The sequence below is a fragment of the Thermosinus carboxydivorans Nor1 genome, assembly GCF_000169155.1.
Lineage (GTDB): Bacteria > Bacillota > Negativicutes > Sporomusales > Thermosinaceae > Thermosinus > Thermosinus carboxydivorans.
Window position 1 is genome coordinate 1 of record NZ_AAWL01000014.1, and the last position, 55,751, is coordinate 55,751.

47 protein-coding genes, 1 rRNA gene, 1 pseudogene and 3 other annotated features are annotated in these 55,751 nt (G+C 48.9%); of the genes and pseudogenes, 12 read left to right on the forward strand and 37 right to left on the reverse strand.

Annotated features, from left to right (window positions below):
- The 3 genes from TCARDRAFT_RS09880 to TCARDRAFT_RS09890 form a co-directional block, all read right to left on the reverse strand.
- Positions 1–542: ribosomal RNA gene (locus TCARDRAFT_RS09880) — 16S ribosomal RNA — on the reverse strand; the annotation flags it as partial.
- Between the two features lie 337 nt (positions 543–879).
- The gene (locus tag TCARDRAFT_RS09885; RefSeq protein ID WP_007289847.1) at positions 880–1,833 is read right to left on the reverse strand and encodes a TIGR01212 family radical SAM protein; all 954 of its coding nucleotides are present in this window, start codon (positions 1,831–1,833) and stop codon (positions 880–882) included.
- 12 nt (positions 1,834–1,845) lie between these two features.
- A complete protein-coding gene (locus TCARDRAFT_RS09890) occupies positions 1,846–3,585 on the reverse strand; it encodes a B12-binding domain-containing radical SAM protein (RefSeq protein WP_040683307.1) in 1,740 nt (579 codons plus the stop codon).
- Positions 3,586–3,732: 147 nt separating this feature from the next.
- Here TCARDRAFT_RS09890 and TCARDRAFT_RS09895 point away from each other — a divergent pair, with 147 nt between their 5' ends.
- The 6 genes from TCARDRAFT_RS09895 (at position 3,733) to ligD (TCARDRAFT_RS09920) (ending at position 9,869) form a co-directional block, all read left to right on the forward strand.
- Positions 3,733–4,515 (forward strand): N-acetylmuramoyl-L-alanine amidase family protein, encoded by a 783-nt coding sequence (locus TCARDRAFT_RS09895; protein ID WP_040683308.1) that lies wholly within the window; start codon positions 3,733–3,735, stop codon positions 4,513–4,515.
- Positions 4,516–4,632: 117 nt separating this feature from the next.
- Positions 4,633–6,510, forward strand: coding sequence for an oligoendopeptidase F (gene pepF / locus TCARDRAFT_RS09900; protein WP_007289850.1), 1,878 nt, complete (start codon positions 4,633–4,635; stop codon positions 6,508–6,510).
- Between the two features lie 162 nt (positions 6,511–6,672).
- Positions 6,673–6,933, forward strand: coding sequence for a CxxC-x17-CxxC domain-containing protein (locus TCARDRAFT_RS09905; RefSeq protein ID WP_408643050.1), 261 nt, complete (start codon positions 6,673–6,675; stop codon positions 6,931–6,933).
- A gap of 190 nt (positions 6,934–7,123) precedes the next feature.
- Positions 7,124–8,110 (forward strand): non-homologous end-joining DNA ligase, encoded by a 987-nt coding sequence (gene ligD, locus TCARDRAFT_RS09910; RefSeq protein WP_007289851.1) that lies wholly within the window; start codon positions 7,124–7,126, stop codon positions 8,108–8,110.
- 18 nt (positions 8,111–8,128) lie between these two features.
- Positions 8,129–8,956 carry a non-homologous end joining protein Ku gene (ku, locus tag TCARDRAFT_RS09915; RefSeq protein WP_007289852.1) on the forward strand — a complete coding sequence of 276 codons (828 nt, stop codon included), beginning with the start codon at positions 8,129–8,131 and terminating at the stop codon, positions 8,954–8,956.
- The gene (gene ligD / locus TCARDRAFT_RS09920) at positions 8,949–9,869 is read left to right on the forward strand and encodes a non-homologous end-joining DNA ligase (RefSeq protein WP_007289853.1); all 921 of its coding nucleotides are present in this window, start codon (positions 8,949–8,951) and stop codon (positions 9,867–9,869) included. Before ku ends, ligD (TCARDRAFT_RS09920) begins: the two co-directional genes overlap by 8 nt.
- 45 nt (positions 9,870–9,914) lie before the next feature.
- On the opposite strand, the gene pckA is transcribed toward ligD (TCARDRAFT_RS09920), so the two are convergent.
- The 21 genes and pseudogenes from pckA to TCARDRAFT_RS10025 all read right to left on the reverse strand — a co-directional run bounded on the left by pckA (position 9,915) and on the right by TCARDRAFT_RS10025 (position 31,434).
- Positions 9,915–11,477 (reverse strand): phosphoenolpyruvate carboxykinase (ATP), encoded by a 1,563-nt coding sequence (gene pckA, locus TCARDRAFT_RS09925; RefSeq protein ID WP_007289854.1) that lies wholly within the window; start codon positions 11,475–11,477, stop codon positions 9,915–9,917.
- A 234-nt stretch (positions 11,478–11,711) separates the two neighbouring features.
- Positions 11,712–13,202, reverse strand: a complete 1,491-nt coding sequence (gene thrC, locus TCARDRAFT_RS09930; protein WP_007289855.1) for a threonine synthase — start codon at positions 13,200–13,202, stop codon at positions 11,712–11,714.
- A gap of 31 nt (positions 13,203–13,233) precedes the next feature.
- Complete coding sequence (locus TCARDRAFT_RS09935) at positions 13,234–13,908, reverse strand: B3/B4 domain-containing protein (protein WP_007289856.1); 675 nt, start codon at positions 13,906–13,908, stop codon at positions 13,234–13,236.
- Between the two features lie 83 nt (positions 13,909–13,991).
- The gene (gene ybaK / locus TCARDRAFT_RS09940; RefSeq protein ID WP_007289857.1) at positions 13,992–14,462 is read right to left on the reverse strand and encodes a Cys-tRNA(Pro) deacylase; all 471 of its coding nucleotides are present in this window, start codon (positions 14,460–14,462) and stop codon (positions 13,992–13,994) included.
- A 12-nt stretch (positions 14,463–14,474) separates the two neighbouring features.
- A complete protein-coding gene (locus TCARDRAFT_RS09945; RefSeq protein WP_007289858.1) occupies positions 14,475–15,545 on the reverse strand; it encodes a DUF362 domain-containing protein in 1,071 nt (356 codons plus the stop codon).
- A gap of 116 nt (positions 15,546–15,661) precedes the next feature.
- Positions 15,662–15,925 (reverse strand): hypothetical protein, encoded by a 264-nt coding sequence (locus TCARDRAFT_RS09950; RefSeq protein ID WP_007289859.1) that lies wholly within the window; start codon positions 15,923–15,925, stop codon positions 15,662–15,664.
- A gap of 37 nt (positions 15,926–15,962) precedes the next feature.
- Complete coding sequence (gene aroA / locus TCARDRAFT_RS09955) at positions 15,963–17,300, reverse strand: 3-phosphoshikimate 1-carboxyvinyltransferase (protein ID WP_007289860.1); 1,338 nt, start codon at positions 17,298–17,300, stop codon at positions 15,963–15,965.
- Between the two features lie 22 nt (positions 17,301–17,322).
- On the reverse strand, positions 17,323–18,114 hold the full coding sequence (locus TCARDRAFT_RS09960; RefSeq protein ID WP_007289861.1) for an ABC transporter permease: 792 nt from the start codon (positions 18,112–18,114) through the stop codon (positions 17,323–17,325).
- The gene (locus TCARDRAFT_RS09965; protein WP_007289862.1) at positions 18,111–18,896 is read right to left on the reverse strand and encodes an ABC transporter ATP-binding protein; all 786 of its coding nucleotides are present in this window, start codon (positions 18,894–18,896) and stop codon (positions 18,111–18,113) included. The genes TCARDRAFT_RS09960 and TCARDRAFT_RS09965 overlap by 4 nt, the downstream gene beginning before the upstream one ends.
- Before the next feature lie 28 nt (positions 18,897–18,924).
- The gene (locus TCARDRAFT_RS09970) at positions 18,925–19,953 is read right to left on the reverse strand and encodes an ABC transporter substrate-binding protein (protein WP_007289863.1); all 1,029 of its coding nucleotides are present in this window, start codon (positions 19,951–19,953) and stop codon (positions 18,925–18,927) included.
- Positions 19,954–19,988: 35 nt separating this feature from the next.
- On the reverse strand, positions 19,989–20,879 hold the full coding sequence (locus TCARDRAFT_RS09975; RefSeq protein ID WP_007289864.1) for a prephenate dehydrogenase: 891 nt from the start codon (positions 20,877–20,879) through the stop codon (positions 19,989–19,991).
- Positions 20,876–21,891: pseudogene (gene aroF, locus TCARDRAFT_RS09980) on the reverse strand (3-deoxy-7-phosphoheptulonate synthase). Before aroF ends, TCARDRAFT_RS09975 begins: the two are co-directional and overlap by 4 nt.
- Before the next feature lie 53 nt (positions 21,892–21,944).
- Positions 21,945–22,209, reverse strand: a binding site (T-box leader).
- Positions 22,210–22,262: 53 nt separating this feature from the next.
- Positions 22,263–23,120 (reverse strand): prephenate dehydratase, encoded by an 858-nt coding sequence (pheA, locus tag TCARDRAFT_RS09985; RefSeq protein WP_007289867.1) that lies wholly within the window; start codon positions 23,118–23,120, stop codon positions 22,263–22,265.
- Positions 23,121–23,166: 46 nt separating this feature from the next.
- Positions 23,167–23,423 (reverse strand) — a binding site (T-box leader).
- Between the two features lie 79 nt (positions 23,424–23,502).
- A complete protein-coding gene (locus tag TCARDRAFT_RS09990; RefSeq protein WP_007289868.1) occupies positions 23,503–24,072 on the reverse strand; it encodes an anthranilate synthase component II in 570 nt (189 codons plus the stop codon).
- Positions 24,053–25,543: an anthranilate synthase component I gene (trpE, locus tag TCARDRAFT_RS09995; RefSeq protein WP_040683309.1), complete on the reverse strand. Its 1,491-nt coding sequence runs from the start codon at positions 25,541–25,543 to the stop codon at positions 24,053–24,055. Before trpE ends, TCARDRAFT_RS09990 begins: the two co-directional genes overlap by 20 nt.
- Entirely contained in the window at positions 25,524–26,339 is an 816-nt protein-coding gene (gene trpA, locus TCARDRAFT_RS10000) for a tryptophan synthase subunit alpha (RefSeq protein ID WP_007289870.1), read from the reverse strand. The genes trpE and trpA overlap by 20 nt, the downstream gene beginning before the upstream one ends.
- Complete coding sequence (gene trpB, locus TCARDRAFT_RS10005; RefSeq protein WP_007289871.1) at positions 26,327–27,520, reverse strand: tryptophan synthase subunit beta; 1,194 nt, start codon at positions 27,518–27,520, stop codon at positions 26,327–26,329. The genes trpA and trpB overlap by 13 nt, the downstream gene beginning before the upstream one ends.
- Positions 27,510–28,304, reverse strand: a complete 795-nt coding sequence (gene trpC / locus TCARDRAFT_RS10010) for an indole-3-glycerol phosphate synthase TrpC (RefSeq protein WP_040683310.1) — start codon at positions 28,302–28,304, stop codon at positions 27,510–27,512. The genes trpB and trpC overlap by 11 nt, the downstream gene beginning before the upstream one ends.
- The gene (locus TCARDRAFT_RS10015) at positions 28,282–28,926 is read right to left on the reverse strand and encodes a phosphoribosylanthranilate isomerase (RefSeq protein ID WP_408643051.1); all 645 of its coding nucleotides are present in this window, start codon (positions 28,924–28,926) and stop codon (positions 28,282–28,284) included. The genes trpC and TCARDRAFT_RS10015 overlap by 23 nt, the downstream gene beginning before the upstream one ends.
- Entirely contained in the window at positions 28,914–29,942 is a 1,029-nt protein-coding gene (gene trpD, locus TCARDRAFT_RS10020) for an anthranilate phosphoribosyltransferase (protein WP_007289874.1), read from the reverse strand. Before trpD ends, TCARDRAFT_RS10015 begins: the two co-directional genes overlap by 13 nt.
- 187 nt (positions 29,943–30,129) lie before the next feature.
- Positions 30,130–30,390, reverse strand: a binding site (T-box leader).
- 84 nt (positions 30,391–30,474) lie between these two features.
- On the reverse strand, positions 30,475–31,434 hold the full coding sequence (locus TCARDRAFT_RS10025) for a threo-3-hydroxy-L-aspartate ammonia-lyase (protein ID WP_007289875.1): 960 nt from the start codon (positions 31,432–31,434) through the stop codon (positions 30,475–30,477).
- A 186-nt stretch (positions 31,435–31,620) separates the two neighbouring features.
- On the opposite strand from TCARDRAFT_RS10025, the gene nadE reads away from it, so the two are divergent.
- From nadE to TCARDRAFT_RS10040, 3 genes are all read left to right on the forward strand, one after another.
- Positions 31,621–33,525: an NAD(+) synthase gene (gene nadE / locus TCARDRAFT_RS10030; RefSeq protein WP_007289876.1), complete on the forward strand. Its 1,905-nt coding sequence runs from the start codon at positions 31,621–31,623 to the stop codon at positions 33,523–33,525.
- 6 nt (positions 33,526–33,531) lie between these two features.
- A complete protein-coding gene (locus tag TCARDRAFT_RS10035) occupies positions 33,532–34,431 on the forward strand; it encodes a radical SAM protein (RefSeq protein WP_007289877.1) in 900 nt (299 codons plus the stop codon).
- A gap of 81 nt (positions 34,432–34,512) precedes the next feature.
- Positions 34,513–34,896 carry a hypothetical protein gene (locus TCARDRAFT_RS10040; protein WP_040683312.1) on the forward strand — a complete coding sequence of 128 codons (384 nt, stop codon included), beginning with the start codon at positions 34,513–34,515 and terminating at the stop codon, positions 34,894–34,896.
- A 12-nt stretch (positions 34,897–34,908) separates the two neighbouring features.
- Here TCARDRAFT_RS10040 and TCARDRAFT_RS10045 read toward each other — a convergent pair whose 3' ends face one another.
- Positions 34,909–36,441: a hypothetical protein gene (locus TCARDRAFT_RS10045; RefSeq protein ID WP_007289878.1), complete on the reverse strand. Its 1,533-nt coding sequence runs from the start codon at positions 36,439–36,441 to the stop codon at positions 34,909–34,911.
- 404 nt (positions 36,442–36,845) lie between these two features.
- Between TCARDRAFT_RS10045 and TCARDRAFT_RS10050 the strand changes: the two genes are divergently transcribed.
- Positions 36,846–37,919, forward strand: coding sequence for an AbrB family transcriptional regulator (locus TCARDRAFT_RS10050; RefSeq protein ID WP_007289879.1), 1,074 nt, complete (start codon positions 36,846–36,848; stop codon positions 37,917–37,919).
- Positions 37,920–37,941: 22 nt separating this feature from the next.
- Here TCARDRAFT_RS10050 and larA read toward each other — a convergent pair whose 3' ends face one another.
- From larA to TCARDRAFT_RS10070, 4 genes are read right to left on the reverse strand one after another with little or no spacing between them, the layout of a single operon-like run.
- Positions 37,942–39,207, reverse strand: coding sequence for a nickel-dependent lactate racemase (larA, locus tag TCARDRAFT_RS10055; RefSeq protein ID WP_007289880.1), 1,266 nt, complete (start codon positions 39,205–39,207; stop codon positions 37,942–37,944).
- A gap of 57 nt (positions 39,208–39,264) precedes the next feature.
- Positions 39,265–40,233, reverse strand: coding sequence for a 2-keto-3-deoxygluconate permease (locus TCARDRAFT_RS10060; protein WP_007289881.1), 969 nt, complete (start codon positions 40,231–40,233; stop codon positions 39,265–39,267).
- Between the two features lie 33 nt (positions 40,234–40,266).
- Positions 40,267–40,578, reverse strand: coding sequence for a UxaA family hydrolase (locus TCARDRAFT_RS10065; RefSeq protein WP_007289882.1), 312 nt, complete (start codon positions 40,576–40,578; stop codon positions 40,267–40,269).
- A gap of 18 nt (positions 40,579–40,596) precedes the next feature.
- Positions 40,597–41,760 (reverse strand): UxaA family hydrolase, encoded by a 1,164-nt coding sequence (locus tag TCARDRAFT_RS10070; RefSeq protein WP_007289883.1) that lies wholly within the window; start codon positions 41,758–41,760, stop codon positions 40,597–40,599.
- A gap of 209 nt (positions 41,761–41,969) precedes the next feature.
- Between TCARDRAFT_RS10070 and TCARDRAFT_RS10075 the strand changes: the two genes are divergently transcribed.
- Positions 41,970–43,916: a sigma-54-dependent Fis family transcriptional regulator gene (locus tag TCARDRAFT_RS10075; protein WP_007289884.1), complete on the forward strand. Its 1,947-nt coding sequence runs from the start codon at positions 41,970–41,972 to the stop codon at positions 43,914–43,916.
- 167 nt (positions 43,917–44,083) lie between these two features.
- On the opposite strand, the gene TCARDRAFT_RS10080 is transcribed toward TCARDRAFT_RS10075, so the two are convergent.
- The 5 genes from TCARDRAFT_RS10080 to TCARDRAFT_RS10100 form a co-directional block, all read right to left on the reverse strand.
- Positions 44,084–45,745 carry a GGDEF domain-containing response regulator gene (locus tag TCARDRAFT_RS10080; RefSeq protein WP_007289885.1) on the reverse strand — a complete coding sequence of 554 codons (1,662 nt, stop codon included), beginning with the start codon at positions 45,743–45,745 and terminating at the stop codon, positions 44,084–44,086.
- Between the two features lie 441 nt (positions 45,746–46,186).
- Positions 46,187–46,609, reverse strand: a complete 423-nt coding sequence (locus tag TCARDRAFT_RS10090) for a universal stress protein (RefSeq protein WP_007289886.1) — start codon at positions 46,607–46,609, stop codon at positions 46,187–46,189.
- 63 nt (positions 46,610–46,672) lie between these two features.
- Positions 46,673–47,743 carry a YeiH family protein gene (locus TCARDRAFT_RS10095; RefSeq protein ID WP_007289887.1) on the reverse strand — a complete coding sequence of 357 codons (1,071 nt, stop codon included), beginning with the start codon at positions 47,741–47,743 and terminating at the stop codon, positions 46,673–46,675.
- Positions 47,744–48,042: 299 nt separating this feature from the next.
- Positions 48,043–48,246: a hypothetical protein gene (locus TCARDRAFT_RS16425; protein WP_408643049.1), complete on the reverse strand. Its 204-nt coding sequence runs from the start codon at positions 48,244–48,246 to the stop codon at positions 48,043–48,045.
- A gap of 31 nt (positions 48,247–48,277) precedes the next feature.
- Positions 48,278–48,667 carry a DsrE family protein gene (locus TCARDRAFT_RS10100; protein WP_007289888.1) on the reverse strand — a complete coding sequence of 130 codons (390 nt, stop codon included), beginning with the start codon at positions 48,665–48,667 and terminating at the stop codon, positions 48,278–48,280.
- A gap of 204 nt (positions 48,668–48,871) precedes the next feature.
- Here TCARDRAFT_RS10100 and TCARDRAFT_RS10105 point away from each other — a divergent pair, with 204 nt between their 5' ends.
- On the forward strand, positions 48,872–49,756 hold the full coding sequence (locus TCARDRAFT_RS10105; protein WP_007289889.1) for a LysR substrate-binding domain-containing protein: 885 nt from the start codon (positions 48,872–48,874) through the stop codon (positions 49,754–49,756).
- Between the two features lie 294 nt (positions 49,757–50,050).
- Here TCARDRAFT_RS10105 and TCARDRAFT_RS10110 read toward each other — a convergent pair whose 3' ends face one another.
- The 3 genes from TCARDRAFT_RS10110 to TCARDRAFT_RS15835 form a co-directional block, all read right to left on the reverse strand.
- Positions 50,051–53,833 (reverse strand): vWA domain-containing protein, encoded by a 3,783-nt coding sequence (locus tag TCARDRAFT_RS10110; protein ID WP_007289890.1) that lies wholly within the window; start codon positions 53,831–53,833, stop codon positions 50,051–50,053.
- 436 nt (positions 53,834–54,269) lie between these two features.
- Positions 54,270–55,097 (reverse strand): HNH endonuclease, encoded by an 828-nt coding sequence (locus TCARDRAFT_RS10115; RefSeq protein WP_007289891.1) that lies wholly within the window; start codon positions 55,095–55,097, stop codon positions 54,270–54,272.
- Positions 55,098–55,248: 151 nt separating this feature from the next.
- On the reverse strand, positions 55,249–55,479 hold the full coding sequence (locus TCARDRAFT_RS15835) for a (deoxy)nucleoside triphosphate pyrophosphohydrolase (RefSeq protein WP_007289892.1): 231 nt from the start codon (positions 55,477–55,479) through the stop codon (positions 55,249–55,251).
- Positions 55,480–55,751 lie beyond the last annotated feature (272 nt).

Sequence of the window (55,751 nt, forward strand, 5' to 3'; positions counted from 1 at the left end):
TTACCGCGGCTGCTGGCACGTAGTTAGCCGTGGCTTCCTCCTCCGGTACCGTCACTTACTTCTACTATTCGCAAAAGTAAACTTCGTCCCGGTTGACAGGGCTTTACGACCCGAAGGCCTTCTTCACCCACGCGGCGTTGCTCCGTCAGGCTTTCGCCCATTGCGGAAGATTCCCCACTGCTGCCTCCCGTAGGAGTCTGGGCCGTGTCTCAGTCCCAGTGTGGCCGTCCATCCTCTCAGACCGGCTACTGATCGTCGCCTTGGTAGGCCGTTACCCTACCAACTAGCTAATCAGACGCAGACCCATCTTCTAGCGGTAGCATTGTTAAGAGGCCACCTTTCTCAACCTGGGCATGCGCCCAAGTTGACACATTCGGTATTAGCACCACTTTCGCGGTGTTATCCCCATCTAGAAGGTAGGTTGTCTACGCGTTACTCACCCGTTCGCCACTAGGAGCATATTGCTATGCTCCCCGTTCGACTTGCATGTGTTAGGCACGCCGCCAGCGTTCGTCCTGAGCCAGGATCAAACTCTCCAATAAATTTATCTATCGGAGCCTGTCTAGGCTCACTTATAAACCGGAATTATTTGTGCTTCTTTTTTAAGAAGCGCCGCACATCTGGCGTTTATGCTTACATTGTTCAGTTTTCAAGGAACACAGCCCGCCGCCACAGGGCGACGACAGTTATTTATGTTAACACAACTTGTACGCTGTGTCAACAGCTTTTTTCTTGTTAATTTTTGCCGTTCGCCACAGCGACGACTTTTTTATAATAGCACAACAAAAGTTGAATGTCAACATCACGCTGAACAATAAAAATAGCCGATTGGCACATTAGCGAAGACAGCCATAACCGCTAATTTCATTAAAACAAAAACTAAACGCCTTCCTCGACGAATTTTCGCACCGCCGGCCCGTTTAAATAAATGCACCGCTTACCTTGATAAGTATTGCGTTCTTCAAGGAGCTGTTCAATCCGCTCTTTGATTTTCCACCAGCCTGTCTGCCAGTTTGCAAACAGCGTATTAGTCTCGGGGGCGCGGCCAATCAGCCGCTGCACGACAATATCTGGATGGAGATACTCCAAAAAAGTTATAACCCGCTCAATATACTCCTCTTTACTGACCAGTGTCAGCTCCCCCTGCTCATACCATTTGGCCATGGGCGTCCCTTTAACGATATACAAGGCGTGAAGTTTTACTTGCTGGACCCCCAGCGCCGACAGGACTTTGGCATTTTCCACCACGTCGGCCATTTCATCCCAGGGAAGGTTCAAAATGAGGTGGGCGCAAACGTCGAAGCGGTACTGCTTGAGGCGAAGCACCGCATCGATAAATTCAGCCAGCGTATGTCCCCGGTTAATTTTGGCCAGCGAATGGTAGTTTACCGTCTGCAAGCCTAGTTCCACTGCAATGTCTACGCCCCGGGCAGCTTGCACTTTGGCCATTGCCTCCAAATAAGCGTCGTTAATACAGTCAGGCCTGGTGGCAATAGCAATGCCAACGATATCAGGCTGACATGCCTCCTCCAGATAAGCAGCAAAATCTTTCACTGGCAAATAGGTGTTGCTAAAGTTTTGAAAGTAGGCAATAAACTTATTAGCCTTATACTTTGGCGCAATATGAGCTTTATTAGCCGCGATTTGCTCTCTGACCGTCATAGAAGCAGGCAGGTTTTCATAGCCGGCGCCAATTTCACCGCAAAATACACACCCGCCCACCCCGCACGTCCCGTCCCGGTTGGGACAAGTAACAGGCAAGCCAATCGGCAGCTTATACACTTTCGTCCCGTAACGCCGGCGTAAATAGTCCGAATAAACCCGGTAACGCATGGCTTTCTCTCCCTACATCCCAAAGTCATGAGGCTGCACAATCTGATAGTTTATCCTATCTTGCGCATAGGAAAATAGAATGACTGTCCTTTCTTCCCTCAGCTCGCCGCCGGCAAGATAGTGCGGTATATTGACCTCAAAAACTTCGATATGGTAATTTCGCTTAATTTCCCGCCAACTAGTAAAACAATAACCAGGCAGATACTGACGAACGGTAGCTTCGTCCCGCCAAAACCTTGTTTTAACATACTCCCATTCATCACCGTTCCAGGGCAAGAATTCAGGGCGCACACCGCCTTCACCCGCCAGGGCGTCGAACTTAAGCAATTGAAGGCAAATAGCATCCTTCAACCGGTGATAGCGGCAAAATTCGGCCATGTGTCCAAACAAAGATTTGGCACTGTGCGAAAGGCTATGCAGGCCCCGCTCTTCCCAATAAGCAGCCAAATCGGCGTACAAGCGAAAAGCATCACCGCTATAGCAATCAACCAACCAGCGCAGCGTCGCCGGAAAACGACCGCTATTGTACGTTTGATTGAACACTTCCTCGAGGATGTGGAGCTTGCGCACTTCGCCATAAGTCAGATAATTATTGGCTAGCACCTGATAGGGCGCCGTGTCCATAAATACATAACCATGTTGTCCGGCCCGACGGCGAATACCTGAACCTTTCAGCAGCTTGAGAAACCCGATTTGGAGCATATGGGGCTGCAAGGCATAGAGATCATTAAACGACCGGCCAAAACGTTCGTATGTTTCATAAGGCAGACCGACAATAAGATCAAGATGCAGATGAATATTATCGTAGGAGCGCAGCTTAAGCACATTGCGGGCAATCCGGGACCAATCATTGCGCCGCTTTATTTCCGCAAGCGTGGGTTCATAAGTTGACTGGACGCCAATTTCAAACTGAAAGCGGCCCGGCGGTACCTGCGCCAAAAACGCCAGTACCTCATCATCCAAAATATCGGCCGCAATTTCAAAATGAAAATTAGTCCGGCAGTTCTGGCGGGCCAAAAACTGCCACAAGGGAAAGTAATGTTCCTTTTTGGCATTAAAGGTGCGGTCGACAAATTTCACTTGCTTCACATCGTGGCGAATGAAAAATTCCATGTCACGATAAACGCGCTCCAAAGGCAAAAACCGTACCCCTGTGGTAGCGCTTGACAAGCAGTATTGGCAGGAAAAAGGACAGCCACGGGAACTTTCGTAATAGATAATTTTATCCGCGAGCTGCGCCATATCTTCATCGCTATATGGAAAGGGAATACATGAAAGGTCGTGCACAATCTGCGGACCGCCATTGATCACTACCCGTCCACCACGGCGAAAGGCAAGACCCTCAATTGTTTCCACGTCCCTGCCGCTTTGCAGCGAGCTGAGCAGACGGTAGAGCGTTTCTTCGCCCTCGCCTTGTACAATATAATCAACCGCTGCATGACCAGCCATCACCTCGGCGGGGTCATAGGAAACTTCCGGTCCTCCCAGGACGATCGCCGTGTCAGGGAGCACTTTCTTAATGAGCCCCGCGAGCGTAAGCGTCATTTCGATGTTCCAGATATAACAGGCCATACCGATAACGCCCGGCTTTTCCCGGTAGATATCACCGAGAATATCGAGCAGCCCGTTGTTGATGGAATATTCTCTTACCAATATGTCGGCGCATACCGGACGGCAATATGCCTTTAAATAGCGTAAGGCCAGAGATGAATGAATATATTTTGCGTTAAGCGTTAACAAAAGGACCTTCATTGCTAGTCCTCCCAGTGTCAAAGTATAGTCGTACATAGTAGTTTCCGCGCCTCCTAGGAAATATCCTTTTAGGAAAGCCGACGCACCGTGCCGAATGCCGGTGCATAAAATAGAATGACTAAAAGGACTGGAAAGGAAGAGGAGGACATGCAGATTATCATAGATGGCCACAAAGTCCCCATAAACCCCCGCGTTTCAAAAGACCTCCTAATTACCCTGAAGAGCATTGCAAGAAGCCTTCACTGGGGAATTTTGTATGATACCAACCGCGAAACTGTATACATTAATACCAAAAGCGCCAGTGTGCCGGTACCACCCCACGAGCGTCCCGCATCTTCCCCCGCGGAGGCGGAAAGCAACCGTCTGGCCGGCAAAACCATCTGCATCGACCCTGGCCATGGCGGCAGCGATCTAGGTGCTATTGGCCCAACGGGCACAATAGAAAAAGATAACACCCTGGCTATCGCCCTTTTGCTCTGCGACAAATTGGAAAAAAACGGCGCAACAGTAATTATGACCCGAGAAACTGACCGCGATGTCAGTATGCCGGACGCGGAAACGGAAGTGGAACTAGGGGCTCGCGTCGATATTGCCAATGGCGCCGACGCTGACATCTTTATCAGCATCCATAACGACTCCTTCACCAACCCGACGGCAGCAGGCACGACCACATTCCACTATGGCCACCCCGAGTCCATCCGGCTGGCCAACTGCATCCAAAAAAGCCTGGTGGAAGGGCTTGGGACCCGCGATCGTGGCGTGCGGTTTGCCAGCTTTTTCGTCATCCGCTATACCAAGATGCCGGCTGTGCTGGTCGAAGTAGCGTTTATCTCCAACCCTGAGGAAGAAGTAGTTCTGGCCAGTATTGACGGACGGTATAAAGCAGCCGAGAGTATTTTCCAAGGAATTGTTAAGTATTTCAAAGTCTGACGCTGCCGATATAAAAAAGAATATTTCGTGGGCAAACTATACAGGAGTTGTCGTCTTAATTGCCAATATTATACATGGCACAAGTTGAAGCAAAAAAGGAGCGTGTTGACTTAAACAATGGCAAAGCTAATTCCTTTCTTAGCAGACGCCGTATTCTTCCCAACAGCCGCAAAAACGTCCAGCACTGCCGGTCTGCCGGTGAGGGAGGAAATCCCGGATAAATATAAGTGGCGCCTCGAAGATATTTATGCCTCTGAGGAGCTTTGGGAACAGGACTTTGCAAAACTAAAAAACAGCTTGCCGCAGCTGGCCGCTTATAAAGGACAATTAGCCCACTCGGCCCAAAACCTGCTTAAGTGCCTGAAAGCCCGAGATGAAGCCGGCATAACCGCTGGCAAATTATACGCCTACGCCAGAATGCGCCGGGACGAAAACTCAGCCAACGCTAAATATCAGGCCCTGACCGGTAAAACCGAAGCACTGCTGGCCGAAATGGGAGCGGTGACAGCCTTCATTGAACCGGAAATTATTGCCATGCCGGAGGAAAAGCTGAACGAATTCCGCCGCCAGGAACAAGGACTGGCAGAATACAGCTTTTACTTTGACAATTTAATGCGCCAGAAAAAGCATGTCTTGTCCCCGGCAGAAGAAGAAATTCTCTCGCGCGCCAGTGAAGTTACCCAGGCGGCGGAAAACATTTTCAACATGCTTGCCCATGCCGATCTGCGGTTCCCGCAGATTCAGAATGAAAGCGGTCAAACCGTCACGCTTAGCGAGGGCCGGTTCCGCTCTTTTATCATGTCGCCTGATCGCCGTGTCCGCCAGGCGGCGTTTACCGGGCTGTTCAATACGTATAAACAATTCCGTAATACCTTTGCCGCCACCTTGGGCGGCAGCGTGAAAAAGAATATTTTTTACACCCGTACCCGTAAATATAATTCCACGCTGGAAGCTGCGCTTGAACCTGATAACGTGCCGCTGGCGGTGTACAATAACCTTATCGCTACCGTACACGAACACCTACCGCTCCTGCACCGCTATGTCGCCTTAAAAAAGCAAGCCCTAAGGCTGGACGAAATTCATATGTACGACCTGTATGTCCCGCTCGTCAGCGATGTTAGAATTACCATACCGTATGACGAAGCTCTGCAAATGGTACAAGAAGCTCTTAAACCCCTTGGCGCGGAATACAGTGAAATTCTGAATAAAGGTCTCACATCCGGATGGATTGATGTTTACGAAAATCAAGGAAAACAGACTGGCGCCTATTCGTGGGGAACTTATGGCGTTCACCCCTTCGTCCTACTCAACTACAATGACCGATATGACGATGTTTCCACCCTCGCCCATGAAATGGGGCATGCCATCCATAGCTACTATAGTCACGCTAACCAACCCTATGCCACCGCCTCCTATACCACTTTTACCGCCGAAGTCGCCTCCACAACCAATGAAATTCTGCTTATCGACCATATGCTGAAGGTAACGCATGACAAGCGCCAAAAGCTGTATTTCCTCAACCAGTACCTCGAAGCCGTCCGAGGCACTGTTTACCGGCAAACCATGTTCGCTGAATTTGAGAAGCTTTTATATGAAAAAGCGGAAGACGGCGAAACGATCACGGCTGACATGCTAGATGACTTGTGGCGGGAGCTTAACCGCAAATACTATGGCCCCGACATCGTAGTAGATGAAGAAATCGCTGTGGAGTGGGCCCGTATCCCCCATTTCTATTGGCATTTCTACGTTTACCAGTATGTTACCGGCTATGCGGCGGCAACCGCACTGGCTGAACAAATCCAACGCGAAGGAGAACCCGCACAAAAACGGTATATTGAATTTCTCAAGAGCGGCGGCTGCGACTACTCGATCAATATTCTTAAACGGGCCGGTGTTGATATGTCTTCACCGCAGCCGGTCGCCGTCACCCTGAACAAGTTTGGCGAACGGCTGAATGAACTGGAAAAGTTGTTAGCGGCTATTGACAACGCCTAATCCGGTGTGTTATTATTAGTTCATAACGAAAATAATTGCGTCCTGGTCCGCTTGCGTAGTGTACGACTCAACCAACCGACCGGCAATTGTTTTGCGTAATATCAAGTCCAAAGGAGGTTGGTGAGCGATGACCTACCAAGACAAGGCGCTAACCTGCAAAGAATGTGGTACTACTTTTGCTTTTTCAGCAGCAGAGCAGGCTTTTTACGCCGAAAAGGCTTTCAGAATGAACCTGCTCGCTGCCCGGAGTGCCGTAGTGCCCGCAAACAGGCGACCGGTCGTGGCCCTGCCGCTCGTCCGCAGCGTGAACTGTTTGCGGCCGTGTGCAGTGCTTGCGGTGTAACCACTCAGGTTCCCTTTAAGCCTACGGCCGGCAAACCGGTATATTGCCGTGCGTGCTTCCAAACCAATAAAAACTACTAACAATAAGGCCGGATGTTCCGGCCTTATTTTATTTGAAATATGCCGCCGTTTGCCCCGCTAGGAGCCCGCTGCGGCGCTGCCGTCCCGTCTGGAACCAAGCGTTTCTAAACGCTTGGTTCCATTTTTTTCAAGGCGACGCTCTTCATTATTTAAGCCACAGTTTAAAATAATAAAGCCTAGGAGGAATATTATGCAAATTATCCCGCCGATGCTGGCCAAACCCGCCACTCTTCCCGCTGATGAAAAAGACTATGGTTTTGAAATTAAGTGGGACGGTATCCGCGCCGTGATTTATCTCGCTAGCGATAACTTGCGGATACTTAGCCGCAATTTAAAAGACGTTACGCGCCAATATCCTGAGCTGATGCCGCTGACCCAAGCCTTAGCAGGACACTCCGTTATTTTGGATGGAGAAATTGTGGCGTTTGACATAAATGGACGCCCTTCTTTCGCTCGCTTACAAAACCGCATGGGCCTGGCTTCAGACCGGACTATCGCCCGCAAAACTACTGAAATCCCGGCAACCTATATTATCTTTGACCTGCTATATATTGACGGCCAATCAACACTCTCCCTTCCCTACATCGAGCGGCGCCGGCTGCTGGAAGAACTGGACCTTAACGGTCCTAACTGGCAGACGCCGGCCTACAAAACAGGACAAGGCCGGGAGCTGCTACTTGCTAGCAGGCGCCTTGGTCTGGAAGGTATCGTCGCCAAAAAACTGGACAGTATTTATTTGCCCGGCAAGCGGCCCGGCACCTGGCTGAAGATCAAAAATGTACGCCGCCAGGAATTCGTCATCGGTGGCTGGCTGCCCGGCCAAGGGACGCGAACCGGAATGATCGGTGCTCTGCTCCTGGGCTATTATGACCGGACACCGAAAGAAGCGGCAAAAGCCGGCCAACCACAGCGGCTGCTGTTTGCCGGCGCGGTAGGAACAGGCTTTACCCATACGACACTAAAAAAGCTCCAGCATCTTTTAAAGCCGCTCGAGCAGGCCGAACCGCCGTTTGCTGAGTCACCGCCGCTCAAAGGGGCGGTTTTCGTAAAACCCGCATTAGTAGGCGAAGTTGAATTTACCGAATGGACACCGGGCGGCACGCTTCGCCACCCATCCTTTAAAGGCCTTCGGAATGATAAAGATCCTCGCGACATTCTCTGCGAAACCAAGGGCTAAGCCAAAGGAGGTATCCTCATGCCACGGCCAATGTGGAGTGGTTCAATCAGTTTCGGTCTCGTTAATATTCCTGTTAAGATGTATAATTCCGTGCGGAAAAGGACGCTCCATTTCCATCAGCTTCGCGCCGGTGACGGCTGCAAAATCCGGCTCAAACGGGTCTGCGCCCGTGACGGCCAAGAAGTTCCTAATGAGCAAATCGTCAAAGGCTACGAAATTTCACCCCAGCGCTATGTTATCGTAACCACCGAAGAACTGGAAGCACTCAACCCGAAGGCATCCCGCACGATTGAAATCGAAGATTTTGTTAATCTTGATCAAATTGACCCGATCTACTTTGAACAGTCGTATTATCTGGTGCCGGACAAAGGAGCTGGCAAAGCCTATACCCTGCTGCTGCAGGCCATGAAGCAGGCGGGAAAAGTCGCCATTGCCCGAGTAGTGTTGCGCAATAAACAGTACCTGGTTACCATCCGGCCTGCCGGTAAAGCTCTCTCCCTAGCTACTATGCACTATGCCGATGAAATAGTATCTCTGGAAGAACTGGAAGGACTGCCTGATACTGACATCAAGCCGAACCAGCGCGAACTTACCATGGCCGAAAAGCTGATTGAATCTTTGGCCGCAGATTTTAATCCTGCCAAATACCGCGATGAACACCGGGAAAAGGTGCTGGAAATGATTGAAAGGAAAGCGGAAGGCGAGACGGTGGTTGTTCAGCCGGTAGCACCAGAAGGCGACAAAATAGTAGACCTGATGGCCGCTCTCGAAGCCAGCCTGGCGGCCATTAAGAAAAAACAACCGGCTAAAGATACAAAAGACAGGAGACGAAAAGTTCGTGCCTAGCCAGTACACCGATGTGATCATTGAGGGAGTTGAGCTCAGACTATCCAACCTGGAAAAAATCTTTTACCCCCGAACAGGCTTTACCAAAGGCCAGGTAATTGACTACTATGTACGGATCGCCCCTGTTCTGCTTCCCCACCTTGCCAATCGCCCCCTCACGCTGAAACGTTACCCCGACGGAGCCCAGGCCGCCTTTTTTTATCAGAAACAATGCCCGAAGCACCGGCCAAAATGGTTAAAAACGGCGCCGGTGTGGAGCGAGCACAATAACGATCATATTAATTTTTGCCTTGTCAATGACCTGCCTTCACTGGTATGGGTCGTCAATCTGGCCACGCTGGAACTGCATACATCTCTGTCTTTAGCCACCAACACGGCCTGCCCAACAATGATGGTTTTTGACCTGGATCCCGGTCCACCGGCAACCATCATCGAATGCGCTCAAGTCGCTTTATGGTTAAAAACTTTTTTTGACCACCAAGGGCTTTTAGCCTTTCCTAAGACATCAGGCGCCAAAGGTCTCCAGGTCTATGTTCCTCTCAATACCCCAACCGACTACGCCACTAGCAAACACTTCGCCCACGTCCTGGCCAAACTGCTGGAACGGGAGCATCCGGGACAAGTGGTCTCAAAAATGACCAAAAGCCTGCGCACAGGCAAGGTGTTAGTAGACTGGAGCCAGAACGACGAACACAAAACAACGGTATGCGTATATTCACTCCGGGCACGGGAATACCCTACTGTTTCCACGCCTGTTGCCTGGGAAGAGGTAGATGAGGCCTGGCAAAAAAAAGACCCTCGCCTGTTGACTTTTGATCCTGATAAGGTCTTGGCGCGTGTCGACCGCTATGGTGACCTTTTTGCCCCTGTAACAACGCTAAAGCAAAGCCTTCCCTTGGCCGCGATAACCTAAAGAAATCAAAAGGCTAACCACACGGGTCAGCCTTCGTTTTTGCGTCTACACGGTACGTGGACCAGCGGCGACAACCTCTACCGGAATGTTGCCGCTGAATTTGGCAAAGTTTTTGGCGAACAGCCGGGCCAGTTCCTGAGCCTGCCGATCATAGGCGTCCTTATCGGCCCAGGTATTGCGGGGTTTTAACAGATCAACTGGCACGCCCGGACATTCGATAGGTACATAAACGTTAAAGACCGGATCAAGTTCATAAGCCACTTTATCCAATAACCCTTCGATAGCCGCGGTCACCATAGCGCGGGTATAAGGAATATTCATGCGCTTGCCAATACCATAGGGACCGCCTGACCAACCGGTATTAATGAGAAAGACGCTGGTATTGTGCTTTTCCAATTTTTCTCCCAGCAGCTTAGCATAAACCAAAGGTGACAAAGGCAGGAACGGTGCTCCGAAGCAAGCCGAGAAGGTTGCCTCCGGTTCGGTTACGCCCCGCTCCGTTCCGGCCAGTTTACTAGTATAGCCGGAAAGGAAATGATACATGGCCTGTTCTTTGGTAAGCTTCGCTACCGGCGGTAAAACGCCGAAAGCATCGGCTGTCAAAAAGATAATAGTCTTAGGGTGACCAGCAACACCCGGGATAAGGGCGTTGGGAATGTGGTCGATGGGATAGGCCGCCCGCGTGTTCTCGGTTATTTCATCACTATCATAGTCAGGCGTGCGGGTAACAGGGTCAATAACCACATTCTCCAGCACGGCGCCGAAACGTATAGCTTCCCAGATTTGCGGCTCATTTTCCCGGCTTAGCCTGATGCACTTTGCGTAGCAACCGCCTTCGATATTGAAGACACCGTTGTCGTTCCAGCCGTGCTCGTCATCGCCAATTAGCCGGCGGTTAGGGTCGGCGGAAAGGGTGGTCTTACCGGTGCCACTGAGCCCAAAAAACAGGGCCACATCTCCTTTAACGCCAACGTTGGCCGAGCAGTGCATAGATAAAATACCCTTTTGGGGCAGCAGGTAATTCATAACCGTAAAAATGGATTTTTTCATTTCACCGGCATAATGCGTGCCGCCGATCAGCACGATCCGGCGCTCAAAGTTGAGGATGATGAATGCTTCGGAGTTGGTGCCGTCAATTTCGGGTACGGCCTTAAATCCCGGCAGGCAAATAACCTGAAAATCGGGAGCAAAATCGCTTACCGGACCTTGGGGACGGACAAACAATTGGTGAACAAAAAGATTATGCCAGGCAAACTCATTGATAAAACGGACGGTGATGCGGTGCTGTTCATCTGCACCGGCAAAACCGTCGAAAACAAAGACTTCGCGATTTTGCAGATAGGCCAACATACGATGGTAGAGACGCTCAAATTTTTCTTGGTCAAAAGGCTTGTTGGTTCCCCAGGCAATGTCATTATGGACGGCGGGTGTATCGACAACAAACTTGTCGTTGGGTGACCTACCCGTATACTTGCCTGTCGTTACCCGCAGCGCGCCACTATCAGTCAAAACCGCCTCACCGCGCCCACAGGCTAGTTCCACTAACTGCGCCGGCGTCAGGTTATAATAGACCTGTCTTGCCATCTCAAGGCCATTGATGGCGACCATAGTCATTCCCCTTTCATCTATTTCACATATAATTAGGGCCAACCGTTGCCAATTATAACACAATTATTTTATATGTAAAAGTATTATTTTGACCTATTTCGTAAATTTTAAACAAAACAGCATAACATATTTTTTAATTAATTCTATGCTGTTACTCTAAACACATGCCGACTTTCCCTTTATGCTGTATGCAAGATAGCAAAAAGATAGCCAGGTAGCGGCTATCTTTTTGCGTTAACTCAATATGTCTTGTACTATAGCTTTCATATCGTCCCGGGCACATAAACGATGATGCCGTACGGGTTTTTGGGCAAGAGTAGCTAAAGCAGGTGGAATAGGCCACCCAGTGTTCTCGGATAATTGGCGTAGCATGGCAAATTCGTCACCGTCCGCCTGCTTGCCATCGGTAAGGGCAGACAGTACGCTAGCATTAAATTTAAAGGGACTGGCCGTTGATACGACAACCGTCGGCGTAGCGTCATTCGTCTTTTCCCGGTACTGACGGAGAACATGCCAGGCAACAGCGGTATGAGGGTCAAGCAAGTAGCAGTGCTCCTCGTATACTTCCTTAATGGTAGTAAGCGTCACAGCGTCATCGGCCCAATCTGCCCAGAATATTTCCTGAATCCGGTCGAGATCCTCGTCCCGAACACGGTAACGGCCGTTAGAACGAAGCTGTTCCATCCACTGCTTAACCTGGGCACAGTCACCACCCGTAATATGATAAAGCAACCGTTCGAGATTGCTCGAGATAAGAATATCCATAGACGGCGACAACGTAGTATGGAAAGGCCGATTGCGATCGTAGACGCCGTAACGTAAAAAATGGGTGAGGACATTATTGCTATTGGAAGCGCATAGCAGCCGGTTTATCGGCAGTCCCATCCGCTTGGCATAGTAGGCCGCGAGAATATTACCGAAATTACCGGTGGGCACAACAAAGTTTACCGCATGTCCGGGAGCGACATTACCCAACCGCACCATGTCGGCATAGGCACTAAAATAATAAACTATTTGCGGCGCCAACCGTCCCCAGTTGATTGAATTGGCCGAAGATAAACGAAAGCCGCGCTCTGCCAGCGCTGTATTAAAGGCGCGGTCATTGAAAATTTCCTTTACCCCATTTTGCGCATCGTCAAAATTGCCTTTGACCGCAACGACAGCCACATTGCCGCCTTCCTGCGTCACCATCTGCAAGCGCTGCATTTCACTAACGCCGCCATGGGGAAAGAAAACGATAATGCGGGTCTGGGGAACATCCTTAAAGCCTTCCAGCGCCGCCTTGCCCGTATCGCCTGAAGTCGCAACAAGAATGACGATTTCCGCCTTCTCCCCTGTTTTGCGCAGGGCTTGGGATAAAAGGCGCGGCATTAGTTGCAGAGCCATGTCCTTAAAAGCGCTTGTCGGCCCGTGCCAAAGTTCCAAAACGGCAGTATCGGCGGTAATCGACCGCAGTGGTGCAACTTCCGGATCATCAAATTTTTCCGTGTTATAGGCGGCGGTAAGCGCGGCCCTGATTTCTCCGTCACTGTAGTCTGGCAGGTAGGGAGCCAAAATGACGGCGGCCCGTTCCCAATAAGACATCGTACCGAACTGAGCCAGCGTTTCCTGGCTTACCTGCGGTATCCGTGAAGGTACGAACAAGCCGCCATCATCGGCCAATCCGGTCTTAATCGCCTCCGCCGCCGACAAACCGGCTTGTCCTCCCCGCGTGCTTAGATACATAATAACGCTCCTTTCCCAAAAAGCCTACCACTTAAGCAGGACGGACAACCGTCTTGCATGCGATAACACCACCGTTATACCGCGTGAGCATATCGGCGGTGAAATCAAGGATTTCGGTTAATTCCCTATCAAACACCTCTTCGTCAGCGTAAACGACACACAATAAGTTGCGTGTCGCCAGGGTTACGGCCGTACGCCGCGCATCGGCCGTAGGATTGCCAAAAACGCCAACGTCATCGGTGAGAAAGGGCTTGCCTTCTGTCGATAGAACGCCGCCCGAAATATTTACATAAGTTCCAGTATCGGCGATACGGAAAACAATATCTCCCTGGATGCAGTCTAAATCGTAGATTCCAAACGGCAGCAAAAATTTGATGGAGCAGTAGTTGTTTACATCAACGGCGCTGTTGACGAAATAGACCCCTTTGTTCTGAAGCACCCGGCGCACTAGCGCCTCAGAAGCCGGACGATAACGGAGCGGGTCGAAATGCAGTTTTTTATACATACTGCGCACCGCCATGATCCGCGGCATAGTGGGTAGAATATCAAGGTTATAAGTCTTGGCAACCTGGGCCTGCAATTCGTTGAACTCTTGTACTAACGCCGGCGGCGTCCCCCGGACGTTGGCATTTTCAACAATAATGCAGCCCAGCCGGCAGCCGGGCATTACCTGGCGGATGTTTTCGTGGATGAAAATCTTCTTCACGCTAGCCTCCCTCTCCCCACAGTATTTCAACCATAGTCTAATTTACATTACACTGTTTTACCCACACTCTGTAGGCGGCCTAACTACCAGCGCGCTATGGCGCAGAATGTGGCCTGCACCGCCCTGGCCAAATCGTGGGGAGCAAGGATAATCAGGCAGCCCCGCACGCCAGCACTGAGCGAAACTCGTTCCCACTGCCGGGCACTTTCGTCGAGAAATACCGGGTATTTCTTCTTTGTTCCCAACGGCGACACGCCACCGCGAATATAGCCGGTAAGCGGCTGCACCTCTTTGAGGGGGACGAGCTCCACCCGCTTGTTGCCGCTGACGGCAGCTAAGGCCTTAAGGTCCAGTTCGGCGGCGCCAGGTACGCAAGCGAGGAGCACCCCGGTCTTATCCCCTCGCGCCACCAGTGTTTTAAAAACCTGCTGGGGCGGCAGGCCCAGCTTCGCCGCCACCGCCTCAGCGCTTAAATCGGCTTCATCCACCTCGTACTTCCGCAATTCATAACTAATCTTAAGCGATTCCAAAATACGCGCCGCATTAGTTTTCAAACTTCCTCGCCCCTATAGCGTAATAAGCTCGTAGTCCAATGAGCCCATACCAATCTTGGCGGCATGTTCAATTTGAATCCTGGCATTATGGTGTTTATAGGCCATCTCGGCTAACGTCTGTCCATTTGCCTTGGCCGTCAAATCCAACGTGGCCACATCAATCGCCACCGGGTCAGCGGAAGCAAGAATACCAATATCAGGAATAAATTTAGTCTGATTAACGTTAAAGCAGTCACAGTCTTTGGTCATATTAATCATGACATTAAAGAAAAAGCATTTGCCCTGTTTCTCCTTAACTACACCATAAGCATGTTCCGCCATACTGCGCTGCATAAATCCTGATTCTGCGCCCCAGTCGTACTTTACGGCGTCAAAGCGGCAAACAGCCAAGCATTCGCCGCAGCCGATACATTTTTCAGTCATTATATACGCTTTGCCATCTTTTTCAATGATCGCTTCCTGCGGGCACCACTTTAAACATTTTTGACAAAAGCGGCAATTATCAGTGAGCACTTCCGGAAGCATGGCCGAGTGCTGGCGCATCTTGCCCATCCGGCTGGCAAGCCCCATCCCCAGATTTTTAATGCATGCCCCCAGCCCGGCGGCAGGATGGCCGGTAGGATGCGAAACAACCAGCATGGCGTCGGCGCTCATAATTTCGCGCGCCACTTTCACCGTCTTGTGTAGTTCACCGTTAATAGTGACTTCGTATTCCGTATTTCCTGTCAGCCCGTCAGCCATGATGAAAGGGGCGCCGACATTATCAATACCAAACCCGTGGCGGTGGGCATGGAGAAGGTGTTTTACGGCATTTTCCCGCTCGCCCTTATATAAAGTAGAGGTTTCGGTCAAAAAGGGTAGTGCCCCTTTCGCCTTGACTTTTTCCACCAGCTCCCGCACCAATTCGGGCTTGACATGAGTTGTATTCTTCTTTTCCCCTACATGCAACTTAATTGCCACAAAATCTTTTGGGCCAAATACCTCGTCGGCGCCGGAAGCTTCGTAAATTTTCCGCATCGCCGCAGCCTGCTCAGCCACCGAAACGCCATCAGGCAATGGCAAAAAATACACTTTCGCGCTCATTTTATCACTTCCTCTATAATCTCCTTAAATTTTTCATCATTTTTTCACAGTATATAATTGTTTCCTAGATTTGTCAACGGCGTCTCCTTTAAATAGAAAGAGGGCGCCGCAGCCCCCTAAAAGTCCAATCTCATGCTCTTCACTTTGACGTGCGGCACGTCGGTCAACTCTTTTTCCAATTCGCTGACGGGAATGTTGTCGCCGCAAAGCTGCAGTAAAATCAGACCGGTATTGGTACAGTCATCTAAAGCCGCGTCGTGCAAACCGAGACGCACGCGGATGTAGCAACCATAACGGGTCAGAATATCCTGCACCTTAAGCGCTGTTTCGGTCCGGTTTTCCTGCAGAATGGCCATAATGACAGAACAATTGCCGAGCATGCCACCCCCCCCCCTTTCTGAATTTATCTTTTCTATGTTAGCCATAATTTTTGTATTCTATGCATTTGTCGCTCTCTCCTGTCCGGGCTATGTTAGCGCCTAGGGTAGAGATAAGGGCGGCAAAACCGGGGAAAGACACATCTATGCATTCAGCGTTACCGATTACGGTGTCACCGTTGGCCATCAGTCCGGCAATCGCAAAGGCCATGGCGATTCGATGGTCGCCCTGGCTGTCTATGACCGCCCCCTTAAGCGGTCGGCCACCCTGAACCCTTAGTCCATCAGGCAAAGCCACCGCGTCTCCGCCCATTTGTCGAAGGCCGTTAACAATAGCCGCAATGCGATCCGACTCCTTAACCTTTAGCTCCGCAGCGTCACGGATGGTGGTGGTTCCCTCGGCAAAAGCGGCGGCAACGGCGATGACCGGGATCTCGTCAATCAGGCGGGGAATAATTGGCCCGGCGATGGTAATGCCGCGCAGACGACTATGGCGAACACGCACATCAGCTACAGGCTCACCGCACTCGTCCCGTAAGTTTTCAATATTAATATCGCCACCCATGGCCTTTAATACATCAATGACCCCTGTTCGGGTAGGATTGACGCCGACATTGCGGATAATTACTTCTGAACCGGGAACAATTAGCGCCGCTGCCATAAGAAAGGCCGCCGACGAAATGTCGCCGGGTACAACTACATGCCGGCCGGTTAAACCAGACGCCGGTCGGACCTGAACCGACAGCCCTTCGCGCCGGATGTCGACGCCAAAATAGGCCAGCATACGTTCTGTATGGTCGCGGGAAACAGCCGGTTCCGTAACTGTCGTCGCACTTTGGGCGTATAAACCGGCGAGCAACAATGCCGATTTGACCTGGGCGCTGGCTACAGGCGTAGAGTAGTCGATACCTGATAATCCATTGACAGGATATACGGATAAAGGTGCAAAGTTTCCGTCGCCTTCTCCGTCAATGCGCGCCCCCATCGCCCGCAGGGGGACAACTACCCGCCCCATGGGGCGGCGGCAAATAGACTCATCCCCGGTTATAACGGTTCGAAACGGTTGGGCAGCGAGAATACCCAGCAAAAGCCGGATGGTGGTGCCGGAGTTACCTACATATAACACCTCCTGCGGTGCCCGCAGCCCCCGTAAGCCAACGCCTTCTACTTCTACCCGGCTCCCCGTCTGGCAGATGTTAACACCTAGTTTACGGAAGCAATCAATTGTCGCCAGGCAATCCTTCCCCGGCAAAAAACCGTCGATTGTTGTGATTCCTTCGGCCAAAGCGCCAAGCATAACTGCCCGGTGGGAAATGGATTTATCGCCAGGTACCGTCACGGTTCCCTGAAGCCCGTGATTACATTTCAAGACAATCATTTTCTTTCATTCTCCCAATAACTTAGTTTTTCCAGGTAATAATCCGCCGCTCTATCCATTCGAGCGAAGAATTAAAAATAACGCCAAGCAACGATAATGTCAACACCCCTACCATAAGCTTGGTTGTAAGCATAAGGTCACCGTAGCGCAAAATTAGTGCACCGATGCCTTCTTTGGCAGCAATCATCTCGGCCGCAACCAATAATAACAGCGATGTTCCGGCAGCCATTTTTAGTCCGGCAAAAATGGCCGGCAATGCCGCCGGTAAGATCACTTTTGCGATGATGTGGGACCGGGTAGCCTTAAAGCTGATAGCTACCTTAATTAACAAGGGATCAACATTTTTTACGCCGGAATAAGTGTTGATAACTACCGGAAAAAAGACACCCAGGCTTATAATTGTCACTTTTGATAATTCCCCGATGCCTAGCCAAAGAATAATGAGGGGCAAAAGAGCTATTTTCGGAATGGGATAAACGGCATAAATTAGCGGAATACCTACCGCTTCGGCTAATTTTGAAAAGCCTGTTGCCAAGCCCATCAAAATTCCCAGCGAGCTACCAAGCAAAAAACCAAGAAGAATACGGCTTAAACTTGCCTGACTATTATCCAGCAGTTCGCCGCTAATAATCATATCCCAACCGGTTCGTATAATTACGGTTGGCGCAGGCAGATAAAGCTCCGAAATTAAACCACTTCGGCTGATTAGCTCCCATAAAACCAAAGCCGTTAGGATGGCTGCGCCAGCTGCCCAACGCGGCATTTGTTGTTCCATGAACGCCAAACGGTTCGTTATTTCACGCCGGTATGTCACTCCTTATTCCCCTCCCGTAGCGCATCCTCGGCGTCTTTGCGAATCAGCTGCCAGATTTGCTCAACATAACCATTAAACTGGGTAATATATTCATCTTGGTCCCGGCCAAATTTCGGCAAGTCAATCGAAATAATACTAATAACGCGACCAGGACGCCGCGATAAAACTACGACCCGGTCAGCCAAATATACTGCTTCCTGAATATTATGCGTTACATAGAGAGTGCTAAGTCGCCGCTTTCCCCAAATTCTTAGCAGCTCTTCCTGCATTAACATTCTTGATTGGGCATCCAAAGCCGAAAAGGGTTCATCCATCAATAACAGGTCAGGTTGAATAGCTAATGCCCGCGCTATTCCTACCCGTTGACGCATCCCGCCGGATAACTGGTGCGGAAAAGCAGTTTCAAATCCTGCTAATCCAACCAACGAGACATAATAATCAACTCTTTCCCTTTGTTCCTGCTTGGATAGCCCCATTTCCTCTAATCCGAAGGCTATATTCTGGCTAACGGTACGCCAGGGAAACAGCCCCACGTCTTGAAACACTATGCCGACTACCGGATCACGGTTGGCTTTAAGTCCCTCAACGTAAATCTTGCCGCTAGTAGGACTTAGCAAGCCGCCAACCATATTCAACAGCGTTGATTTACCGCACCCGCTGGGCCCTACTAGCACAATAAACTCTTCATCATGAACGGTAAGGTTAATATCCGCAAGCGCACAAAGCTGCCTGCCGTAACGTCCCGGATACGTCTTGCTTACCTGCTCAATAACTACTTTCATAAATTGTCCTCCTCGGCTCGGTCACCCACTATTTGACCTGCCGCAGGGCTTCTTCCCACAAAGCGGTATTTACTATTTGCGAAGAAACGATTGGTTTATCTATCATCTGATGTTTTGCATACCAAGTAATTTGCGTCTGAATATCATCGCTCAATAATTTACCATCACGGTCAATATAAGGCAGACCTGCTTTGATATCGGCCGCAGGCGCTCCCGTGTATTTCGCAATAATATTGATAACTTCATCATAATTGCCGCCGGCAGCCGGTTTGCCCTCTTTTTGCGCTAATACGGCGTCGTAATAATACCTGGTTGCCTTGATATACCCTTTTAAAAAGCGGATTGCCGTGTCTTTATCTTTTACAAAATCGGGTGAAAAAAAGATAGCTGACGTTTGATATTCCATCACATCCCCGACAGAGACCAAGACCTTGCCGTAACCGGCGGAAACCACTTTGCTAATATTAGGCTCATTTAATATTACGGCATCTACCTGCTTACTCTGCAATCCAGCCATCAGGGCGCTGACCTTGGCCAACGGAACGATCTGCACATCATTGAGCGATAATCCGTTTGCTTCTAACAATCGACCGATCATGTAATGGAAAGTAGACCCTGCTTGGGTAATCCCGATACGTTTCCCTTTCAAGTCCGCTATGTTTCGTGCACCCTGTTCCCAGAGTTCGGTAGTAACAACTACGGCCGACGATGAATATCCTTTTTGTTCCCGGCCTTTATCGGCTACCAGGGATAACTGCTGCCCACTGGCTACCATATTAAACAGGCTGGCAGTAATACCTGTCGCGCCAATATCCACTTTGTTGGAAGCCGTAGCCACAGCAATAGGCTGAGCGGCGTCAAACCACTGAACTTCCAATTCTATACCTTCGTCTTTGAAAAAGCCTTTCTCAATTCCGATGAAAATCGGAGCCGAACTAGTCAGTTTAAGCGCGGCAATGCTCACTTTTTTCTTGGCGGGAGCCTGACCGCAACCGGTTAATAATAAGAATATTGCCAATATACATAGCAAGAAAACCTGTATCTTTTTATTTTTCATCGTTTCTCCTCCCCAATTCCGGCCTGTAAAATTACTTACTCATCCGCCATCTTCACAGGCTGGTATTTGCTATGAACCAAAGCCTCGCGCATCTCCCTGGCTTGGGAAAGAAATGCCGCTAATCCGGAAACATCGTTTTCTTCGAGATTTTGGGTAACCCGTTGCAGCACTTCTTGCAATTGTTTTAAGGAGTTAATGATCTGCGTTCGGTTCGAAAAGCAAATATCGACCCATAACGCGGGATTGGATGCGGCAATGCGGGTCATATCACGAAATCCACCGGCCGCTAGCGACAGACTTAAATGGGAGTGTTTGCCACTGCCCGCCAAATTTACCAGCGCGGCGGCCATAATATGCGGGATATGGCTGATTTGCGCGACCACCATATCGTGCAGTTCCCCGTCCATCACGACCGGAATAGCGCCTATGGCGGTAATAATTTGCCGCAATCTGGCCATGGCCTCATCGCTTGCCTTTTCCGGTTGGGTAAGGATATAGGGCCTGCCAACAAAAAGTTCGGCATGAGCGGCAGTGAAACCGCTTTTTTCCGAACCGGCCATGGGGTGACCGCCGATGTAGGTAACTTCCCGCGGCATAAGACCCGGTACCGTGGCTAATAGGCAGCCTTTGGCGCTGGCTACGTCCGTAATGACCGCCCCTGGCTTAAAATAAGGTGCCGCCTCAGCTATTGCGGCCGGAATATGGCTGACCGGCAAACAAAAAATTACGACATCGGCGCCGTTAACTGCCTCATGAATTTTTGTTTCCGCCCGGTCAACCGCGCCTGCCTGAAGCGCCTGCTTTAGTGTATCAGCCGAAATATCACAGCCGCATACGCTATGATTAGTATACTTTTTTAGAGCCAGCGCCAATGAACCGCCAATCAACCCTAGTCCAACAACGGCGACAACCAATCTGCCGTTCATGCTGAATGCCTCCGCAAAAAGGCCGCCAGCTCTCGTACATCTTCCATAAGGGCGGCAAAATTCGCCGGATTTAACGACTGCGGCCCGTCGCTCAGCGCCTCGGCCGGATTGGGATGGACCTCAATGAGTAAACCGTCCGCTCCCGCCGCCACAGCTGCCATGGCCATCGGTCGCACCAAGCGCCATTTGCCGGTACCGTGGCTGGGATCAACAATGACCGGCAAGTGGCTTAAGTGTTTAATAGCGCCAACGGCACTAAGATCTAAGGTGTTGCGGGTATATTCCTCAAAAGTGCGAATACCGCGCTCACACAGTATGACATTGTAATTGCCTTCGTTTAAAATATACTCGGCGGCATGGAGCCACTCGGCGATAGTGGCGGCAATCCCCCTTTTGAGAAGTACAGGTTTGCCGCATCGCCCTACTGCTTTTAGCAGATGAAAGTTCTGCATGTTGCGGGCGCCAATTTGGAGAATATCGGCATAGGCCGCCACCAGCTCCACCGATGCTGCATCCATTACTTCGGTGACAATTTTCAGGCCTGTTGCCTCGCGGGCTTCCGCCAAATACTGCAGTCCTTGTTCTTCCAAGCCCTGAAAGGCGTAGGGAGATGTACGGGGTTTAAAAGCCCCACCGCGTAAAATTGCGCGCCGGCGGCGCGGACAATTTCTGCCGTTTCCAAAAGCTGCTCCCGGCTCTCAACGGCACAGGGCCCAGCCATTACAACCAGTGAACCGTCACCGATCTTGACTCCGTTGATATCAATGATCGTATCTTCGGGCTTAAACTCCCGGCTGACCAATTTATAACTGGCGGTGATAGGCACCGCCTTTTCCACGCCGTCAAAGGCCTCAACAGGCAGCGAAGCAATTTTCTTTTTGTCGCCGATAATACCAATAATGGTACGATACTGCCCCTTGGAAAGGTGCGTTTTAAGCCCCGCCTCATGAATTCGGTCGATAACCTGCTGCACTTGTTCCTCGGTTGCCTCAGGATTCATAACGATTACCATACTACCATCCTCCTAAAAACGTTATAAGTTGAAAATGCAAAAAATCTCGCCCCCTTAGGGACGAGATTTTACTCCCGCGGTACCACCCTGCTTGTATTGCTACCACTCGTCAGATACGGGAAGCACCTATTTGCTTCCGATATCCTATCCGGGTAACGGCGGCAGCCGGCACGGCCTACTTTCGCGGGGTAATACTCGTCCCCTAATTTCGGCCTACAACTCAGAGGTGTATTTCACTGCACGCATCCTCCGGTTTCCACCTACCACCGGCTCTCTGGGCGACACTATGCAGCTACTTCTCCTCATCATCGTCTTTACTGGTATTTTTTATTTATCATACCAGGGCCGAAATACTTTTGTCAATCGTTTTTTTATACAGCATACACAGGATAGGAGCCTAAGTTTTTAAACCACAGGCTTTTAAGCTTCACCGCACTAACCGCGGCGTGAACATTGTCATCATCAATATCGCCATCAATATCAAGAAAAAAGATGTAAACACCTAAACCGGTACGGGCGGGGCGGGACTCAATCTTGGTAAGGTTGACATTTCTCCGGGCAAACTCTTGCAAAACATCACATAGGCTGCCTGGGCGCTCGCCATTAATTTGGCATACTACCGACGTTTTGCGGCGCCCGCTTCGCACATCTGCCGGTCGCTGTGCGAGCACGATAAAACGTGTATAATTATTAGGATTATCCTGAATATCTGCTGCTACTGTCTCCAATCCGTAAATCTCACCAGCCCGGAGGCTGGCTATGGCGGCATGGTTTTTCGCTCCGCTGGCGACAAGATAGGCCGCCTCTGCCGTGCTCTCGACAGGTTTCAGCTCTACACCCGGATAAAAACGGGCGAGATAATGCCGGCACTGGGCCAGCGCCTGAGGGTGAGAAACAACTACGTTGATGTGCTTGGTACCGGCTTTAACCAGTAAGTTGTGCTTAACAGGCCATACCATTTCTCTTGTAATAAAAAGGTTAACATCGTGAGCTAACGTATCCAGCGTAATATTAACAGATCCCTCAAGCGAATTCTCAACCGGTACCAAGCATTCCATGACTTCACCGGTTTCTACGGCTCTAATAGCTGCATCAATACTGGCAAAAGGTATAAATCGTCCTTTTTCTCCTCTGTAAAGGCAAAGCGCCACTTCTTCACTGTGCGTGCCACGCGGGCCAAGATAGCCTACAATACGTTCCGCCATAAACTCGGTACTGACCAGAGCCATTGTATTCCCTCCCGTTTTTGATAAATAAAATAAAAAGCTCTCATCCGTAAAGGACGAGAGCTGCTCTCGCGGTACCACCTTTGTTATTCGCCTAACGGCGAATCACTTTGCAGAGTACGGGCACTAAGCCGATACCCCCCTTCCAATAACGGCGAAGGTCTCCGACGCCACCTACCATCCCTCCTGGGATTTCAGCACGCAACTCCGAGGCGAACTTCGGCATATTCCCTGTACCGGTTCTCATCCTTCCCGGCTCTCTGTAACAAAGGCAGTATGCGTACTCTTCCTCTTCATCGTTGTTAAACTATCCAATTTTATTGTTATTACTATAGCATATGCCTTTGCCACAATCAAGTACCTATATATTTATTTTTCAGTATATTTATTTCAGTGGTGACAAAAAATTTTCTAAAAGTTTTATCCCTTCCGGCGTCAATATTGATTCCGGATGAAATTGCAGCCCTTCAACTGGAAAATGCCGGTGTCTCAGACCCATGATGAGGCCATCTGGGGTAGTAGCAGTCACTTCCAGACACGAAGGCAATTCTTGGTGATCGACCACTAATGAATGATAACGTCCGGCACTAAAAGGATTGGATAAGCCCTGATAAATACCTGAACCGGAATGCCGGATAAGTGAAATCTTACCATGTACCGGTTCAGGCGCCCGGACCACCCGTCCGCCGAAAACCTCACCGATTACCTGGTGCCCCAGACATACACCTAAAATAGGTATTTCTCCCGCAAAGCGGGCAACAACGGCTTTGCTGATGCCGGCGTCAGCAGGTGCACCAGGCCCGGGCGATATTATGATAGCCTTATAGCCGGCGGCCTCAATTTCATCTAATGTAGTTTGGTCATTGCGGACAACGCGTACCTTATACCCTAAATCAGCCACGTACTGATAAAGATTGTAAGTAAAGGAATCATAATTATCGATAATTAACACCATGATTCCCAGCCTCCGCTATTACTTGAAATAAAGCTTGCGCCTTATGCAGCACTTCCTGAAATTCTTTTTCCGGAACCGAATCGGCGACTATGCCGGCCCCGGTCTGAATGACGATTTCATCACCGTCAATCGCCATCGTACGGATCGCAATGCACGTATCCATATTGCCGCGAAAATCCAGATAGCCTACAGCGCCCGCGTAGATACCCCGCCTATCAGTTTCCAGTTCATTGATAATTTCCATTGCCCGTACTTTCGGCGCGCCGCTCACCGTCCCCGCCGGGAAACAAGCGGCTAAAACATCCAGTGCCGAAAACTGCGGGTCAAGGCGGCCGGAAACCTCGGAAACCAAGTGCATGACATGGGAAAACTTCTCCACTTGCATCAGGCGCTCAACCCTCACTGTTCCCGGCAAACTGACGCGGCCGACATCATTACGGCCAAGGTCAACTAACATGGCATGCTCGGCCCGTTCTTTAATATCGGCTAATAAATCAGCGGCAAGGCAATCATCCTCTGCAGCGTCTTTTCCCCGCGGTCGCGTACCGGCGATAGGACAGGTCAACACACGGTCACCTTCCAGCTTGACAAGCCTTTCCGGCGAAGCACCGATAAGCTGGTGGTTACCAAAATTGACATAAAACATATAAGGGGACGGGTTAACCTGACGCAACCGGCGGTACAAGGCAAACGGCTGGGTGTTGAGTTTTACGCGGAAAGGCTGGGACAGGACCACCTGAAAAATATCACCGGCTGCAATATACTCTTTAGCCTTTCGTACTCCGGCCATAAACTGCTGTTTTATTTGTTCGCTAATATTCACCTTGCCCGGCTCAGCGGCACAATTACCGGCGGCCTCTGAAACTTTCACTTGCTGCTGTATTCTGCGCCAGAGGTCACGCAACTGGTCTACGGCCTGGTCGTATTTACGACCGACGTCGGCAGAAGAATCTAGTCGAACTAAATAGACCAGGGTGGTACAATGGGTAAGGTGATCCACAATGGCTAACACCTGGCAAAATAAAAGCTCGGCTAATATCATATCCTCCGGGATGGTTTGCCCTCGTATCCGTTCCCAAGTTGCGGCAATCTCATAAGCAAAGTAGCCGACGGCGCCGCCGATAAAGGGCGGTAAGCCCGACAAAGCAGGGTACGAAAAACTGTTAAGAAAATTACGCAGCGCCAACATTGGCCGATCGTTAACCCGCACTGTTTCTTGTTCTACCGTAATTTCAGAGTATAGATGATAAGCACGAAAATGAGCGAAAGGCAAAGCCCCGATAAACGAATAGCGGCCAAAAGTTTTACCGTTCTCAGCACTTTCTAAGATAAACCCTACATCATCCCCCAAAATCTTATAGTACAGCGAAACCGGCGTCTCCATGTCGGTTGCCAGCCTAGTATAAACAGGCACTATATTATGGGTCTGCGCCAAGCGACAAAATTCAGCTTTAGCGGGAAACACCTGCATCAGGCTGCTCACTCCTTTGATCGAGGGCCAGCCGGACAGACTCGGTAAAAGCCCTGGCCGCATCCACGCCCTTGTCTATAAGCTGCTGCATAATGGCACTGCCGATAATAACAGCATCAGCATAATCGGCGGCTTCACGCGCTGCCTGGGGACTGCCAATGCCAAAACCAATCGCCACCGGCAATGAAGTATACTGACGCACATTATTAATCAGAGAACCGATTTGGCTGTAATCTACCTGGCGTACGCCGGTAACGCCGGTAGCGGAAATGCAATACAAAAACCCGGCCGCCTTGTGGCAGATGGTGACGGCCCGCTCCGGGGCGGTAGTGGGGGCAATAAACTGAATTAGAGCAAGCCCGGCTTCCCGGCAATAGTTTTCTAACAGGGCCGACTCTTCAACCGGCAAATCAGGTACAATAAGACCGTCTAACCCTGCCTGGGCAAACGAACGGACGAATTTTTCCACGCCAAACTGCAGCACCGTGTTAATATAGGTCATGACTACCAAGGGAATAGCCGATTTTTGCCGGATCTGCCTGACCAGTTCCAGTACTTTGCCGGTAGTCGCTCCGCCTTGGAGCGCCAAGGACGCCGCCTTTTGAATTACAGGGCCGTCAGCCATTGGATCGGAAAAGGGAATCCCGATTTCAATGATATTGGCCCCAGCCGCTTCCACTGCCTGCACGGCTTCTAAAGTAGCTGCGAAATCAGGGCAGCCAGCGGTTAAATAGACAATTAGCCCTTTACGACCTTGGGCTTTCAGCTGGCAAAACACTTCGTTCAAACGTGACATGCCAATCCCCCCAGTATATTTGCTGCCATCTGGACATCTTTATCCCCGCGGCCAGACAAGCAAACGACCACGATATCATCCGGATTTGTCGCCGGCATCAGCTCATCTAAAAACGCTAGGGCATGAGCACTTTCCAGAGCAGGTATGATGCCTTCCAGCTTAGCCAGGCGCTGAAAAGCGGCTAAGGCCGCTTCATCAGTAACGGCGGTATAGGTAACTATCCCTTCGTCTTTAAAAAAGGCGTGTTCCGGACCGACACCGGGATAATCAAGTCCGGCGGACACGGAATAGGCCGGAATAACTTGCCCGTCATCATCCTGCAGCAGGTAGCTCAAGGCGCCGTGCAACACGCCCGGCCGGCCCTGCGTAAGCGATGCGGCGTGCTGCCCGGTGGCCAACCCTTTGCCCGCCGCTTCAACACCGATTTTTTTAACCTCCGGTTGGTCATGGAAGGGATAAAAAATTCCCATCGCGTTACTCCCGCCGCCTACGCAGGCAATCAGATAACTTGGCTGGCGCCCCGCCATTTTAACCATTTGCTCCTTTACTTCTTCGCCAATAACGGCCTGAAAATCCCGGACAAGCATCGGGTAAGGATGGGGGCCGACAACCGAGCCGATGATGTAATGGGTGTCGCGCACATTAGTCACCCAATCGCGGATGGCTTCGCTGGTGGCGTCTTTTAACGTGCCCGTGCCGCTGGTCACCGGCACAACCTCGGCGCCTAACAGCCGCATGCGGAACACATTAAGAGCCTGGCGCTCCATATCTTCCTCGCCCATATACACCCGGCACTTTAGCCCAAACAGGGCGGCAACCGTCGCGGTTGCCACACCGTGCTGGCCGGCGCCGGTTTCGGCGATAATCCGTCCTTTGCCCATGCGCCGCGCTAGTAAAGCCTGGCCGATCGCATTATTAATTTTGTGAGCCCCGGTATGCAGCAAATCTTCCCGTTTTAGATAAATTTTGCCGCGGCCATAGTAGGCCGTAAGATTTTCCGCAAAATACAATCGTGTCGGCCTCCCGGCATATTGGCCGAGATAAAACGCCAGTTCCTGCTGAAAGGCAGCATCGTCTTTTAACTTTAAGTAGTAATTCTCAAGTTCGATTAAGGCCGGCATGACAGTCTCAGGTACAAACCGGCCGCCATATCGACCATAGCGCCCATTTTTATCCGGCATGGTATCTCCCTCCATTTTGGGTATTTGCTAAAGCTAATTCTCGTGTTTTCGCGGCAATATTCTCCGCTTTGACCAACCCTTCACCGACCAATATGCCCTGAACCCCGGCCGCTTTTAGGCGTAAGGCGTCTTCTCCCGTCTTCACGCCGCTTTCACTGATAATGATCCGGCGCTTGTCACAGTGGGGCAGAAGGGAAAAAGTCGTCATAAGGTCAACGGTAAATGTCTTCAAATTACGGTTATTAATGCCCACAAGTAAAGCCGGTGTCTGCTGTACCCGGTTTAGTTCGACCTCGTTATGCACTTCTACCAGACAATCCAAACCGATCCCATGCGCCACCGTTAAAAACTCCTCGAGCTCGCCATCTGACAGAATCCCGGCGATTAATAGCACGGCATCGGCCCCGACAGCCCTAGCTTCATAAATTTGGTACACGTCAACGATGAAATCCTTGCGAAGGATTGGCAGCTCCGTGACGGCCCGCACCGCTTCTATATCCGCTAAAGCGCCGCAAAAATGACTGTCTGTAAGTACAGAGAGCGCAGTTGCGCCATGGGCGGTATAAATTTTGGCTAGTTCGGGCACGGAATATTGGGTACATAACCGTCCTTTCGCCGGCGAAGCTAATTTGCATTCAGCGATAAGCGACCAGGCAGATTGTTTCAATGCCGTACGCAACGCGAAATTGCCCGGTTTTATATCCTGAAGCAAACTTGGCAATGGTCGTCTCTGTTTAGCTGTTTTTACTTCCTGATATTTCTTAGCTAAAATGGTTTTCAGCATTGCCCCCACCCCTTTGCGCCGCCCGTACGGCTTGAATGAACCGGTAAATTTTTTCACTATCCTTTGTTCCGTTTGTTTCAACCCCACCGGATACATCAACCCCGTCCGGACTCAGTATGCGAATGGCTTCCCCCACATTTTCCGGTGTAAGGCCGCCGGCCACCATCACGCGGTTTTTTAGCCGCCAGCGTAAAGTTTGCGCATCATTCCAGGCAAAAGCCACTCCCGTTCCGCCGTACTGGCCCGGAACCAAACTGTCAAGCAGCACCCAATCAACGTCATAAGCCTCTATATCGGCAATATCGAAGCCGCTCCCGATCCTTACCGCTTTAATGACAGGATGTTTTACCGCACGACAATACTCCGGCGTTTCGTCACCATGCAGCTGGACAAAATCTAACTGACACTGGCCGGCAATCTCCTGCACCTCCGCCAGCGGCGCATTGACAAACACCCCGACCTTCCCGATTCCCTTAACTGCCCTGGCTATTTTTTGCGCCGCGTTTAGCTCAATCCGGCGCCGGCTATCGGCAAAGACGAACCCCAGCAAATCGGCGCCGCTTTCTTTGGCGGCCTGAGCAGCCGCAAGTGATGTTATGCCGCAGATTTTTATGATAATAATAACTCCTCCCGTTGACTAAATTCTTTTAACTCTTCCAGCTTCGCTAAGGCGGCGCCGCTATCGATGCTGGCGGCGGCAATGGCTAAGCCGTCTTTTAAGTTGGGCGCCATATCGGCAACCATCAAAGCTGCTGCCGCATTAAGAAGCACAATATCCCGTTTAGGACCGCGCTGACCCTGAAGAATGGCCAAGGTAATCGCCGCATTTTTTTCCGGCGAACCTCCTTGATACGCTTCTGAATTAGCGGGAGTAAAGCCATACTCGAGGGGATCAATGACATATGACCTTATCTCGCCGTGGTTTACCTCCGCTATCTGGGTAGGCGCCGCTGTCGATATTTCGTCCATGCCGTCAAAGCTGTGCACCACCATTGCCCGCTGTACGCCAAGCCCAACCAATGCCTCGGCAACCTTTTCCGTTAGCGACCGCTCATAGACGCCAACCAACTGGCAGGTAGCGTTAGCCGGATTAGTTAGTGGCCCCAGCAGGTTGAAAACCGTTCGGAACCCTAAATCCTGGCGCGGCTTGGCGGCATATTTCATGGCCTGATGAAACAACGGGGCATACAAGAAGCCAACCTTAACTTCATCAAGGGCTCTGACAACCGCTTGCGCTGGCAAATTGACGTTAATACCTAAAGCGGTGAGCACATCGGCACTGCCACAGGAGCTGGAAACGCCGCGGTTGCCGTGCTTGGCGACCGTAAGACCGGCGCCGGCCAAGACAAAGGCTACGGTTGTTGATATGTTAAAAGTCCCTTTTTTGTCTCCCCCAGTACCACAAGTATCGATTACTTGTTTACTGCTGCACTGGATTCTGATGGCATGATTTCGCATCGTTTCGGCAAAACCGGTCACTTCGTCACTTGTTTCGCCTTTGATCCGCAAAGCGGTAAGAAAGGCGCCGATCTGGGCTTCACTCGCCTGGCCGGACATGATAATATGCATTGCCTGTTTGGCTTCCTCCCGGCCAAGATTTTGGCCGCTGACTACTTGAGCGAGAAATTCTTTTAACATTGCCATCCTCCTCACTGTATAAAAATAAAAACCATTTCACCCGTAAGGGGCGAAATGGTTCGCGGTACCACCCTTATTCAGAAAACATAATGTTCTCCCTTTTCAGGCACGGGAACCAAATCCGATACCCTAGCCTGCTAACAGTGGCAACCGACTCGGCCTACGAAAAATAAAAACCATTTCACCCGTAAGGGGCGAAATGGTTCGCGGTACCACCCTTATTCGGAAAACATAATGTTCTCCCTTTTTTCAGGTACGGGAACAAAATCCGATACCCTAGCCTGTTAACGGTGGCAACCGGCCCGGCCTACTTGCCTGTGCGTTCGGGGGGCAGCTCGCGGGTCCATTCAACATGGGCTTTGGGCCGGTCATCACACCTCCGGTTGCCCGGTCACCGGCTCGCTGCGCCAAAGCTTGCATGCCTACTCTTCCCGTTCACAGCTTTTAACAATTCAATTTTAATTAAATCTTAAAACGCGTTGTTCATGTTGTCAAGAGTTTTTTTAAAAATCTATTCTATAGTGTAATGGTGTCAAGCGTTTTGAATTGTGGCGAACAGTTCACCGGCCTGACGGACATCGACATTGCCGCCACTGATGATGACGCCCACCCGCTTGCCTTCGATCGGAAGCTTACAGTGCATTAACGGCGCGAGGCTAACGGCACCAGAGGGCTCGACGACAATTTTGAGGCGCGTCCATAAAAATTCCATTGTCCTAATAATTTCTTCTTCAGTCACCGTCACCATATCGTCGACGTATTGCCGTATCAGCGGAAAAGTAATTTTCCCCAGACTGGCCGTCCGCAAACCGTCGGCAATGGTAGGCGGATTATGCACACTTTGCAGCTCGCCGGTTTTAAACGACCGGGTAGCATCGTCGGCCAAGGCGGGCTCAACACCAATAACCTGACAGCGGGGAAGCAGATGCTTAGCTGCCACAGCACACCCGCTTAATAGACCGCCGCCGCCAACCTGAACAAAAAGGTAATCGAGGCTCAGCACCTCTTCAATGAGTTCTTTGGCCACCGTGCCTTGTCCGGCGATAACATCGTAATGGTCAAACGGAGGAATAAGGGTATAACCGTGCTCACGAATGAGCTTTTCAGCCACTTCTTCCCGCGAAACGGCAGCACGGTCGTAAGTAATGATGGCGGCGCCATAGTCTTTCGCAGCCGCCAGTTTAACGGCCGGCGCGTCGGCAGGCACGATGACGGTAGCTTTCACTCCCAGGAGCTTGCTGGCCAGCGCTACCGCCTGGGCATGGTTACCGGACGAATAAGTAATCACCCCTTTTTCCCGCTGCGCCGCCGACAAAGAGCTGATAGCGTTGTAGGCCCCGCGAAATTTGAACGCGCCCATACGTTGAAAATTTTCACACTTTAAAAAGACCATGTTGCCTGTCCGTTCGTCCAACAAACGGGAAGTCAGCACCGGAGTTTTGTGAGCGACACCGGCCAACCGGCTGGCGGCAGCCGCAATTTGTTCATACATGGAATAGTTCCTCCTTTGGGTTTTGATAGAGGACATTGAAAGAAAACAGAGAATTGGTATATAGTTCTTTTTCCATGCCTGACGGAATTTTCCTGTTTAAATTGACACAATCCGTTCAGAATTATTAGAAATAATCGGTTAGCTGCCTCGACCGGGCAGCCTAAAACGGCCCATGAGGTGAAAACGTTGCTACGAATTGCAATGGCCCAAATGGAGGTCATTCCCGGAAGACCGGACATCAATACTAAAACCATGCTGCGGATGATAAACGAGGCGCGTCAACAACGAGCCGACCTGGTAATATTTCCGGAAATGGCTATTCCCGGTTACCTGCTCGGCGACACTTGGGAGCAGCCGGCATTTTTACGTGACTGCGACTACTATGGACGTAAAATTATCGCCGCCTCCGACGGCATCTGCGTCGTATTTGGCAATGTCGCCGTCGATTGGGACAAGCGGGGCGACGACGGGCGGGTCCGCAAATACAATGCGTGTTTTGTGGCGCAGAACGGCGCACTGCTCGGTGGCGAAAACTTCCCCTATCCCTTCCGCATCAAGACGTTACACCCCAATTATCGCGAGTTTGATGACACCCGCCATTTTTTCAGCCTACGCAAGCTGGCCCTGGAACTAGGCGTTACGGCTGAAGAACTGCTGCAGCCCGTGACCGCTTGGGTGAACGGTCGCCCCCTGCGTCTGGGATGCCTGCTTTGCGAGGACGGCTGGAGCGATGATTATTTTACCAAGCCTATTGAGATTCTGCGGCAAAAGGAAAGGCTGGACGCACTTATTAATATTTCCAGCTCACCTTTCACTCTTGGCAAAAACAACAAGCGCAACCGGGTATTCTCCAAACAAGCCGCTGATAGCCGCATCCCCTTGATTTATGTAAATAACGTAGGCCTTCAGAACAATGGCAAGACGGTTTATACTTTCGACGGATTCAGCACCGCCTACAATTGCCGGGGCGAAATCATCGCCTATTGTCCGCCGTTCCAAGAGATGCTCCACTGTTTCGACCTGGATCTTGCAAACGGCGGGCTGCAGCAACCGCCGCTTGCCGTACCGGATGACAGCGGCATCGACAGCATCTACCAAGCTTTACGTTATGGCGTGGAAAAATTTCTGGCCGCTATTGGCATGAAGCGAGTCGTTATCGGCGTATCCGGCGGCATCGACTCGGCTGTTACCGCCGCCCTGTACACGCAGGTCCTTGGCCCTGACCGGGTGCTGCTCGTCAACATGCCCAGCCGGTATAACTCGCCGACGACCAAAAGTTTGGCCGCTGACCTGGCCCGCAATCTGGGCTGCTTATACACTGTTGTACCCATTCAGCAGTCGGTAGACCACACAGTAGATCAAATCAGCCGTACGCCCATTGTCAATTTGAGCGCCGGCGGCGAACAGACCCTGGAGGTTACGCCATTTATGACGGAAAACATCCAGGCCCGCGACCGCTCTTCCCGCGTCCTTGCCGGCCTGGCCGCCGCGTTTGGCGGCGGCTTTACCTGCAACGCCAATAAAAGCGAACTGACGGTTGGCTATTCCACATTATACGGCGACCAAGCGGGTTTTCTCGCCGCCCTGGCCGACCTCTGGAAACACCAGGTATATGCTCTGGGTCAATACCTTAACGATGAGGTATATAAACAGGACGTCATCCCTCGTAAAACCTTCGAACTTGTACCAAGCGCCGAGCTATCGGTCGAACAAGCAGTTGACGAAGGCAAAGGCGACCCGCTTATTTACCCGTATCATGATTACCTCTTCCGCGCCTTTATTGAACACTGGCACCGCGCTGCCCCTGAGGACATTCTGGAATGGTACCAGGCAGGCATACTGGAAGAAAAGCTTGGCTGCCAGCCCGGTCTTGTCAACCGCCTGTTTGCGACGCCGCAAGCGTTTATTGCCGACCTGGAACGTTGGTGGACGCTGTTCACCGGTATGGCCGTAGCCAAGCGCATCCAGGCGCCGCCCGTCCTCGCTGTCAGCCGCCGGGCCTACGGATTTGATTACCGTGAAGCCCAGAACGGGCCCTATTTTACGGCCCGCTATCGCCAGCTCAGGGCCGAATTGTTACAGGAAGGTTGATGACATATGTTCTTTGACTATTTCGATGATGCCGAAGGCATGGTTTTCCGCCCGCCTAGTGAAGCCAAAAGTCTAATCCTCCGGGTAACTATCGGGTGTTCGCACAATGCTTGCACCTTTTGCTCCATGTACCGCGACGTCCGCTTCCGCGCCCGTCCGCTTGAGGAAATAGCTGCCCTCATCACCAAAGCCGCCCGGTACTATCCGGATGTCCGGCGCGTCTTTCTCGCTGACGGCAACGCCCTGGTACTGGCAACGGACAAACTGCTGGCCATCATGAACATGCTGAAAAACGCCTTCCCCAAGCTGAGCCGTATCACCATTTATGGCGGTCCCCGCGATATTCTCCGCAAGACGCCGGAGGAACTTGCCGCCCTGCGGCAAGCCGGCCTGGCCATTATTTACCTCGGTATTGAAAGTGGCGACGACGCAGTATTGGCGAAAGTGAACAAAGGCGTCACTGCCGCTGAAATGGTTGCCGCCGGCCGTAAGGTCCTGGACGCCGGCATTAAGCTGTCTACCATGGTCATCCTCGGCCTGGGCGGCCGCGAACGGACAGAGGAGCATGCCCTCCACACCGCGGAAGTAGTCAGTGCTATTAATCCAACCATGCTCAGTGCTCTCACCCTAATGCTCCACAAGGGTACGCCACTGCGCCAGGCCGCCGAGCAAGGCGAGTTTCAGCCCCTTTCTCCTTATGAGTTTTTGGTTGAACTGCGCCAGATGTTAAAACATATCACCCTCAGCGAACCCTGCCTATTTCGCAGCAATCATGTCTCCAACCTGCTGCCGCTGGCCGGTACGCTGCCGCAGGATAAAGAACAGCTGCTTGCCGACATTGACGAAGTACTCACCCACTTCAAGGATAAACGAACTCCTACCTTCAATGATGAAGGCCCGTTCTGAAAAAATATCCCGGAACCTGTTATACTCAGGTCCGGGATATTTTCGGCTTAACGGCGAAAAAAACGAAACAGCAGCCACCCTATGGCGAAAGCACCGGCCAACATGATGCCGAGGGGCAATACGACAAAAACAATCGCGGCCACTGCAGCGGCAATAGCCAGCTTTGTCAGCCAACCCCCCCCGCCAGTCCAGGGTTATATGACGGATAAACACGCCCCGGCCCGCGTGGTGGCTCTGGTTATAATCCCGCTGCTGTTCTCCGACATCGATGGTAATGCCGGTAAACCGGTCCCGCTCGTCAGGAGTCAGTACCTGCACATCGGCTTGGGCCTGACGACAGCGGTCACATACCCTCTGCGCGTCGCCCGTTTCGGCGCCGCATATACTGCAACGCATAAACTCCTCCTACTCAGGAATTTAGCCGGACGCTGCGGCCCGGGGATTCTGGGCAATGCAGCGCCCTAAAGATAACAAAATTTAAGACGAAAACAAGGAAAAGACAAAACCTTCTTCATTTAAATAGCGGGGATCATGTTTTTCCAGTTGAAGCAATTCACATAGCTTGCCGCGGTTAGTATAAATGCTTCCGGCCGATATCCCCAGCTCCTGAGCCAGTGGCTCCGCCGGAATGCCCACCGGTAGATTAATCTGGGCAAAAGTATAAATAACGGCGGCCGCCCACGCCTCAGGCTTGCGTATCGTTGCCGGCGTAAGCTGACAGTAATCATGCCAAAGTTTTTGCGCCAGTTTAATATCATAGCAGGAGAAACCGTACTCAGGCATTACCCTGGCAATGATCGCGCTAACGTCCTGGTTAGGTTCCCGCACAGAAACAATCGGCGGAAAACGGCGGTCGGTGAGATGCCGGGGCGTCACATTGACTTTGGCCAAAGTAGTGAGAATGTCGATGGTGTGGCGAACGGCCGCACTATGGCGCGTCAAAAACTCCGTCCAGGTAGCTCCCGGCTGCTGCAGTTCATAAATCTGTTTTTGGCGAATAACCTCTTCGCGCAAGCGCCGGCGCAAATTGGGACTCACTTCTACGCTGGTAACGTAGTTAATCATGGTACGTTCCCGCTGGAAAATATGGCCGGTGAAAAGCAGCCGTTTAAGAAGGCGGTAGTCCATATCCGGATAGGGAAGTTCAAACTTCTCCTCGGTAAAAAGATTGACGCATTCCACCCATTCCTGGTTAACAATACGGCTTACATAGAAAACGCAAAATTGGGCATTTATGAAATCACTGAGAATAAGCCGTTCCTCGGGAGCTAGTGTCTGGTCGTGAAGTTCATGGAAATACTGCAGTGGGGTACGGTCATTGGCAATAAGATGATAGTCGAACAGAAAATAATCCCAAAACCCCAACCAAAACTCGTCCTCCTCTTCGTCCGGAATGTCAATCATCGGCCCAGTATAAAGCATGAGCGCCCGGTGAAAATCATCGCGAAATTCTTTTTGCTGAAAAAAACTTCCCAATTTATGCATCAGGCGTTCTACCACTTCTCCGATTAGCGGCGCTAATTCAGGTAACACACCTTCTTCCAGCATCTTGTCAAAAGGCGCCGCCTGTTCTCGGGCCGGAGGGCGGAGGGCGTCAAGGTTAACCTTGCGGCCGCCGGCAATAATCTCGGCTGCCCGTTCCAGTTGTTCGGTATTGAGAATAATGCGCCTGTTCGCCAAATACTTATAAAAATCCATGAGAATACCAAAAAAATAGCGCACCGGTTTCAAGGATTTTTTAAAACCAGCGAAATGGTGATCCATCCACTTTATGGCCTCGGCATACTCCCAATCAGGCATGGCATCCAAAAACTCGCTGTAATCCGTTTCAGCATGGGCCAGATAAGTCTCAAACATCTGCAGGTAATGCCAGGTTTTTTGCAGTTCGTCATCACTGACTCCCTGCCACGCCTTATGCCGAAGATATCCTTCCACCCACTCGCGTTTAATGACAGGCTGCCACTCGATATTCTCTTCGTAAAAGGATCGAACCAGTTCGTAAACATTCATAATCTATAATCAATAATCTCCTTTGTAACACAGCAGTTTTCCTTTCATTATATCATTTTTCTTTGCTGTCAACCAGAGTGATACCCTAACCATCTACGAACTTAGCACGCCCTTTGTATCGGACAGGCACTGCCAGCATGGAAAAAAGCCCGGCGTAAGGGCGCACTTTTCCCGAATCCCTGTATTGTTTCCGCTGTAGCTTCCTGAATCATAAAAATACGACAGAACTATTGCTAAAAGTTCTGTCGTATTTTCGCTTTTTTGTAATATTTTTTATTTCCGGCGCCTATTACCCGTCTAGCGCTTCCTGTCTTCAAAAGCGCCTTTTGCTTTATTCGCGCATTGTCACCGTTCACTTTAAAAAAACAGCGAAATCAGTTATATTTTTTAAAAGGTGATAATTTATGCTAGCAAAGTCCTTCCCCGTGTTTTTTGTTGCTTGTGCCGGCGGTGCATTGTTCAGTTTTAGCCATATTCCGCTTCCCTGGACACTGGGACCGATGGTTGCGGCCGTTTTGTGGAAAACTTGGCTTAAAAAACCTGTTTACTGGCCGAAAAAAATGCGGAATATCGGTATGCTTGTTCTGGGGTATGTCATGGGAAGTCCGTTTACGCCTGAAACAGGCCACCAGATTATTGGACAACTCCCAACAATGCTTGCCGCCACATTACTAATTGTTGTTGTCTGTCTGGCAACAAGTTATCTTGCCGGCCGGGTAACCGGCATCGGAACGGCCAACAGTCTAATTGGTGGTATGCCGGGCGGACTGTCGCAAATGGCCATGATCTGCGAAGAAACAAAAGGTACTGACGTTTCCGTGGTAACGATTATGCAAACCATTCGCCTGCTTACCGTCGTATTTACCGTACCCTTCGTGGCTTTGCACGGAATAGCCGACAAAACCAGCGCCGTCAAGCCTCAGGCTGTACCAATTACGATACAGGATATCCCGATGCTTTGTGTATTTTTCGTGGCCATAACTTGCGCAATCAGTTTTATTAAACACATAAGATTTCCCAGTCCGTATGTTATCGGACCAGTCTTAGGCACCGCCGCCCTGACCTTGGCCGGGATCCATGCACCCGTACTGCCCCCTCCGGTCATAGCGGCAGCGCAAATATTGGTCGGCATCAAAATGGGCCTCGACCTAGAAGTTACCAGGCTGAGCAACTGGAGAACAATTGCCTTATCCAGCTTTGCGAGTGTTATTGCGGCCATTTTCTTGCTTTTGGGCGCAGCCTATCTGTTTTCACTATTAACATCAATTCCGCTAATAACCGTTTTTATCAGCATGGCCCCCGGCGGAATGTCCGAAATGGCATTGACGGCTATGATCGCCAATGCCGACTTATCTACTGTTGTGGCCTATCAGCTGTTCCGCCTGCTGTTTATTTTGGTTGTTGCCGTACCAACCGCCCGATGGTGGCTCTCAAGAAATGAGCAAAATTTATGCAGTAGTATCGGCATCCACAAATAAGAGAACAACTAAATCAGCGTCTTTATTTTTTCACATATGGTATGGTCAATGGTCCAAGCGGCAACACGGCTATTGTCGCGTCTGGGCCATATTTTTTCAGGAGCTCATAGAGCGTGTCTTCAATACTGTGAATCGGAGTAAACATGGCCCGGCGGACGGTATCGTCATCTAAGGTCGAGTACAAGTAACACTCCGCTTTGAGCTGAATCATTGCCTGAACCTGTACCTGCCACTGATCAAACATCAAAAATGACGGGTCATTGATCATGTCCAAAAGCTCCTGCGGGGTAGATCTCATCTGCAAAATCTTAGCATAATTACCATGGTCAGGAACGCCGTCAGAACACTCCGACGCGCTGATAATACTACCACCCTGCTTTACAATTTGCGCGGCCGCACTCATCCCCTTCACTGTCTGGTACAGGTTTTGATCCAACGGATATCCGGAATTAGTGGTAATGACAATATCAAATGGGCTATCTACAGCATACATGGCATGTTCCTTGACGAACTCGCAGCCAAGACGATGCGCTTTGATAACGTCGCCGGCAAAAACGTTAGTTATCTCTTTTTTACCATTAAGCGTCACATTTAGCATGAAGTCCGGCTTCGCCATTAGGCAATTCTGGGTTGCTGCGTCCTGCAAAATATTACCCTCAATGATTCCCCAAGTACTGTTAGGATGGCCAATCATTTGGGCATTATGAAAATCCAAAATAGTGCTGATCCCGGCAACTCCCGGCGAAATACCTTTTGGTCCGCCTGAAAATCCTGCAAAAAAATGGGGTTCAATAAACCCGGTAACAATTTTAAATGACGCCTCCACATAGGTCTTGTTCAAATATACCTTGGAGCCATAGCCATTCACGCCAACAAAAGTCAGCTCCGCATCGTCAAAGGCATTGTGGTTGATAACCCGGTAATTCTCCACTACCTCGCGACCAAGCATGCTGATGAGTTCTTCCCGAGTATTGGCGCGATGGCTGCCCAGACCGTTAATAATCACAAAGTTTTCGCGCGGCACATGATTGAGTTCTTCAATCAGCCATGGCACCAGCTTATGATTGGGGGTCGGCCGGGTTATATCTGAAATAACAATAGCCACCGTATCCGTTGGTTTCACCATGTCTTTCAATGGCGGTGTGCCAATGGGGTTGCGGATAGCAGCTAAAACAGCCGCCTTTTCGTCGGCCAAGCCCTCAAGATGGCGGGGCTCGATTACAACCGCCTGGTCCGGAACGCGAATGACTAAATCAGTACGACCATATGCCAATTTAACTGTCTTCACAACTATTCCCCCATATCTATATATTTGATATTATGTTTGATATTCACTTACCGAGAATTAGCCACCAATCTTTTGGTTTTCGCAAGTTTTTACCCGTTTAGCCCACCAAGCTGTAGCAATTGGCACTAAGATTGCGGTTACGATGACGCATGTAGCGACAAGCATGGTTGCAGCAGGGGCCACCGGGGCATAAGACTTGTCGATCGCCGCAATAGCGGCTGGTACGGCGGCTGCGTTGCCGGCAGTGGAAGCGGCCGCAATACCGGCAATTCCGTTGCCGCCCGTGAGCTTGTCGGCCAAAATTAGTACGGTGCCTGTAATGACAACGACAGCAACGCCCATTAGTATTCCAAGCAGTCCGGCCTTCCAAACATTCATAAAGTTCAGAGTATTACCAAGAGCAAAAGCGAAAAAGGGGATCATTACCGGAACAGCTCGGGAAAGAAACTCGCGCATATCACGGTCTAGATTGCCGAGAACCATGCCGATAACAAGCGGTAAAATCGTCCCTATGAAAGCAGGCAGGGGAAAGTCGGCCAGACCAGCAACTCCAAGGGTAACCATGGTAAAGAACGGGCCTGATTCCAGACTCATAAGAGAATAAGCGGCAGCTTCTTCTTTACGGCCAAACTGGCTGATCAGGGCCATATATAAACCGCCGTTGGTGTCATTCATAGCTGCGACAATAGCCAGAACGGAGAGCCCAGCAAAGAAGCCGGATTGGATGCCAGTGGCGGGAATGAACTGGGCAGCCAAAATCCCTAATGTGGCTCCGCAGAGAAGTTTGGCGCCAAGCAAAGCCCCACCTTTTTTTAGGATATACGGCGTAGCCTTAAGGTCAATAGTAGCGCCGATGCAGACGAAGAATACCGACAAGATCGGTAACGCTCCAGTCATCCAGGCATTGGTAAAAGACCCGAGCGTTTTACCAAGATTGGGGAAAAAGGTATTTATTAATGCTCCAAGTAAAAGGGGAATAATCATCATGCCGCCGGGAACCCGTTCGATGTTTTTTTTGATTTGCATAATACTCCTCCTTGTTAAATTATTTTTGCTTTTTTAGCCGTCCTGCCGGGTAGCAATAGCCACCTTATCGCCACGTCCCCGACAGCTTTCGAGGTTGTGGACATGGACATGCTGGCCGGATTGAATATCTTGGGTGGCTAGCCCAATAGTTTCGCCGTACTTAATAATTGGTTGCCCTGCAGGAATGTTTTGGAGTGCAATTTTGTGACCGAAAGGGATACGTTCGGTCGCCAATACAGTAATAGTCTTGCCATCGATTTCAGCGGTGACTTCTGTAGGCGGTTCTACGGTCTCCACTACGGTACAGACATTGTCAATAGCTTTCATGATTATTGCGCGCGCCATGCTATCCACTCCTTTTACTCACATTGTCGGACCGATGCGATTGATGGCAAAATCATTGAAACCTAAAACTTCTGCTTTGGTCAGTTTGCCGGAAGCCACTTTGAGTATTTCGCGGAAAATACGTTGCCCGACCTCTTGCACTGTTTCTCTGCCTACAATGATGGTACCGGCATCGAGGTCAATATTGTCGTTCATCCGTTCAAACAGTTGGGTGTTAGTAGAAACCTTGATTGTCGGCGCAATCGGCGAACCGCAACAAGTCCCCCTCCCGGTAGTAAACACAATAAGGTGACAGCCGCCAGCTACCATCCCTGTCATTTGTTCAATATCCTGACCAGGGGTATCCATCCAAATTAGTCCTTTCTGGGTTATAGGATCGGCATAACCGATCACGTCTTGCAAGGGTTTAGATCCTGCCTTATAGATACAGCCAAGCGATTTTTCTTCAATAGAGGAAAGACCGCCTTCGATATTACCTGGCGTAGGTTGTCCGCCGCGCATATCAACTCCCATTTGTTTGGCCATATCTTCACACCGTTTAATAACCTCAAAACATTTTGCGGCTACCTGGGGATTGACCGCCCGGGAAGCGATGATATGTTCGGCGCCGATTATTTCTGTTGTTTCAGCAAGAACCACTGTACCACCAGCGTTTATTAAAAGATCGCTGGCATAACCAAGAGCCGGATTGCCGGATATACCGGAACAAGCATCCGAACCGCCGCACTCTGTACCCAAAATTAGTTCCGCGGCATCAATTAGCTCTCGTTCTAAACATGAAGCCTCGCTAACCATTGCGCGTGCAGCGCTAACACCGGCGGCAGTTGCTTTGACCGAACCACCTTCATCCTGGATTATCACCAGATGGACCGGCTTGTAAGGGCACTGTTTTCTTATGGCTGCGGCAATATCTTGGGCGCGGATGGTCTCACAGCCTAACCCGACAACAACTACGCCGTATACGTTAGGATGCGTGCCATGATTTACAAGCACCCGGAAGGTAAGTTCGGCGTCCGCCCCCAACTGGGTACAGCCATGTTGATGTTCCACCCACGTCGCTCCAGCTACTTGCTGGGCAATTCCACGGGCAACCCGGTTAGCACATACTACTGAAGGAATAACCAGCACATGATTGCGTATCCCCACCTTCCCGTCTGGGCGTCGGTAACCACTGAACTTCATTTAGATACACCCCCTTTACTGATTATTTAGCGGCAAATTAATGCTTAGTTTGCCGCAAACTGTTCTATATGCATAAACCGTGCCAGCAGGATTAAAACAGAAAGCGCGGAATATCTCAAAAAGTACTGTATTATTTTTGAACATTTGTAAAAAAACTTACTAAAATGTTCAAAAATAATACAGTGGTCAAATTTCAGGAGGAAATTGGGATGACCAAGATTGCGTTTATTGCGCCGTATCCTGAACTGGCGATATTGGCGCGTGAGGTCTGCGGCGAAAAGTATTCTGATGTCGCAATCTTCTATGGTTTGCTGGAAAATGGGCTTATTTGCGCCCAAAAAGCCTTGAGCGAAGGGTTTCAAGTAATCATTAGTAGAGGGGGAACCGCCAACTTAATCCGAAACCATATTGGCATTCCTGTTGTAGAAGTGCGGGTAACAGGCTATGATATTTTACGGACGTTCAGCGAGTTTATAGGTACAAATAAAACCATTGGGGTAGTCGGTTACCGCAACGTTGTGGAAGGCTGCAGGTCGGTAAGCCAGATGTTGGGGATACCTTTACGTGAGATGCTAACACTAAATAATGAACGCCCTGACTGGGAGGTCATGCGGGCTTATTTGCAAGCGCAACTGGAAAGAACACCTGTGGATGTAGTAGTAGGGGACGCCTTGGTTGTGAGCAAACTCCTTCTTGAAGTTCGCGAGGTCAGACTCATCATGTCAGGTGCTGAAGCTGTTTGCGAAGCCATCGAGGAAGCCCAGCGAATTATTAAAGTCCAGGACAAGGAAAAAAAATCAGCTGAGCAATTACGCACAATTTTAAGTTTTATCCACGATGGTGTTATTGCGATAGACAATACCGGGAAAATTACCGTCATTAATCCCAGCGCCGAAAGTATTTTTAAGCTAAAAAACACCCAGGTGATTGGTAAAAATATCAAACAGGTTATACCTAACACCAAGATGCTTGATGTCCTAAAGCATGGTAAGGCCGAAATCGAACAACTGCAAAATACTCCTTCCGGAATGGTAGTGACTAACCGTGTTCCCATTGAGATAAACGGCGAAATTATGGGCGTAGTAGCAACTTTTAAAGAAGCTGGACGCATTCAACAAACAGAACAAAAGATACGTACAAAGCTGTATTCCCAAGGTTTATATGCCAAGTACTCATTTGAAAACATTATGGCATGGGATCCAGAGATGCGCCGGATTATCGAAAGAGCCAAACGCTATGCGCGGACAGACGGCACCGTGCTTATTGAGGCTGAAAGCGGGTGCGGCAAGGAACTATTTGCCCAAAGCATCCACCAGGCCAGCAGCAGGTGCCGGGGCCCGTTTGTTGCTATCAACTGTTCGGCACTTCCGACACAGCTTTTGGAAAGCGAGCTTTTCGGGTATGTTGAAGGAGCTTTTACGGGAGCCCGCAAAGAAGGCAAGCCGGGACTGATCGAGCTTGCGCATGGGGGTACCCTCTTTTTGGACGAAATTGGCGATATGGAACTTACCTTGCAAGCCCGTCTGTTGCGGGTTTTGGAGGAACGGCAGGTTATGCGGTTGGGGGCTGACAAATGGCTTCCAGTAGATATTAGGATAGTGGCCGCAACCAATGCGCCGCTAAAACAACGGGTTTTACGAGGACAGTTTAGGATGGATCTATTTCACCGGTTAAATGTTTTGAATCTGTCAATTCCCCCCTTGCGTCATCGACGGGAAGACATAATACCTCTGGCAGAATATTTTTTAGCTGAATTTGCTAATAAGTATGGTCAGCGTCCTATTGAACTAACAGCAGCAGCCAAAGACATTTTGCTGCGGTATTCTTGGCCGGGAAACGTCCGGGAATTGCGCAATATTATGGAAAGAATTAGCCTGGTATATGAAGAAGCACAAGACGTATCAGCTATATTGCGCGACTTTCTCGGTAACAGCGATTATTGCAATAATTCAGACTATAGCACTCTGGAATTGGCTAAAACCGGCATGCTGGCAGTAACACCAGAACGGTTCTTATTACCACAGAGCATTAGAGATATGAAACGACAGCTAGCTATTTCTACCTTAGCGGCATGTGGAGGAAACAAGAGCAAGGCAGCAAAGCAGCTAGGCATAACAAGAGCTACCTTAGACAGATTGTTGCGCCAGCAAGAATAAAAACACGATAAATGGTTCTGCAATTAGCTGGCAAACAGACTGAGTTTGCGACACACTCCACATGCAGCGGACCGTTTTATTGAATGAAAAGAAAACACATGGCTATCTACCCTTCAAGCATTATAAAAGTAAACCCTGGGTTACCCCAGGGTCGATAAATTCAATAACTATTCACATTTATCACTATACCGCACACAATTCCTGCCAGCGGCTTTGGCCTCGTACATCAGGGCGTCCACCCTTTGCATCAATGTATCAATCGTATCTCCCGGACAATAACCGACCACTCCGAAGCTGGCTGTTACCCTGCCCACCCCCGGAATATCCATTTGGCTTAAACTTTCCCGAAGTTCTTCCACTAAAACTACAGCCTTATTTACTGTTGTTTCCGGCAGTAGCATGACAAATTCTTCTCCGCCCCAGCGGGCCAGGGTATCGATTTTGCGGATTCTATTCTTAATCATTTCTGCCATGCTTTTAAGAACTAAATCTCCAGCGTTATGGCCAAAGCGGTCATTGATGCTCTTAAAGCGGTCTATATCCAGCATGACCAGGGAAAACTTACTGCCTGCCCGTTTGGCGCGCTCTATTTCTTCTTCCAGTTTTTGTACAAAATAGCGGCGGTTATAGACGTTTGTCAAGGAATCAGTTACAGATAATTGACGCAGTTCCTCTTCCATTTTTTTGTACCTGGTAACATCAGTAGCATAATGAAGATAAATGTCCTCTCCCAACGGAATCCACCAGGTATCCCAGATGCCCCCTGCAAACTCCACTTCGCTGTTTATTGGTGCATTTTTATCCAAAGCTTCGTCTCCGCGGCAGAAATAGCATTTCGTACCAAGCAGCGGCGAGCCGTTTTTTTCTAATGCCTCCCTGTATTCATCCGACAGGTATTCCCCGCCAAGGACTCTTTCCCAGCAATAATCTCCGACTTTTGTCCCAAATAATGATGCCGCCGCTTTATTCTGTGCCAAAATACGGTGCTCCTTTGATACCAGCCAGGCCGGACTGGGAATGCCCTCCAGCATCAGGCGGAGCATTTCGTCTTTGCGCCTGTTTTCCTCTTCCATCGCTCTGCGTTCAGTCAGGTCAACAACCGACGCCAGACATAATTTTTCTCCCCCGTAATCGAAAAGCTGCAAATTTATTTCCACAGGGTACAGAGTACCGTCCTTCCGGCGGTGTACTGTATTAAATAAGACCTGCTCCTGTTCCCCGCTGACCAGTGGATTAAGGAGTTTTTGGAAACTCTCCAGGTCAAATTCTGGTTTGAGGTCGAGAGGGGTCATGGTGTTCAGTTCTTCAATTGTATATCCCAGGTTTTTTCTGGCAACGCGGTTTACAGCAACAAATTTTAAGGACTTCGGATGAAAAATATAGAGTTCATTTAGGGAGTTTTCAAAAAGCCGCTCAAACATCCTAGCATGGGCATTTGCTTCATGAAGTTTCACAGCCATTTCCACTGTGGATAGCAATGCAGCTTTGTCCGTGTTTTTTAACACGAACCCATAAGCCTTAACCTCTTTTATTTTTTCAATAATTTCCCCGGATGTGTTGGCGGTGAGAAATACAACGGGAATATCCCAGGATTTAAGTATTATGCGGGCAGCATCTATTCCGTCCATTTTCCCCGCCAATTCGATATCCATCAGAACCAGGTCTGGCGGGATGCCGCCACTTATCTTTTGCACCGCTTCTTCCCCTGTAAAGGCAGTTTCCGTCTCATAGCCGTTTTTGCGTAAAAGATCCGAAATAACCAGCTGCGTTAAGCGGCTGTCTTCCACCAGCAGTATCTTTTTATTTTTCAAAATATTCCCCATCGGCATTATTACACCCCTAAATAACACTCTACTCTGCCTTATTATATTAGATTTTAAACCTCGCCACAAGGGAACTCAGCTTCTCTGCAATTTCCGCCTGAACCTGGTAGTTTTAGCTATACCCTCCACAGCTTTGGCTGTTTCTGTAGCACTGTTGGCAATTTCCTGGAAAGATGCTGTGGCTTCTTCAATGGCTGCCGCCACTTTTTCACTGTCAGACTATGAACGCCAGCTTTTAAAAACATTTCTCGCCAAAATAGATCAGTTGCAGTCAGAAATTGGCGATAATATTAGCAATTATAATGATCTGGCGCAACCATTTAAACTTACAATCGAAAATTTAAACGCGAAATGGGTGTCGTCTACATAAAAGACGACGCCCATTTCGCGTTCTCTTTTCAGCAAAGTATTATGCCCAGACACTTTTTTTAGGGAAAATCCCTGCTGTCACTCCCGGATGACCATAACCGGAAGCTTGGAATAGCTTACGACTTTTTGCGCCACACTGCCCATGAGCAACTTTTTGAAGCCCCCTAAGCCGCGGGTCCCGATGACTATTAGATCCACCTGGTTATCCTCGGCATATTGCAATAACTGTTCTGTCGGATTGCCCTTCAGGATCACCGTCGTAATGTCACACCCGAGCGTTGACCCATAAGCCTGTACCTCCTGCAGCAAAGGCTGGTAGTACTTCTCTGCCTGCTCAAGTTCCTCTACTTCGCCTCCGCCTGGGCTGAAATCCGGTAAATGCACAACCGTCAACGTTGTGACCTTGGCATTGAGTTTCCGGCTTAAATCCAGGGCGGCTTGCAAGGCTTTTCTGCTGCTTTTTGAACCGTCAAAACCAACAAGAATGCTGCGAATATCCATTAAGAAAAACCCCCTTTTATTTTCATAGGACTTTTTTAGCAGTCGCTACGTCCAGATTATTACTCAGAACTGCAAAGTAAAGTAAGAAACGACGGACAGTACAAGTGAAGCAGCAAACATAGCCGTTAAGGGACGCAAGGCTCGCTTTTTCAGGTTAGCAAGATGTACATTCAATCCTAAACCGACCATAGCTGCAGCCAAGAGAAAGGAGGCAATGGTGGAAATGGCATTTAAAACGGTTTGCGGGATCGGCAAGTATGTTCCCATGAGGCTGGTCAACATGAACCCGACAAGAAACCACGGGAACGGGGCGCTTTGTTTGACTCCGGCATTTCCTTTCCGGCGCATCCAGGAAGCCAGAATAAAGCTCAAAGGAAGCATGAGGAAGACACGCCCCAACTTGGCAAGCAGTCCTTCTGCCAAAGCCTCCGTGCCGGCGGGTGCCGCCGCAGCGGCGACATGAGCAATCTCATGCAGACTGACACCGCTCCATACTCCGTATTCCACAGGACTCAAGGGAAGGTAGCCGCGCAAGAAAGTGTAAGTGAGAGTAAAAACGGTGCCCACAAGTGCAACGATGCCCACCCCGATGGCGGTTTCTTCATCATCCGTATTCAGGATCGGAGCAACCGCGGCAATGGCTGCCGCCCCGCAGACCCCTGTTCCGATCCCCAGAAGAAGGGACAGCTGTTTTTCGGCCCCTATCAACCTGGCAACCAGCATCGTTACTCCAATGGCCAAAACGATGCTCAGCGCATCATAGAGCAGTAGCGTCATCCCCTTATGCAAAACAACATCAATATTTAATTTAAAGCCGTAAAGGATGATGGCAAAACGCAGTATTTTGTGCCCCGAAAAGCGGATTCCTTCCCTCAAGGACACGGGATATCCCTTTATATTTCGGTAAACGACAGCAAGCAGGATCGAAGTTAACATCGCCCCGACATGATTTAGCCCTGGAAGATAAGCCAAAGCAGTTCCTGCTGCGGCAATGGTCAGAGTAAACAGAATGCCTAACGTAAACGGACCCCAGTTTGTTTGTTCCGCATCAGGTGCTGAAAAAGACACTTCTTTCCTCACTTGTCGCAACACATCCTGGTTGCGAAGTGAAGTCTCTCTTTCTTGTTGTAACATTCAACGTCCTCCTTCATTGTCTGATACTCCCTGCAGGTTTGACATGAACCACTATAAACGACTCATGACTAAGCGGTCAATATCGATATCCTATACAGACAATAAGGAAGACTTATGATACAGAAAGCGGGTTAGCCCATAATGCTTCGATGTTGGACGAAGCTTACCACGTTAGAGCCGCAAAAGGGATGAATGTTGTATGCAGAGTGGTAAAGAGGAGTGAATACAAGCAGAGCCGGGGAGATTCATCAGCTTTTCTAAAGGGGCCAAATGATGTACCGCCGATGAAGCTGCCGACGCTAGGCAGGCAGTAGACAGGCGCCAGGGGGTTGATATGGAGCCCGATGTCCTGGCCGTGAGGATGCCAGGGTTGTAACCAAACCGACTTGGTGTTCAAGCGCAAGGCGCAGCCGGTCGATATCCGCCCGGTTGTCCGTTGGAGTCGGAGGCGAAAGCTGCAAAAGAACCTTCCGGGTCAAAGGGTCTAAGTCACCGAGGTCCACTTGAATTTGTTCACACAAAATTGACGCTTATTCAAGGTTTGACATAACCGTAACCCTCAGCCTGTTTCTTGACGATCTCCGTAATACCTGCCGGGATGACGGTCACGAAGGGGTGGAGAGACTTCTCTTCCACGGCATTCATCTTCAAGGCATTAGCACAGGCAAGAAAAGGAATGCCCAGCTCCCGAAGCTCCTGCATGTCGCGCAGGAGCTGTTGACGGAATTCACCGCTCCAGGTTGGCGGCAGTTTTTCCCCGATCTCCGGGGAAGTAGCATAGAGAAGAACCGCGGGGCCGTTGGCGACGACCTCAGCTTGGATGTTTTCTGATCCGATGTCTTTAATCAAGTTGCGCAGGTTAAGCAAAGCGACAGGCCAACGGTTAAGCTCATTAACGTGAAACAGAATCTTGTAGGGCAACATCAAAAGACCTCCTTCCAGTAATTTTTCAACATTGTAACTTGAATGGGGAGACGGAAAATTGTAGTGATTTGTCGAGCAATCGAAATACCTTATTCGTAGTATTAAGAAATCAAATCTTTTCGCCGGCGTATTCTGTGCTATCCACTTAAATTTTGATTTATAATAATCTAAGGTAATGGTCCTTTTAAGGAAGGAGGACAACTAATGATTGTTGACACACTCAAAGTATTCGTCACCGTCATCGAACAAAAAAGTTTTTCGCGTGCAGCCGACATCCTATATATATCTCAACCCAGTGTAAGCTTACACATCCGGAACCTCGAAAATGAACTGGGAACAAAACTCCTTCATCGATCATCGAAACATGTAGAGCCAACCCAGTCTGGCGATATCCTCTATCAGCACGCCAAAAATATTCTCTTGCTTTATGAAGAAGCCAAACAGAAGATCAACCTGTTGAAGAATGAGGTTACAGGTTCTTTAAAAATTGGTGCCAGTTTTACCATCGGGGAATACATCCTTCCAGCACTCCTGGCAGAGTTGGCCGTCCAGTATCCCAAAGTTGATATAGAGGTTACTATTGACAACACGGAGGAGATTGCCCAGAAAATCCACTCCAATCACCTTGACATTGGACTGGTGGAAGGGAACGTTAGTCATGTGGATTTGAATATCCAAACATTCGCCAAAGATGAAATGATTTTAGTGGTGTCAAACAATCATCCCTTGGCCCGTCTGCCCGTTGTCACAACTGAAGATTTGCAAGATCAGGTATGGATTCTCAGGGAAAGCGGATCCGGTACCCGTGCTTTTTCCGACCTTCTGATTGAGGATTTAGGACTACGAGTTAAGCGATCTTTTGTTTTTGGAAGCAATGAAGGGGTGAAACAGGCGGTTATTGCAGGCCTGGGCATCGCCCTGGTTTCCTGTTTAATCATACGCAAAGAGTTAGATGCAGAGGAACTAACCGCTTTACGCATCAAAGAAAAACGCCTCTTCCGCTCCCTGTCTATCATAAGGCCAAAAGAGCCAACAACCTCCAAAGCGATAGAAATATTCATGGAAAAACTCCTATCCTCAGAAAAATAACCGACCGGGATTTATTATCTGAGATACCGGTCGGGCGATGCTGTATATATCTCAAAATGGTTAATTTGCTCTTTATTCCTAAAGTCTTCACCATCGGCATTAAAGCTAAAAAGCCTCGCAGCCTCTTAATACTAAGATTTCAACTATTTCTTCCTTGTATTCTTGCCACACACTCAACATGCTTCGTGGGGTGAAAAGCCGTTAAAAGAAAACACATGGATATGTTTCCTTAATTGTTATCCTATAACTGCATAAATTCTGTATAGGTTAAGAAGTAGAGTTTTTATCTCAAAACTAATATTCCATATCCCTCCTCTCTGCTTCTTTATCCTCTCGTATTGCCTCGTTCTCGTAGCCCTCCGCAATCTTTGTTAGTACACCAGCAGTTCTTGGGTAACGAATAGCCCATTTGTCTGCATATTGTCGGAATCTTTCAGCTAACTCTCTTTCTTGTTGTCCACCTTCAAAAAGGGATTTGGTAACCGTTCCTCTTTTGTTATAAATACCTATGCTGAATCCGTTGTCCAATTCTTTACTCTGGATTTCATCAATTATTTTGCAGACTGGTTCGGGGGGCCAAATATTATTATCTTCACTTCTTGCATGTGCTAATATTTGGCCAATGTGAGAGTCACCAACCTCTCTTCGTTCTGATTTTTCGCATAATTCTCTTGCGTTTACTACCCATGCTTTCAATTTCTCATAGTCTATTTGCCCGTTAATATCACTTCCGGGAGGAGTTTTCCAACTATGAAGCAAGTCATATGCAAAACGCGCACGTTGCTCTAATAATTCTTGAGGAAGGGATTCTTCCTCTTCTTTTGGGTCGTTATCTTCATTCCTTGGTTTATAAACGTACTTAAGAACTTCAACAAAAAACTCAGGTTTATTTGATAATTCCCTATGCAACGTTTTGGGAGGTCGCGCACTAGCCACCCCTGCAAGAATAGGTAAATATAACCACTCCAATCGAGCTATAACTTCCTCATCTATCTCAGTAGATTTATCCAGTTTATCAAACAATTTTTCAATATCATAAGATCTGAGCCTTTGAGAGTCATCTGAACTCGCTTCCGTAGCTGCCTTTTGAAGCACCTGTGCGATTAATATTGCTGGGATTTCTTCTGCAAATAAAGCAGCACAATCAACAGCTGTAAAATATCTCTTCACACGAAGTAACTGATGTATGGCATAAATTTTATCTTCTACTGGTAAATCGAAAATCCGCAATGTACAGTGTCTCCAGTAAGCTTCTTGGACTGCTTCATCTGATGACTCTAACAAATCCCACACCGTACGATTTTGTGGAAATGCCAAAAAAAGATTAACGATCTTATTGGGCTGCCATTGTTGCGAACGTGCTTTTTCAACTAGGCTACTTATCCACTCATCTCCTTCTTTTAGAGCTCGTTGAAGTATATAACTTTGAACAAAATCGACTTTCTTATTTTCTTCCCCTTCAAGCAAAGAAAACATTGCCTGTTCTTCCTCGATACTTATACCTGCTTCAGATACTGTAATACCAACTTGCCAAGGATTGTTAGTATGTTCTGCAAGCTTTACTAATCCTTGAAATCCGTCCTTACTCTTAATTGCTTTTACCGCTTCTAATCTACGTTGTGCAATAATAAGTTCTAATTTTTTGTAATCACCTCTTTCTTTACCTTCGGGGAGGCTAGGCCAATGTTCATCAAAGAGCCAGCTAAAACGCTTTATAGTATCTTCTGGTTCAAGAAGAGAGTAAGCTACTTCTATTTTTCTTAATTCTTTTTCCGAAAGAGCCCAATCAGCATCAGAAAAAGAGCGGTGTCTTGACAAAAGGATTCTCAGGCTATTCCACAATTCGAGACGGCCATTGGAGATTTCCTTTGCATTGGACAGCAGTTGTTCTATGACATTGCTTCTGTCTTCCGGCGGTAAGATAGAAAAACTTTCAATAACTTCTGCCCATCGATAACCATTAGTGCCAACATGGATAAGCAAGCGGCTTGTTACTGCTTTTATACCTTCCAAATGCTCGGCTATACTAATTTCAACGTCTGTTTTCTCGGAAAACTGCCTCCAGCGTGGTTTGTGGGTAGGGGTGCAAGTATCATGGTAACGTGGCATTAAACTAACCAAAAGATCCCACCCAATTTCAGGTTCTCGCTCGATTAATGTGTCTATAGCCTCCAAACGTTGTTCTAGAGAGGCATATGTATTAGGGAACCATAATAGAAAAATATCACGTAGACTGTTAATTGGCCTATTGGATAATTTCCCTCCCGGGTCTAACTTCGCCAGCTTCCCTAAAATGAGGGTTACACGTCCAAGCAGTAGTGGATTCCAAGCCAAACCTTCTAACGCCCACAGTAAACCAGGATGAGCGCTGGACGAACTTATTAGACTCTCTGTTTCTGAAAACATAGCCATGATAGGTTTATCATCTTGAGAAAGTGACAATTCCACCGCCTCGAGAAATGATAAAGGAGATGCTTCAGCAATTAACGGAAGCACATCAGATAGAGAATACCAGAGCTTCCAGTCTGCATCGCACAACAATTCCGATACTATGTTATCAACATATGTCTGAGTCGTTGACGAAACAGGTATTCCTGTATCATCGCCAAAGACAGCTATGAGAACAAGCGTCTGGGCAACTCCTTCTCGCAAAGTTTCTGAATATATCATCTCCTTCCCGTATATTGGGGCTAACCAACGATTTTTTGGTTCAAGTTCAAGAGCAGGGTTTCTTATCCCGAGGACTTTTAGCGCAACCGTTTTAAATGTTTGAAGGTCTGCTTCAGTTAGAAACGGAGCAAGTGCAAACCAGGCGTCTATTGGTGATACCAGACGCCAAAATTCGCCAATCTTCAGTATTGGGGTATCTGATTTATGCAGCCATGTTGATAGTTTTTTAGAGAAATCTTCATAAGTTTTTCCTGCAAGTTGACCGATGATATTCTTGTCTTCTTCCTTTTTTTCTGTCCAGCGCCCTACCAAAAGCGCAGGAATGATATCTCTAGCCGTATCTGCTTTAGCCCATTCGGGCTGATTAGCTACCTTTATTAATTGTCTGCGAAGTACAGTAAGGCTTCGACCTGTTTCTTTGGAATATTTTTGAGAGTCAGTTTCCGGCAAACCCATCTTTTTTAGGGCATCAATAAATGCCTCACGGCCAAGCCGAGGGAGTTCAATTTTTTCAGAGGTAACTTTATTATCTGGACCTAATGGGATGAAGACATGATGTCCCCTTTGTGTGGCCTGAGAAACCCCTTCAATTTCTTCAAATCGCGGAATAAGCAACAGTCCTTTTCTTCCGGTTACAGTTATATGTCTAAAGGATTCTGTATTCTCTAGAACAATAGCCTTGGACAAGAAAAACTCTCTTTCTATTTCCGGTAAGGTATTTATTACCGATGCCAAAAATGCTAGAGCTTCGTCACTCGTTGCTGCTTGTACCGCAAGTGGTGAGGGAGAAGAACCCAACCACTTGCGAACCGATTCAACTTGTTTATCTCTGCCTGCCACAACAACTTCTGATGTAAGAGGAGGATTAGAGATTGAACTCCATTCGCTCCAGAAAACCTCAAGTGGTACGGCACCTTTCGGATATATTCCTAAACGTCTGGCTAACCATGAAGCCACAGCAGGAGCCTGTTCAAGCCACTCTTCCAATACTCTCGCATCGTAAACCCTAACATCTTTCCAAAATCCTTCATTTATCTTTTCTGTACACCATTCATCTTTTTTTATCCAAATTCTAGGAGTAACAAAAATAAAAGTTGTTTCTCTAGGATTAACTCCCAAAGGGTTTTCTTTTCGTTTCTGGTAATCCTCTTCTGCTTTCTTCTTGATATCTTGGTTAGTCCCAAATTCCCATACAGAAAGACCTTCGGGAAGGTATTCGTTACCTACAGTCGTTTCAAGGATCCCGTCCCAGCCAGGATAAACAATGCTATCTCCGGCGGGGATATTTATATGAGAAATATCAATTGCAGTTGCTCGTATAAGGCGACGGATTACAAGCGGCAGATATTCCTGGCAATCTCGTCTTGAAGCCCAATTCCCGAGAGTAGTAGTATCGATCCATTGCATGTAAACTACACCCCTTTTAGTAATCTCTCTACCGATTTTAATAAAAAATTTCACCCTAAACCTGAATTTATATTTACTTACCTGACCAAATGATTCGCTCTGGTCAGGTTATAAGCCAAATCCTATGCCAATGAGCAAACAAGTCCCCTATATCGGCTGGGATTCGTAATTTTTTCAATAAACTGGTTCTTGCTTCTTCACCATCTCAAAATAGTTGGGGGATACTCCGAACCGAAGCTGCTCTCCGTGTTGTTTTAGGTCCTTAGTCTGCCTTTGACCGGAACACTGATACGCCCTAACCCTTATTCTCCAAGTTTCTACTATCTTTGAAAGCCGGTTTTTTCTTGTCGATAAGGTACATTCTCGCTTTAATACCCCCTGAAAACAAATAAAGTGCACCTTTTTTATTAGGTACACCTAAATTATACCATATTTTTCATACAATTATGGCAACTTTTTTAAGCTTCGACCTATCCTCTTCAAGGTCTAAGCTATGCATTTTTCTATGACAGTTTGGGCATAAAGCCACAGTATTATCTAGAGTATCAGTTCCACCTCTTGATAACCATTCTATATGGTGTGTTTCTAAATATGGCTCTCCATCTTTATTTTTAAACGGTGCCTCCCTTTCACAAAGCTGACAAATGCCATTTGCTCGTCTTTTGGCGTATTCTGAAACATAAGCATTGCGTTCATATATAGTTGTTACAGCATTTCTCACGCTTGTTTTTTCTGACTGTGACTCTTTTGCTCTTTTGGCAAGCGTTTCATTATCTAATCTTTTAGCTTGCTTTTCCTTTTCTTCATATTTAGTTTGAATTAAAGAGGAGTCAACAGCTATAGCCGCACTTTCCTGAATAACTTTAACTGGAAATATCCAGACTTTTCTTGGAACACCATCTTCCCCTTTTTGCACCTCTTGATAAGGTTTTTCAACAAGTTTTACTTGTCCCATATATACATACTCTTTTTCTTTAAAAACCTCAAAGAGATGCACATCTACTCCGTTTTCATTTGACTCTGCTAATGTTCTATTCTGAGCAAAATTCAAACTTTGGTCGCCGTTTTTTCCCATACCGGTATAATGAAGAACATCACCAACCCATTTGTCTTCATAAAGTCCCTTAGTATGGTCCGAGATAATGACTAAGGTATTAGTTTTTTGGGAACGCCTCATTCCGCCCATATTCCCACACTTAAAAATATCAAGCAGACGATCGTGAGTAATAACTTCGCCAATTTTTAATCCTGGGTCAAAGCTCATTGCAACTCCTCCTTTAGCTTCTTAACAAAAGGAATGTCTGCCGGGGCAAAATCGTAGTTTTCTAGTTCATATGGTTTTACCCACTTTATTTGACTGTGTGCCGTCGGTTTATATTCACCATCAATCCATTGTGCCTTATATGCGAGGAGTTTTATTTCTTCCATATCATATTGATATACACTTTACCAAAGAAATCATTCACTTCAATGTTAATACCAAGTTCCTCGTTAATTTCACGTATCAAACATTCTTCCGGAGTTTCGCCAGACTCAATTTTACCTCCAGGAAACTCCCATTTACCGGCCAACTTTTGATTTTCAGCCCTTTGAGCTATCAATACTTTCCCATCATTTATAATAATCGCTGCAGTAACTTCTTTCATGTGTTGTATCTCCTGTTCGTGCAAAATAACGGATAAACCCCTTAATTTTGGAGTCTTGTCTTAAAATGCTCACTATCTCACAGACACACGTGTTTTTTCACGCTTTCTCATATGCGAGTATAGCCCATGCTTGTCATATGTCAAGGCACGCTTCGCTCTGCTAATAGCAGGCCTTGACATCATGACTGCGCATAAGCTTTAGTGCCATTAGCGAAAGCTTGTTAAACCTTAACTATAAACGGGCTTTTTCCGGCAACCAAGGCGTTAAACCT

Bases quoted from the DNA above. Each gene is read 5' to 3' on its own strand.
- TCARDRAFT_RS09885 (WP_007289847.1), bottom strand. From the start codon at position 1,833: ATGCGTTACCGGGTTTATTCGGACTATTTACGCCGGCGTTACGGGACG.
- TCARDRAFT_RS09890 (WP_040683307.1), bottom strand. From the start codon at position 3,585: ATGAAGGTCCTTTTGTTAACGCTTAACGCAAAATATATTCATTCATCT.
- TCARDRAFT_RS09895 (WP_040683308.1), top strand. From the start codon at position 3,733: ATGCAGATTATCATAGATGGCCACAAAGTCCCCATAAACCCCCGCGTT.
- pepF (WP_007289850.1), top strand. From the start codon at position 4,633: ATGGCAAAGCTAATTCCTTTCTTAGCAGACGCCGTATTCTTCCCAACA.
- TCARDRAFT_RS09905 (WP_408643050.1), top strand. From the start codon at position 6,673: ATGTGGTACTACTTTTGCTTTTTCAGCAGCAGAGCAGGCTTTTTACGC.
- ligD (WP_007289851.1), top strand. From the start codon at position 7,124: ATGCAAATTATCCCGCCGATGCTGGCCAAACCCGCCACTCTTCCCGCT.
- ku (WP_007289852.1), top strand. From the start codon at position 8,129: ATGCCACGGCCAATGTGGAGTGGTTCAATCAGTTTCGGTCTCGTTAAT.
- pckA (WP_007289854.1), bottom strand. From the start codon at position 11,477: ATGGTCGCCATCAATGGCCTTGAGATGGCAAGACAGGTCTATTATAAC.
- thrC (WP_007289855.1), bottom strand. From the start codon at position 13,202: ATGTATCTAAGCACGCGGGGAGGACAAGCCGGTTTGTCGGCGGCGGAG.
- TCARDRAFT_RS09945 (WP_007289858.1), bottom strand. From the start codon at position 15,545: ATGAGCGCGAAAGTGTATTTTTTGCCATTGCCTGATGGCGTTTCGGTG.
- TCARDRAFT_RS09950 (WP_007289859.1), bottom strand. From the start codon at position 15,925: ATGCTCGGCAATTGTTCTGTCATTATGGCCATTCTGCAGGAAAACCGG.
- aroA (WP_007289860.1), bottom strand. From the start codon at position 17,300: ATGATTGTCTTGAAATGTAATCACGGGCTTCAGGGAACCGTGACGGTA.
- TCARDRAFT_RS09965 (WP_007289862.1), bottom strand. From the start codon at position 18,896: ATGAAAGTAGTTATTGAGCAGGTAAGCAAGACGTATCCGGGACGTTAC.
- TCARDRAFT_RS09970 (WP_007289863.1), bottom strand. From the start codon at position 19,953: ATGAAAAATAAAAAGATACAGGTTTTCTTGCTATGTATATTGGCAATA.
- TCARDRAFT_RS09975 (WP_007289864.1), bottom strand. From the start codon at position 20,879: ATGAACGGCAGATTGGTTGTCGCCGTTGTTGGACTAGGGTTGATTGGC.
- pheA (WP_007289867.1), bottom strand. From the start codon at position 23,120: ATGGCTCTGGTCAGTACCGAGTTTATGGCGGAACGTATTGTAGGCTAT.
- TCARDRAFT_RS09990 (WP_007289868.1), bottom strand. From the start codon at position 24,072: ATGGTGTTAATTATCGATAATTATGATTCCTTTACTTACAATCTTTAT.
- trpE (WP_040683309.1), bottom strand. From the start codon at position 25,543: ATGCAGGTGTTTCCCGCTAAAGCTGAATTTTGTCGCTTGGCGCAGACC.
- trpA (WP_007289870.1), bottom strand. From the start codon at position 26,339: ATGTCACGTTTGAACGAAGTGTTTTGCCAGCTGAAAGCCCAAGGTCGT.
- trpB (WP_007289871.1), bottom strand. From the start codon at position 27,520: ATGCCGGATAAAAATGGGCGCTATGGTCGATATGGCGGCCGGTTTGTA.
- trpC (WP_040683310.1), bottom strand. From the start codon at position 28,304: ATGCTGAAAACCATTTTAGCTAAGAAATATCAGGAAGTAAAAACAGCT.
- trpD (WP_007289874.1), bottom strand. From the start codon at position 29,942: ATGTTAAAAGAATTTCTCGCTCAAGTAGTCAGCGGCCAAAATCTTGGC.
- TCARDRAFT_RS10025 (WP_007289875.1), bottom strand. From the start codon at position 31,434: ATGTATGAACAAATTGCGGCTGCCGCCAGCCGGTTGGCCGGTGTCGCT.
- TCARDRAFT_RS10035 (WP_007289877.1), top strand. From the start codon at position 33,532: ATGTTCTTTGACTATTTCGATGATGCCGAAGGCATGGTTTTCCGCCCG.
- TCARDRAFT_RS10040 (WP_040683312.1), top strand. From the start codon at position 34,513: ATGGCGAAAGCACCGGCCAACATGATGCCGAGGGGCAATACGACAAAA.
- TCARDRAFT_RS10045 (WP_007289878.1), bottom strand. From the start codon at position 36,441: ATGAATGTTTACGAACTGGTTCGATCCTTTTACGAAGAGAATATCGAG.
- TCARDRAFT_RS10050 (WP_007289879.1), top strand. From the start codon at position 36,846: ATGCTAGCAAAGTCCTTCCCCGTGTTTTTTGTTGCTTGTGCCGGCGGT.
- TCARDRAFT_RS10060 (WP_007289881.1), bottom strand. From the start codon at position 40,233: ATGCAAATCAAAAAAAACATCGAACGGGTTCCCGGCGGCATGATGATT.
- TCARDRAFT_RS10065 (WP_007289882.1), bottom strand. From the start codon at position 40,578: ATGGCGCGCGCAATAATCATGAAAGCTATTGACAATGTCTGTACCGTA.
- TCARDRAFT_RS10070 (WP_007289883.1), bottom strand. From the start codon at position 41,760: ATGAAGTTCAGTGGTTACCGACGCCCAGACGGGAAGGTGGGGATACGC.
- TCARDRAFT_RS10075 (WP_007289884.1), top strand. From the start codon at position 41,970: ATGACCAAGATTGCGTTTATTGCGCCGTATCCTGAACTGGCGATATTG.
- TCARDRAFT_RS10080 (WP_007289885.1), bottom strand. From the start codon at position 45,745: ATGCCGATGGGGAATATTTTGAAAAATAAAAAGATACTGCTGGTGGAA.
- TCARDRAFT_RS10090 (WP_007289886.1), bottom strand. From the start codon at position 46,609: ATGGATATTCGCAGCATTCTTGTTGGTTTTGACGGTTCAAAAAGCAGC.
- TCARDRAFT_RS10095 (WP_007289887.1), bottom strand. From the start codon at position 47,743: ATGTTACAACAAGAAAGAGAGACTTCACTTCGCAACCAGGATGTGTTG.
- TCARDRAFT_RS10100 (WP_007289888.1), bottom strand. From the start codon at position 48,667: ATGTTGCCCTACAAGATTCTGTTTCACGTTAATGAGCTTAACCGTTGG.
- TCARDRAFT_RS10105 (WP_007289889.1), top strand. From the start codon at position 48,872: ATGATTGTTGACACACTCAAAGTATTCGTCACCGTCATCGAACAAAAA.
- TCARDRAFT_RS10110 (WP_007289890.1), bottom strand. From the start codon at position 53,833: ATGCAATGGATCGATACTACTACTCTCGGGAATTGGGCTTCAAGACGA.
- TCARDRAFT_RS10115 (WP_007289891.1), bottom strand. From the start codon at position 55,097: ATGAGCTTTGACCCAGGATTAAAAATTGGCGAAGTTATTACTCACGAT.
- TCARDRAFT_RS15835 (WP_007289892.1), bottom strand. From the start codon at position 55,479: ATGAAAGAAGTTACTGCAGCGATTATTATAAATGATGGGAAAGTATTG.